Source organism: Enterococcus sp. 4G2_DIV0659, from assembly GCF_002140715.2.
Classification (GTDB): Bacteria; Bacillota; Bacilli; order Lactobacillales; family Enterococcaceae; genus Enterococcus_L; species Enterococcus_L mansonii.
The window spans coordinates 1,386,372-1,444,042 of the sequence record NZ_NGLE02000001.1 but is presented as its reverse complement, the minus strand read 5'-3'; the positions used below and the strand labels follow the sequence as shown (position 1 = coordinate 1,444,042).

Here is a 57,671-nt window from a genome sequence, read left to right as displayed (position 1 = left end):
GACTTATGAATATGAAGGGTTGGATCCAGTAGAAGCGCCGATACACAAGAATACGTTTAAGTTTAGTCCTGGTGGTAGTGAAAAAGTTTATTGGGGATTTACTGGTTCAACGGGAGCTTTAACAGAAAAAGCAATGGTTGCATTCCGTTCAGTTCCTGGTTTGGTCAACTATGAAGATAGCGTAAAGCTCTTGAATGCTAAAGGGTTGCCAGCAACGACAACAAAAGCAGTTGCTCCAACTGAGGAAGTCACAGTGCAATATTCAGGTAAATATACAGGTGGAATACAAAATTTACTTTCGCCGGTCCTAAAGCTTACTTTGTCAGCAGGACAAGTATATCAACCAGGAACATTAATTGTAAATGGACAAAGTGTAACGCCAACGGTGATAGGAAACACTTTAAGTATTCCTGTAGCTGACTTGTCATTAACAAGTAGTAAACTGGACGTTGTATTTAACGTTAGAAATCCGAGCATAGGAGTAACAACTGATCAAAATATAACAAGTCAGATGGTAGGTAGTAACTATATCTCACCTGAGTTAGTAAGTTCGTATAAAGTAGATGCTATCAAACCAAAAGGAGAAGGGAAAATTTCTCTCATTGATTTGGGTGATACACAAGCAATTACTGCAGTTGCGGACTATACAAAATTTTTAAAAGATTGGTCAGATGATATTTCTGCAAAAGCAAATATCAAAGTATCGCTAAAAGCAGGGCAAGATATTGAAGGATTGGTAAATACTATTGGGCCTGATTTCTTTGTAGTAGAGTTAACGGATGAAGTTGGCAACAAGGCAGACGTTGACGTCCCAGTATTTATTAAAGATCCAAATGATGCAGTTTCTCAGGATAATAAACACTTATTGCATGGAGATGGGTTCACAGTATTTACTAAGGACTATCCAACAACTAAGGCAGCAGTTGAAACCATGATTCGAGACAAAGGAAAGCTTAATTTATGGCGAGTTGATCCGTTCCCGCCATCGATGATAGCCAATACGTCCATTAATATTGCTTCTACAACCTTACCAGTTCTTAATGGAGCTTCTACTGTTAAAGAAGGAATTTATAAAGTCACTCTAACTTACGGTACAGGCACATCACAAGTAACAAAAACGATCGATGTGAATATAAAAAACAGTGTTGGTAAAGTTACAGTTGATTTTGTCAATGAAGCAGGGGTCAGCATAGATAAGAGTCCAACAAAACTTGTTTTGGAAGGCGATATGGATACGACCATAAATTTAAGTTTAAATCCTGAAGTTAAAAAAAGAATAGCGGATATTGAGAACGATAACTATCGTCTTGTGGGTCGTCCTGCTGATGAAACAGCAGTGCTGATTGTTGGAGAAAATGTTGTTGTTGAATATGAATTCACTGGCTATCTTTCTTTAGCTACGGCACCTACTAGTTTAGACTTCAAAGTACATTCGGGATTTATTGAACAGAAACGAATCTCTGAACCCGAAGTTATAGGCTCAAATCTAGTGGTATCTGATACGCGTGTAACCAAAGAACAATGGAATTTAAAAGCGAAGATTATTACTGATTTACAAAGTGAAGATGGCACTCAGAAAATGACAGATGTCATTAAGTATAAAAATGCTAAAGATGAAGTGACATTGAATGATGCAAGTAGTGTGATCTATACGCCAGATACAATTACCGCGAATAAGTACGATATCACTGAAGATCGGTGGAAGGCTCATAAAGAAGGATTTTTCCTTGATTTTCCAGCAGGCTCTTTGAAAGCATTAGGAAAATATAAAGCGCAGTTGGAAATTACTTTAGAAAATGCAAAATAAAGAAGAGGAGGGAAACAATGAAAACAAAGGGTTGGTTGATTCGTTTTACACTGTCACTTATCTTAATGGTTATATTCTTATCATGTAGCAATGAAAGAATGTATGCTGCGGATGGTGGAGAAGCACCTACACAAGGAGAAATTACTTTAGTAGGTGACTCATCAGAACCACCTAAGCCTTCAGGAAGTAGTGAAGCGCCAAAAGCGTCTGATAGTTCAAGTGGTGCCCCTACTCCTGTTAAACCTAAAGGTAAGTTTCCTTCAACAGGTGAATTAGTAAAAGCAGGTTTATCCGTTGGTGGACTGGCATTGATTGCAGCAGTGTTTATCTTCTTCTTTATTAAAAAAGGAAAAGCAGAACATGAGAACGATGGAGGGAATAAGTGATGAGAAAGATTGCTTGGCTTTCTATTGGAGCGTTTCTAGTTTTAGCATTACTAAATAGACCGATTGCTTCATATGCTGAAGATAATACTACTGGTGATATGGATATAGATCTTAAAATTGGTGATCCGAAATTTGGAGTCATGGATCCAGAGCATCCGTCAGAAGAATTGCCTGTTCAAGAAGGCACTTACGGAAAAACAAGTGGTCCACTGAGAATTGATTATGTACCTAACCTAGGCTTTAATAGCAATAAAATTTTTTCTAAGGATATTAGCTATTCTGCTGATGCACTCCTATTTAAAGGGAAAATCGCCCCTCGTGGAAGCTTTATACAAGTTTCTGATTATCGAGGAAATGGTAATGGTTGGGCATTGCAAGTTCGCCAAGAAACACAATTTAAAAATCAGAATAAAGAGAACAGTCAATTAAATGGGGCCGTAATCTCTTTAGATAAATCTTGGATCAATACTTCAAATGGTATGGGCCAAGCTCCAGATATTTCAAAGGAAGTTATTCACTTGAATAATATAGGAGAAACTTACACACTAGCTACTGCAAAAAAAGGAACGGGAACAGGAACATGGAGCATCAGCTTTGGTGCATCACCTGACAATCAAGTTGGTCAAAATTCAACTTTAACTCCGCGATTAGATAGTGAAGGTAAACCAGTAACTAACCCTTCATTAGATAATCAGGCCGTTTACATGAATGATGCAGTTAGCTTAACTATCCCAGGAGCTACTAAAAAAGATCCTGGAACTTATTCAACGGTGTTAACTTGGATTATTTCCGAGTTGCCATAAATAAAAACATATTCTTAGGAGGAAACACAAATGAAATTAACACACAAATTATGCGGCGCAGTATTATTAGGAGCTGTAGGAGTAGCTTTAGCTATTCCAAATACTACAAAAGCTGCCGATCCAGACTCAAAAACAGGTGACATGGACATCCAATTCACACGTAAAACAAGTGGATCAGTTGACATTCCTAATTCAGAAATGTCTGGTTCAATGAGTCTATCTGTGGATTACAAAGAATTTGGAGTTGTAGCAGTTACACCTTTAAGCTTTGGTGAGCAACAAGCTACAGCAACTTCACGTTCTTACTGGGCTAAAAACTGGACACAGTCTACTGGTTCTTCAGCTAACTTTGTAGCGATTAGTGATGAACGTGCGGTAGCAGATCACAGATACACAGTAGCTGCCCAAATTACTAAACCATTAACTTCAGGTAGTAGTGTTTTAGCAGGATCAACAGTAACTTTAAGAAATATCCATCTTCAAACTCAAGCTAATATTGGTGATAACGTTAAACTTCCTGCTGGTGCAATTGTTGAACCTGGAAGTGATAGAGTAGTTACAAATGGAGAATCTACACTAATTATTAATAATACTACTCCGGGTGCTGGAATAGGAACAACTACTATCACATTTGGCCATCTTAATTCAGCTGATGAAAAGGATTCTAGCAAGTCTGTAAAACTAGATATCGGTAAAGATGATCTTATTGTTGAAGGAGACTACAGAGGCGAAATTACTTGGACTATGACTGAAGTTAAATAAAATGTAAAACAAAAAAATTCATCGATCCGCTTTTCGGAGCGGTTCGATGCTTATTTAATTGTTAAGAGAAAGGAATCAAACTATGAAACAACAATCAAAACCAGCGTTTTTTTTACTTATTTACATAATTTGTACATTATTTGTCATCCCACAAGAAACATATGCTAATGAGCAACCAAGTCCAGCAGATATTGGATTTAGCTACTATGTAAGAAAACCTGAAAATCAACATAGTGATGCTGGATATTTTGATTTGCGTATGACTCCAAGTCAAAAGCAAACGGTTAACTTAGAAGTATTTAATGACTCGGATAGAGAATTAACGATAGAACTAGCACTGAATAGTGCAAAAACAAATAGCAATGGAGTAGTTGAATATGGACCTACAGAAATTAAGAATGATCCTTCACTAAAATATGATGTAAAAGATATCGTTAAAGTGCCAAGTGAAGTTAAGGTTGCAGCGCATTCTAGTGTTATGGTTCCAGTGGAAATAACTATGCCGGCAGAACGATTCAATGGATATATTTCTGGAGGCATTCAATTAAAACAAAAAGAAACAGAAGAACAAAAAAAAGCATCTGAAAAATCAAAAGGTGTCGTAAATAAATATGCTTTTTTAGTGGGAATATTACTAAGTGAGACGGATGAAATAGTTCAGCCAGACTTATCATTCAATAAAATTTCTGCAGGGTTAACGAATTATAGAAATGCATTTCTATTGAATTTTTCTAATACTCAAATGAATTATGTCGAAAAAATGTCAGTAGATGTTAAAGTATATAAAAAAGGTTCCGACGAAGTGCTGTATGAAACCAAAAAAGCAAATTATCGAATGGCGCCAAATTCAATGATTGATTTTCCGATTAACCTAAATGGTGAACCTTTTGAAGCTGGAAACTATACAAGTCATATATTAGTGACGACTGACGATAAAAAGTGGGAATGGAAAGAAGACTTTGAAGTAACAAATGATGAAGCCGATAAATATAATGGACAAGACGTATCACTGATTCAAGAAAGAGGAGTCAATTGGAAATTGATTGCATTAATTGTCAGTGTGGTATTTATCCTGTTTATAGCAGTATTTTCATTTGTACGATATACAGCTAATAAAAAGAAGAAAAAAAATAAAAAGAAGAAAACATCTTCTAAGAAAAAAAAATAGTGAATGGGGAGGCTAGATAAGATGAGCATTTTGGAGTGGTTGTTCATTGGTAGCTTATCGTTAGCTTTTCTTGCTTTTTTGATTGTGGTCATGTATATAGTTCTGTTTTTTATTACTGGCAATCAACTGAAAGCCTTATTAAAGAAGCGTCCAAAAAATAAGACTAAGCGAAAAAAATGGGTACGTATACGCCGTCAAATGGAAAAGAGAAAAAAATCATATGTAAAGAAGATATTTTTTATTACGCTTATCGCTTTAGTTTCTTTGGGTGGAGGAATGTATGCACGTTACTACCAAATGACTAATTTAAATGCAGAGGATAGTAATGCTATTGTTCAAAGTTACTTTCTTTTAGGGGAAGTAGAAAAAAGTTTGTCAGATATTCAAAATGGTGCTGATTTTAAAAAATCAAAAGCAACATTGGCAGATCGTTCTTCTTTATTAGCTTCATATGGAACAACATCTCCTTCTGATGTCCTATCGAAGGAAGGTCAAAAGCGATTGGTGCGTTACTACAGACAAATACGCGACTTTAGTGTGAACGTGTATTCATTAACAGAAGAGGAATTGAGTGATTCTGATATTATGTTGGGGTATACAAAAGATTTAAATCAAATAAAAAAATTACAAGAAAAGATATTCAAGCAATTTAGTATAAATGAATCAGCTCTTAAACAAAAAAAGTAATTGATTGAAGGAGATTATGATGTGAGTTGGAGGGAACAAAAAAAAATTGAAAAAAAAAGTGTCCACTCTAGAAGGCTATACAAAAATAATCAAGTAAATTATGAAAAAAAGAAACAGATTAAAAAAAAGCCTTCAGATGAATGGCAAGAGCATACCATTCATCTGAAGGCTAGTAAACTAAAAAAGAAATCAGTTAAGAGAAAAAAAAAGTACATAAGAAAAAAACGATGGCGTAAACAAGTACAACAATTAATGAAAGAATTGGGAATTAGTTTTATTTTATTAGGAACTATCTTGTACATTATCTCACTATTTACTTTTTCAGTTGTAAAAATTGAAGGTTATTCCATGATGCCTACTGTAAATAATGGTGATAGGGTATTTGTTAGTAAGTTAAGTAAAGTCAAACGTTTTAGTATGATTTTATATAAAGATTCAAAAAGTAACGAATATGCTGTTCGCCGAATTATTGGTCTGCCTGAAGAACAAGTAAGTTACAGAAACGATATACTCACAATCAATAATGTTGAAGTTTATGAACGTTTTTTAGCGGAACAATTGAGTCGAGCCAAAGATAGTAAGACTACTTTTACAGAAGACTGGAAACCTAGTGGTGCTAGTATTCCAAAAGGAAAGTACCTAGTTTTAGGTGATAATAGACCTTATGCAATAGATAGCAGAACGTATGGATATATTGACGAAAAAGAAATTATTGGTGTAGTAGAGATGCGTATATTTCCGATTCATACTATTAGTCAGTTCTAAAGTTAATTAATAGAAGGAATGTATTTATGATAAAAAAAACGTAGTTAAAAATAATAAAGAAGCTAATGAATATGCATTAAATAAAGATACAGCCTTTCAGAAAGATAAGCGATCCATAGTGAGAGGGATATATTTTTTTCTTTTTATCTGTTTATGCGTCCTTTTTTTTGTAAAAATTGCCACACATAGAGTTAGCGGCGTATCAATGATGCCAACGTTAGAAAACAAAGACTATCTTTTTATAATAAAAGGGAAGAAACCAAGTCGATACTCTTTAGTAACGTTTGCACCTAAAAAACACTCAGCTGATTCATACGTAAAACGTATCCTAGGGCTACCAGGCGATAGAATTTGGTTAGATAAAAATACTGTTTATCTTAATCATCAGATGGCTCAAAGTAATCCTACTCCAGAAAATGAACTGCAGCTTTCTGGCAGTGATTTACCAGATGGAACGTTGAAAGTACGAGTGACATGGGAAGTTGCTTCTAAGCTTCAAGGATTGGAAAAAATTCCTGAAGGACAATATTTTGTCTTAGGCGATAATAGAAACCATTCCAATGATAGTAGACATCTGGGATTGATTGATCAGAAACAAATAGAAGGCGTGGTATCTTTTAGATATTACCCGCTGAATAGAATCGGTTTAATAGATTGAAGAAAGAGTAGGGTGTGAATACATAGAATGAATTTTATAAAAAAAATGGTTTAATAATTGGTTGTAGTTTTTTGCTTCCAGTATTTATTGTAGCAATCAGCTATTTTCAAATAGGTATATATCCAACGAGTAAGTTAACAATATTGTCCAGTGATGGATTTGGTCAACTTGTCAATTTTTATGCAGGTTTTAATAACGCTTTACATGGGAAACAATCGTTGCTTTATACATGGTCAGGTTCATTAGGCCTGAACTCTATTTCACTAATGAGTTACTATATCAACAGTATTTTTAGTTTTATTGTTTACTTTTTTGACAATATTAATATGCCTGAAGCGATGTATACAATTTTTTTAACAAAAATCGGAGCGATGGGCGTCTCATTTTGGATTTATGCACATAATACGTATCGCTTATCTTCATGGAAAAAACTTGTATTGAGTACCTGTTACTCACTAGGAAGCTTTGTTATAGCATATTCTATATTTCTGATGTGGATGGACGCTCTAGTTTATTTACCTTTGATTTTGTTAGGAATTCATCGATTGATGGATGATAGAAAACCAGTTTTATTGTTTGTTAGTTATTTTTTGTTGTTTGTTAGTAACTATTATATAGCGTTTATGGTAGGTATCTTCTCTTTTCTTTACTATTTTATTCGCATGTTTACAGATTACAAACGTTATAAAACTTCAGTTTTTTCTTATTTATTTACATCCTTCCTTGCAGGCGGTGCATCTATGGTGATCATTCTACCATCGATTATTGACCTACGAACCAATGGAGAAAAATTGGATACGATTAATCAATTTTTTACAGGAGATACAGGGGTGTGGGATTTAGTTGTGAAGAGCATGCCTGGTGTATATGACACGTCAAAGTATGGTAGTGCACCCTTCATATATACAGGATTACTTCCACTTATTTTTTGTATTTTTTACTTCGTAAGTACAAAAATCTCACTGAAAAATAAGCTGTTGTACGGTAGTTTACTATTGTTATTAAGTGTTAGTTTTTATGTAGAGCCATTGAACTTATTTTGGCAAGGACTTCATGCACCGAATATGTTTTTATTTCGATTTAGCTTTTTATTTTCTGCACTAGTTATTATTTTAGCTGGCTTTGGGATGGAGAAGTTTGAGAAGAAAGATATAAATTTGTTATTGAATATTGTTTTAATCTTAGGTGGTGTATATATAGCTGCCATTTTATTATCGAACAAAAAGAGATACGATTATATCACTCAAGAGACGTTAATCGTTACGTTTGTTTTATTAATTCTGTATTTATTATTGTTCTTTATCAAGTATAGCCGTAAAAAAGGCATGTGGCTGATTCCATATATTATTCTTATCGTTGTTAGTTATGAGGCTTTTTTCAACACAAATCAACTTTTTTTAGGGATAAAAAAGAATGGACCTACGCTAGCAGAGCTGCATATGAAGAACCACATAAAGATATTCAGAAGTTGGTAACAAGAACAAAAGAAGAAAATAATCAATTCTACCGTTTGGAAAATATAGATCCTATAACCAGAACGGATAGTTTTAACTATAATTATTCTGGTATAACACTATTTTCTTCTGTTCGAAATCGTCATTCTTCTCAGTATTTAGATCATTTAGGATATCGATCATTGGATACAAACTTAGTGATTATGTATGACAATAATACTTTGTTAATGGACTCTTTATTCGGAATAAAATATAACTTAGCTAAAACAGATCCAAACAAATTTGGGTTTAAAAAAATTGAAACTAAAGGGAAATATAACTTGTATGAAAATGAATATTCTTTGCCTTTAGGTATGTTGACCAATGGAAAAATCTATGAAAAAAGTAATAATCAAGTAAATTTATTTCAACACTTATCTGGACTAAAAGAGCCAATCTATCAATTTACTGGACTTAACGAAATAGCTAGAAAAAATATGCAAATTCGAGAAGAAGGCGACTTTACATTCTTTTCAGAGGAATCAAATAGAGAAGCACAATCAATAACTTGGGAAGTAAATGTTCCTGCAAGAACGCAAGCATATATTAATCTAAGTGTAGGAGCTCCAGATGGCATGAGAAATGCTGATGTAGAAGTCAAAGTTAATGGACGTACTAATTCTAACAATCTTGTTATGGCAGGTAGCTTTTACAATCTTGGCTATTATGAAAAAGAAACAAAAGTAAAAGTTACCGCAAAATTTAGTGGTCAAGCAGTTGTAAGACTAGTTCGACCATCGGTTCTACTTATGCAAGTGGATCGGTATAAAGAGGCTATAAAGCAAATGAAAGAAAAAGAAGTAGCGTTTGAAGTAAATGGACATCAAGCACAGGCTGATGTTTCGCTAACAAAGGAACAAGTAGTGTTTACATCAATTCCTTACGATAAAGGATGGAAGGCATCTATAGATGGACAACCAGTAAAGATAAAATCGCTTCAAAATGCTTTGATTGCTTTCAAGGTACCAAAAGGAAAGCACACTATTCGATTAGTTTATTATCCAGAAGGATTGAAATTGGGAAGTATATTGTTTGTAAGTTGTATATTGATATTTAGTTCGTATACTTATTGGATTCGAAAGAAATCTAGAGTAGCTAGTAAGGAGGAATATAAATGAAACAAAGAAAAATAATTGCATTAATTTTAATGGCTGTAGTCGTTCTTTTTAGTGGTTGTTCTGAAAAACTTAGTGAAACAAAAGAAACATTTGAAGGTCAAGGTGTTACGTATGAAATGCAATTACCTTCTAGCTGGAAAGTTGATAGTGAGGATAAATCAGAAAATTATGGTCTTCAAACATCTTTTAGTGCAGAGGACAAAAAAAGTAATTCGTATATGTTTGCTACAGTTACACCTGTTAACGAAGTAAAACAAAAAGGCTTTGCGGAACAAACTAGAGAGCAATTAAAAGAAAGATACGGATATAAGAAAGCTAAAGATATTTATATGAAAGAATATAAAATCAATGGCAGTCCAGTGTGTAAATATACATTGAATACAGTGTTTAAAGAAAAAGATGTCTGGGCTCATATGTATTATATGTGGACTGAAAATGGATTTGTACAAGTAACATTTTACTCGGCAGATGATAGTAACTATGAGAAACGATCTAAATTGATAGATGAATCAGTAGGAACACTTAAAGAAGTTTCATTTGATACTGAAAAATTTAATGAAGCACAAAAAAAACAAAAAGAAGATGAGGGAGATGTCGTTACACTAGAAAATAAAACTATGAAGGTTGAAATGACAGGCGTTCGTAAAGTAGTTGGAGAAAACAAAAAGAATGTGTTAGCCATTCGCTATACCTTTACAAACAACAGCTCAGAACAAGCTTCTGCAAGTGTATTTAAAGAACTGATTACTGCAAAGCAAAAAGATAAAAAATTATCTGAAGGAACATTGCCGGAAGATACTTCATTTTTAGATTTAAAAGAGTTAGTAAATAATCAATCTAAAGTGATTCCACAAGGACAAAGCATAGATAGTGTTATTTTTTATGAACTTGCTGATAACAGTATTGTTGAACTTAGTTATTCACAAGAAGCTTTTCCAGGAACAGAACCTACCAAGGCGGTGGTCCCAGAATGAAGCTAAAGATTTTTATAGCTATCACCATGTTCTGCTCGCTACTAGCAGTTACAAGTTGCTCTAATTCTAATCCGCATGCTCAGTTACCTAAAAAAGATCAACAAATTGTGTGGAGTGGAGCACGGGAAAGAAGCTTCGGAGATTCTGATTATGTAGATCTGTCATCTAAAGATGAAGCTATGAAAGTGATGAAGGATAAGTACAAATTGAGTATTCCAGATTACTATGAAAAAGCAATAAAAACGATTGATTCTAGTCTTTCGTCAGAAACAGTGAAAGCTGATAAATTACAATATTTAATATATGCCAAAAACGAAGATTTAGAGTTACGTACAATTTATCCTTTCTATGAAGGAGAAAATTTAAAATTTGTTGCTATTGTTAGTCTTAAGTATAAATTTTTGAGGGAAACAAAAAAAGCACGATTAAGAATTCAAGCTGTGGATATTAAAAATGCTTCATCTGATCAAGAGTTTCCAAAAGACAAGGTAATACTGTTAGCCAAAGAGCTTGGTTCTATTATGCGGATTGATAATTCACTTATTAAAAGTGGTATAAAAGGGTATGAGAAGCAAATCAAAGAGGCAAACAGACAATTTTCAAATGAATCTGTACCAGTTGTTTCTAATAGAACTGGGCTAGATAAAGATAAAGAGTTAGGTAAGTCCATCTCAGCATTGTATGATGGTTTTGGCAAATTAACAGATGTATATGCGGAAATTTCAGATGATACAAAATAGATTAATACTCAACGTTACTAATTAATTTATGAATGAAGAAAAATAAAAAGAGGGAGGATGGAAGGAAATGTCGGGGATGAACATGAAAGCATGGGTTAAGAAAATTCAACAACTTCCTACAATATATTTATATTTCCTATTTTTTATAGTTAGCTATATAAGTATTTATTTTACTTATATACATGGAGGAAAACTTACTGTTGGAGACGATATTTACTTCCATCTTAATCGAATAGAAGCCTTGTATAAAGCAATACTTGAGGGAGACTATTTTCCTAAGATTACTTATTTTTTTGCAAATGGGATGGGTTATGCTTCAAGTATATTTTATTCAGATGTATTTTTATATCCAGCAGCTTTGTTCCGTTTGATGGGCTTCTCAGTTGCTGTATCTTATATGTATTATATGTTATTGGTCACTTTTTTTACGTTTGTAATTGCGTATCATTCATTTTATTCAGTCAGTCAAAGCAAACAAAAAAGTCTCATTTTTGCTTTCCTGTATGGATTATCTTCTTATCGACTAGCTGATATTGTTGCTCGTGCAGCATTAGGGGAAGTATTAGCTTTTATGGTGTTGCCCGTGGTTTTCGTAGGACTAATTCAAATAGTTAGAGGAAATGAGAAAAAATTTTATATCTTATCTATTGGGATGGCAAGCTTATTTTTTGCTCATGTTTTATCTACTTTTATTTTTTGTTTATTTATTATCGGATATCTAGTATTAAATATTCCTATTTTAATTAAAGAAAAGAAAAGACTTCTTTATTTAATGTATGCCACTTTACTCACTATATTGTTGGTAGCAGTAAATTTATTTCCAACAATTGAGCAAACGATGTTTCAAGAGTTGAGAGTCCAATCAAGCCAAATATTCTTTTTGCAAAGAACTGCAGCTAATTTAGGAGAATACATAAAAGGCGCTTTTTTAAATCAAGGATTTAATAATTTAGGCTGGTTCATTTTCCTAGCGATTTTATTTTTATTGTTAAGGATAAAAAAGCTATCAATTCAAAACAGACAGTTTCTAATTTTGGGAATTCTTTTCTTGTATTTGGCTACTACTCATTTTCCGCATTACCTTTTTCATGATACTTTGTTTAATAGTATTCAATTTCCGTGGCGCTATTTCATAATTGTAACCATCTGTATCACGTGGGTGTGTGCAGATAGTTTTTCTGATGTACTTCCACAAAAGAATTATTTTTCAATTATCGTAATAACATGTTCTATCTTATTATTACTAGTTAGTGTTATCCAGTATCAATTAACAGAAAGACAAAGTTACAAATCAGGGTACGGTTCTTTTTCTAGAACAAATGGTTTCGTTTTGGGGGCTGGGATGGAGTATCTTCCTAATAGTATGGATTATGAAAAAACTGTGTTAGAGATAACGGGAGTTTTCCCACAAGAAAAAAGTGTAGAGATAAAAAATACTACTCGTGATAATGACGTAATCACATTTGATTATAAAGCGAAAGTTCCAACAAAAGTCACCTTACCTATCATTTACTATAAAGGATATGATGTTCAAGTTACTGGATCAGGTGAAGTCAGTGAAGTGAAAGAAAGCAAAGAAATAAGAGGTTTGTGTGAAGTTACAGTTACAGGCGAGGGGAAGTTGCGATTTTGGTATAAAGGAACTGTTGTTCAAAAAGTTTCTTTTGCGATAAGTTTGCTTGCTTGGCTGATTTTAGTAGGCTATGTTATACGTAAAAATAAAAGGGAAAAAGACTTAATTATATAATTTGAACGTTCAATTTCAAGACAATAAATATAGAAACTTTCATAAAAGAAGGACCAATTAGCTCAGAAAAATGAGGCTCATTATCAACTAATGTTGGTGAAGAAAATCCAAAGAATGAAATCGAATATAATGAAGGAGGATGGGACAGAAGTGTTTATTTACGAAGGGATTGCTTCTGCTCCCACCGTTTATCTGGATTCCACGTGGGTGGGATATGACTCGAAGAGTTATGTCCCACTCACTTTTTCTATTTGGTTGAAAAAGGACCGTGCCAAAGCACAAAGTAATTCGTAGGTTAAAATTATAAAAGTTCCGAAAACCATAAGCATTCCGCTTCAACACCTTGATATGGTTGTTTAAACACTCCAAAGGACCATTAGAATAAGGCAGTTCCAGTGCATGTCTAATTTCATACATATCAATCGTTGTTTGATAATAGCTAGGAAGGCAGGAATAATCATCATTCACTAACACATCAAATCGGGAAAAATCCTTTGTTTGTATGGCATACAGAAAATCTCGATAACAGGCATATCCTTTCTTCAACTCGTCATCATAAGAAAGCTAGCGATCCACAATGTCCGTTTCTGTTAAATACGTTCGGAAAGAAGAATGCCAACAACGCTTGTCAAAACCCAGCTTCGATTGATTTTTTTGAAGAAGTTTTCAGTATTTCTTCAAGTGGCGTTTTTTTTGCTTCTTCCTTTCCCGTATGGAGAAACGTATTTCATTCGTTGAATTTGTATAGGACATCTTGATTTCCTTCTTTTGATTGGTTTTAGTCGACTTAATTCTAAAGGATATCAGGGTGTTTTTTCTATTATTTTGTATAAAAAAGAGGCTGATGATTTCTCGCCAACATCAAAAAGTATAAATCCGTTTTTTATATAGCCTAAATAAAAAAGTGAAGTAACAACCGAGTTTTAGTGTTTTTATTTATTGTAGTAATAGACATAGAGGTGTAAAAAAGAATACTAACATCTCCTAAATCACGCTTAAAAGAGATGCTAGTATTCAATTTTTATAGTATGAATACGTTGAGTCATTAACTGTTTAAAGTTATTCAATAGTCACTTAATTTCTGTCCTTTGTGCAAAACGGTAATCTTAAATTCGTATGTTCCGCCTACTTTTTCAAACGATTTATCGATATAAAACCGAATCAATTTATCCTTAGGTTTATCTGAGTTGTACATAGTGCGGAAAGGTTGGTTAGGTATCTTAGGTTCTTTTGTCCCTTTGAATTGATGGAACCAAGTACCGGCGCCATTTTGGATAGAGAATTTTTCTGCTTGCCCGTTTGGTGACTCAAGCACGACAGTTTTGTCAGGCCCTTCAGGAAGTGGCATTTCAAAGACATCAATATCAGTTTCGGAGTTGATTTTACCTTTGACAATTGCACCTTCTATAATCTTGGTAGCTGTTTCACCAGTGTCGCCATGGTCATCTGTTTCATCTTGGGTAACTTCAACAATGCATCTAGATTCTTTATGACCATCTTCGGTCTGTGCTATTATTGTTACTTTTCCTAATGCCTGACCGGTTATTTCACCATTACCTGAAACTGTTGCTATTGATGGATCAGAACTGCTCCAAGTGATTTTTTTATTCGTTGCATTTTCTGGCTTTACTACAGCTGTTAATTGTTTAACTTCTTTTAATTTCAATTGAATAGTAGAGGGGGGAACGGTTATATCTGTGACTGCAACTTTCTTTGGTATGATTCTGATTTTTGCCGTTGCTTTTTTATATCCTACTGCGGTTTGTGCAGTAATTATAACCTCTCCAGCAGATATTCCTGTTACATCGCCGTTTTCTGAAACTGTTGCAATTGCAGTGTTAGAACTACTCCAGTTAACCTGTTTATTGGTTGCGTTTTCCGGTGTAATTAGAGCGTCCAGTTTTTTTGAGTCGCCCACAATTAGTTCGGCAGATTTTGGAGAAATAGCAATATCTAGATTCTCAATAACATTTCTAGTATATACATTGATCCACGTATTAAATCTTTCATTCTCTCCCCAAAGACTACCGTCAGATAGACTAAGCCAATGCCTGCTACCTGACACATTCATGTTGCTAAAAAATGAGCGACCTGCTTCTAAATGAGGAGTTTGCCCTTTACTTGCATCTTTGACCTTTTGTAAATTTATTCTAAATAATGAGACATCTCTGGGATAGGTGTATTTTACAATGATTGAATACTCAGATTCAGGTTTAAGAGAGATTTTTTTTGTCTGTATACGCTCTATACCAGAAGCATCTTTTATACCAGAAGCAATTTTCTCTAAACCTTCAAAACCAGAAAAAGTTTTATTTTTTTGAACAGCTTTATCTAAATAGTAAATTTCATAGCTTAAATGAGGTTGATCAGTTGAAATGGAAACAGCTTCTAACACTTCTTTATTCTTAGAAGTAGTATATACATTTCCTGCATAAATATCTTTTGAATCACTTTTCAAATCCATATATGAATTCATCTCTCCGGTGATATAACTGTTTACATGATCAAACTTTTCTTTAGAAGTATCTGCAGCAATATTTTCTGCTGCTAAAAGATAAGCATCTTCATAGCTCATGTAAAAATACCCTCTGTCATGAGGAAAAACTCCCCATGAATTTTTCATCTTAAAAGCACCATTATTTTTAGGTTTTTTAACAAAGTTTTCTTTAGCATAGGTATCATCCCAGCCGACAATAGTGATTCCATGGTTGGCACTCAACCATCCATCGTAAGTTGGAACTAGACCTGCTTTTGCATCTTCAATAGGTACATATGTGGCATTTGTTTTATAATTATAATAAGTGGAGTCATGGCTATATTCTGTATCATAATAGAAAGTTGATGCACCATAAGTGTACACTAATTCTTTGATAGCCATGATTTTTTTCTTGTGATCTACTTCTTCCGCCAGATAACTTACACCAGGTATTATAATAGTTTTTTCAATGTCTATAGGAAGTTTATCTTTAGTTTTGTTGTAAAAATCAGTGGATATCATAGGTTTATTTAAGTCAAGCCACATAGGTGTGGGTAGAGTATTTTCACTCACTCCAAGATTATTTAGCGCACCTTGTATAAAGATACGTGAAGCGCTACCACCATCATTTAACGTGCCGCCAACGTTGTGAGGATTTAAAATATCCGAGAAAGCATTTTTTGAAAAATAATAGTTGAAATAATTCGGTGAAATATAATATTCCTCACCAAATTCTTTTTTTGCTGAAATTCCAATTGTATCTGTTCCAGAATAAGCCCAGCACAAACCTAATTCTCCTTGGTTTTTCATTACTGTTTCAAAGTTGCCTACTGTATAATCAAATTTTTCGGGGAATTGTTTTCTTTGCTCGTTAAATAACCTAGTTTCTGGAATATCATTTGGAATTTCTATTTGTAGTGCTGATGTTGGATCCGAGGGGAAATATTCGATTTCTTTTGGCAAATCAACTGCGATGACATTTGTTGGTAATATAACTAAAGTAATAATACCTCCAAACAATGTCGTCCATTTTTTAATTGTTTTTCTCATTACTGACATCTCCTTTATTATATTTTTTGTCAAATAAAATAACGAATGATACATAATAAATATAACATAATGTTCAGTAATTTTTTTTCATATATGTCTGTAAAAAAAGTAAAAAAGGTTGTGAAGATATATTTAAGTTGAACATACAAAAAAACAACTGAAAATAAACAGTTGTTTTTTTGTTCTTTTTAAATTAGTTAAAAGCTACACCATCTACAACGTCAACTGCTCCATATTAAACGCATCTGTCATCGCTTGTGTCGCTTTGTTCATTGGTGTTACTGATTCCAGTTCTCCTTGTACGGCGATACGAGTCGTAGCGTACATATCACCACAAGTAATCAAGGTAATCATTTTTTTACCGGGCACATCATCAATCAATTCAACACGAGACGGATCGATTTTTTCTACATAAGTGATTTTATAAGTATAAATATTCGTCAAATCAGTCGTGTAAATCAATTCACCCGGTTTGGAATATTCCAAAGGTGAAAATAAAGAAATCATATCTTGTACTCGATGGCTGGCTAAAGCGTAATTGCCTTCACCCATTTTTTGGTCGGGTTTCATTGTTCCTGCACCAGTCAACAAAACAACATTATCTAAGCCTCTGAAAATCGGCAAGTTGATTTTTACATCAGGTAGAGCAACTGCACCGACAACAGGTAGGTTTTTATTTGCTAACTGTGCTTTAAGAACCGCTTCAGTACTAAGAGATTCTACTGCTTCAAAATCGAATGATGTGTCTTTTTTATTGTTTTTTTCGATCTCTTCAGGTGTTAATTTTTCTACAGCGTAAGCTTTTCCGTTTTGTTGGATAAGCATATTTCTGATTTGTGTGTTGAAAACAAGGGCTAAACCAACAATTAGTAACAAGAATAAAAATATATTAATTAGCCAATTTCGTTTTTTATTTTTCTTTTTAGGGCGTACGTTTCTTGAGGACATAAGCTCCCTCCTTCTGTATTAAGTTTATCATAAATGGATTTGAAACCCTAGATTAAAATAGTTATTTTTTTATAAAAACGGTTTGTCATATGAAACAGTTTAAAAGGTTAGTAAGTTTATTCTACTTTGGATGCTTTATTTTATATTGAAAAGTATTGTTTTTCAACTTTTTGTAACTGAATCTTAAAATAAAAGACACAAGCTTTTCTTTATAAAGTATTGTAGAATATAGGAGAAGACTATTTTGGGGGTGATTGAACAAATGTTGGATTTAATTTATGTACATATTGATATGACAAGTAATGCAGTTTTATCTAAGGGAATTACACATACAGACTTTACTCATTCCATCGTTCATCACCCTAAGAACTTACTATTGTTGAATCCTTCTGCTGAAGAGGGCGAATATGATATGCATAGTGGGTTGAAAATTATTCGGGGTCAGGAAAATGTAGATCAGTATTTTTCAACGATTTATCGTCGCAAAGTGAACGAAGAAATTAAGTGGATTGATTTTTCAGATGTTACGATGTTAAAAGAATTGACGCCGTTGGAAATTTCAGAGTTGCTTTATTTTGGTCATATGAAAACAAGTTTGCATTCACCGTTTTTTTATAAATTACAAAACGATTTTGTTTTCTTTGAATTTGTTGATCATATGACACGGGTTTATTATCGTTATATTGATGAATTTTATCGTATTTTAGCTGATAAGATTACTCGAGTTATTTTAGAGAAGGTCAATGATCGCAAGACATTCTTTAAAAGAGGGATTCCAGTCGAAAAGCTAGATGTAGAGTTGTTAAAAGAAATGAAGCCGATTTTACAAGAGGGAGTCGTTTTTTGTTTCGATCAGATGGATATTAAAGGAAAAGAATATCATATTCCTATTCATGTAGTGGAAGACTCTTTGTGGAAAACGAAAAATTTTGCTTATCGAAATGAGCCAGTGATTGCCATTTTGATATATAATACAGCGAAGCGGACATGGCGTTTGATCCAAGAAGATGAGTTTGGCTTTACTGATTTATCAAAACATGCGTAAAAAATAATAAAAAAAGGTTCTGAGAATAACACAACACGTTATCCTTCAGAATCTTTTTCTTTGTTTGTTTCCTTTTCTTTATCCTTTAAAGCATCTTCAATTTCTTTATGCAAAAAGTAAGAGATCACTGTTCGGATGACCACCAAACTTGCTAGCTTTAGGATATCTTGAAACGTAGGCTTGATGATTGATTCGATAATATCAGCGGCAATCAAAATTTCTAAACTAAGCAAAATATAACTGCCTAGAAAGCTTTTGATAAAGTTGTTTTGTCTAGCCAACAGAACACGATTTCTATCCGTACGTTCACTTTTAAGAAAATCAATTGAGGCCATGATCACGCCCCAAACCAAGACGATGATTGAAAAAATATTTAAGGCTAAGATAAACAATTCAAAGAAAGGAATCAAGTTATCCATGATCGTTTGAGCTACATTATGCATCTTGTCTTCCTCCTTGTGATATATACTTAAATGGTACTAGTTTATTTTAGTTGCTGCAATCAATAGCATCATCGGGCGACGCAATTCATGACGCATTTCATCGCTTGTCGCAAGCATTGTCGCTTCTGGCATAGGTTCAACGACATGTGTGATTTGAAAGCCATTTTTTAGTAAGCCATCTAAGTAAGTAGTTAGTGTTTTATGATACTTTATCACGGTTTCACCTAAAAAGGTCGTCTCTCGAATACTTTCGTCAAAGTAGCGATCAACGGGCCAATAAATAGGTTGACCTTCAGAATCGTAAATCCAGTCTTGTGTTCCTTGGGCGGTGAAAATGGGATGTTCTGTTGAAAAAACGAAGGAACCGCCAGGATTTAAACAATGATTGACTACTTTCTTTGCAATGGCATCAAATGATGGAAGATAATGAAAGGCCAGTGAGCTGATCACGATGTCAAACGTTTGATTTAAGTGATCGATTTCTTCCATACTCATTAAATAGTACTCGATTTTTCTTGAGTCTGTCATTTCTTTTGCTTTTTCAATCATTTTCTCGGATAGATCAATACCAATTACTTTTTTTGCACCATTTTCCACTGCGTAGCGACAATGCCAACCGTAACCGCATCCTAAATCAAGAACGGTTTTTCCTGAAAAGTCGGGGAGTAGTTTTTTTAATTCATGCCATTCACCAGCACCTTCTAGTCCTTTTTTTGAACGTTCCATTTGGCTGTATGCTTCAAAAAAGTGAGGATTATCATATTCATTTTTCATATGCTCGTCTCCTTAAGATGTTGTATTGTAAGGTGCATAAATCCGCTAGTTTATATAAAAACATGGCCATGTTGTTGTAAGACTTGAATGGCTTTGCGTTTATCAGCAGCTTTAAGTAAAAGATAGTCTGTATTATACGTGGATAAAGCGAAAATTGAAATTTGATTCTCAGCTAAAGGGGTTGCTAATTCAGCCAAGATGCCAACTAAAGAAAAGTCCAGTTCTCCCACGACTTGAATGATCACCCAACCATCGTCGACAGAAAGGGCGTACTGTGTATCTAACGTGCCAAATGGAACAACAATAGAACATTCATCTGAAGTGTATGTAATGCTTTTAAACTGGTCGATACGCTCAAAATCTGCGGGTATAGTTGTTTGGGCAGGGAATTTTATAATGGCATAATTAAGTTGATCAAGTAATGTTAACTCCATTTCTTTATCCACCTCTTTTCATCGTTTGTTTATATTCTCTTTTCCATTGGTGTAAAAAGGATACCGTCTACTTGTTGTTGGCTATCTGTTTCTTTAAAACCTAAGTGTTTGTAAGCCTCAACGGCATAAGGAGAAGAATTTAATGTAATGGTAGTAATGGTAAAATGTGCTTTACAATAGATATAAGCAGTCTCTAGAAGCTTTCGGGCAATCCCTTGTTTGTGGTACTGTTTTGCCACGAAAAGCAGTGTCACGTGATTGGGAAGGCGCATAGCCATTATCCCAGCTAATGTCTCTCCATCAAAGAATCCCCACATTACAAGAGTACCAGCTTCGAGCTGTTCCTTAATATGAGCCAACGCAATAAATGTTTTAAACTGCTCGATGCCTTCGGCGGAATAGTCTGGAGCTTCAAATTCATTAAATACAGTCCAAACGAGGGAAAGAGCATGCGTCAATTCGTCTAGGTCAGTAGCTGAAAGTTGTTTTATTCGGTGTGTCATCGGTTTTCCTCCTTCAGTCGATGTTTCTCTTAGTTTATCATGATCACTCATGTGCATTCTACTAAATAAAAAAAGAAACGCAACAAAACAACTTGTTCTGCCACGTTTCTTTTTGGGCGATTTATCTAATTTGACGTTTGTCATTTTTAGATAAAGTACTAACTTTTTTTATATGTTCAACTGTAATCATGCGAATTTGTTGAGTATCTTCTTGCAAACGCAACATGATTGAATCGGTAATTTTTTTAGAGACAATCCATCCCGAAACGGTTTCGAATTTTTGAGATGCAGGTGTTTCCTTTAGCTGTAGAACAACTAGACTTTTTTGAGCAGAGGCGACTTGTAATTTCTTAAGAATATCCTCACGTTCTTTGTCCTTACTCTGTTTATCTTTAGAGTCGTCTAAAAAAGCCGAAAAGAAATTTTGGGAAGATTGGCTGATCAATTTTGAAATGCTCTTCATTGTTGATTTATGATTATTGTCCATCCTTCTACCTCCTTTGCGAATTCGCTATTACTAAAAGACTCTGAATAATTAGATACTACCATTTTACCCAATAAAAGGAAATATTTCAAGAAAATATGTTCGCTATTATTTCTTTGTGCAGTTATTAAGACTTGCTTTTTTTCACAGTTTCAGTAATATTAAGAAGTACTGATTACTATATATGTACTTTTTTTGAAAGTAGAATTCTTTCAACTTAAACGAGGGAGACAGTCATGAAACAAAAAAAGAATGAAAAATCAAAAATTTATATTATAGCGTTATTAATCATCACTACTTTTGCAGGCGCGTTGTTAGCAAAAATAGCTCCGATGGAAGAAGGACATGGATTTTCAGCGATGTTCACTGATAAAAAGGATGTTAAAACAACAGAGACAACCACCACCTCTGAGAAAAAACAAGAAAAAGTAAAGCAGCTTACCTATGCTGAGCAAATCAATCAAGAGATGGCTCAAGGAAAGTTTGCTAACCGAATGCCGATTAAATTATTATTACAAACGGATGACCGCTGGAAGGCAACGCCTTATGGGACGGGAAATCCTAAAGGGGATACGATAGAAATTAATGGCTGCGCGATTGTATCATTAGCTATGGTATCTTCTTATTTGGATAATAAAGACTATACGCCTCAAGATATTTTAAACTGGTCCAAAAATGACTATTATATGGAAGGGGAAGGAACGGCGTGGGTAGCCTTTTCTGACTTTGCTATGATGAAAGGATACCAATTTGAAGACCTTGAAATGGACATTACTGCAGTGGAGGAACAATTAAAGCAAAATCATCCAGTGATTGTCTCGGTCAAGCCAGGCTTATTTACAGAGACAGGACATATTATGGTGCTTAGCGGAACCAATAATGGAAAATTCTGGGTGAATGATCCAAATGATTCTGAGGCAAAAGGGCATTCTAAAAAAGAGTTTACCGCTGAGGAATTAACGAATGAAGCTGTGAATTTTTGGACGATTTATAAATAAGTGATACTGCTAAGGTTATTATGTAGATAAATGTAATAGGCAATTGAAATAAAAGTGAGGGTTACTTTTTTTCAATTGTTTTTTTGTATTTTATTAATAAGGAATTACATTAGTTCGATAGGTAGTTTATAAAAACATGAAACATAAATATACTAAAAAATTTGACATGGGATGGTTCCCACATTGTACAATTAAAGTATAAAAAGGAAATGGAGTGAATGAAATGAAAGTGATTGTTGAAAAAGATTTTGAAGCGATGAGTGAGACAACCAAAAATATTTTATTAGGGCATATGAACCAAGATAAACGTGTGAATTTATCAATTACGGCTGGAAATACTCCAGTTGGTGTGTATAAAAAAATGGTAGAGATTGTAAAAGATTCACCGAATTATACAAATGTTCATTATTACAATTTTGATGAAATTCCGGTGGCTGGTCAAAATGAAGGAATCACAATCACTGATTTAAGAAAATTGTATTTAAATCCAGCAAATATTCATGAAGCAAATATTCATCCTTTGACTGTAGAAAATTACGCAGAACAAGACAAACGCTTGGCAATGGATGGTGGTTTAGATGCAATGTTGATCGGTCTAGGTGGTGATGGACATTTTTGTGGGAATATGCCTACAACAACAAGATTTGAAAATTTAACGTACAAAGTGAAAGTATCCGGAGAAGAACCATGGTTTGTCCCAGGAGAAATGGAAAAAGGCATGGAATTTGTCACTATGGGACCTGTCAGTGTTATGCGTGTGAAACATTTAATTCTGATTGTGAATGGCGAGAAAAAAGCTGAAATGGTGAAACATGTACTACAAGGGTCTGTGACAGAAAAATATCCAGCATCTATTTTACAACTTCATCCAAATCTTACTGTCATCTTAGATGAAGAAGCAGCAAGTAAATTAGATCGGTACGTGTAATTTGTGTTGATTCCTTCATATTATATAAGATCTGGGAGAAATCCCGGGTCTTTTTATACATTTACAAACATACGTTCTCGTGTTATTCTTAATTAAACAAGAAAATACGAGGGGGAGGGAATTATGGGAAAAATGCGGTGTGATTGGGCCAATACAAATGAGTTGGAAGCGAAATACCACGATGAAGAGTGGGGAACAGCAGAACATGATGATCGGAAATTGTTTGAAATGTTGGTTTTAGAAAGCATGCAGGCTGGTTTGAGTTGGTCGACAATTCTAAAAAAACGAGAGACGTTACGGCGTGCGTACGATCATTTTGATTATGTGAAAATCGCTGCCTATGATCAAGAAAAAATCGATTCTTTATTAGAAGATCCAGGTATTATTAGGAATAAATTGAAAATCAATGCAACCATCAATAATGCGCAAGTATTTATGCAAATTCAAGAAGAATATGGCAGTTTTGATCAATTTATCTGGTCATATATTGATTGTAAACCTATTCAAAATCGTTGGAAAGAAATCAAGGAAGTTCCAGCATCGACAGAGTTATCCGATAAGATTAGTAAAGACTTAAAGAAAAAAGGATTTAAATTTTTAGGAACAACAACGGTTTATGCCTTTATGCAAGCAACAGGCATGGTGAATGATCATGTACAGTACTGCTTTAAGTGTACTGAAAGTGAATAACTTATACCTAAATAGAGTAGAAAGACATCGACGGATGCCTTTCTACTCTATTTAGGTATAGGATTTATTCAAACCGCTCATTTTTTACCAAAATGATCTTCATAAACCAGCATCAATTTATCGAAGCTTTTTGCATCGGGAATGAGTGGAATTACGATAATCGGAATATTGTTAATATAGATTTCAGGAATATTCGTTATGATACAGTCATATTCTGCGGCTTCTTTTTCCAATTTCTCCAGTGAAGTCACATGTAATGGTGTGCAAGAAAAACGTCCGCGTAAGTAATATGTGATTCGTTCAGAAAGCATGTCCATATATTCTAATCCGGAGTTGAATAAAAGACAGGCATTCATGGTTGGTGTAGAGTATTCTAAACGATCAAGTAAATTTGGCCAACGGGTGAATAAAATTGAAATAGCTTCATAGACTAGATACTCTTTGTAAGGATTGGAATAAAAAATAGCTTGCAAAGAATGGATCAACTCCATAGGAAAATGCCCATAAAGGTTTTTGATCCCTGAAAGAAACTCCTTATTCTTGTCATGGAGGATAAATGTCCGTCCATGGATTTGACAGTCTAAATTATAGAGAGACATAAAAATATCATCAAAGTGGTTGCATTTGCATCCCATCTTTTTTTCAATCTCTAGAAGAAGAGTTTCAATTTTTTGATATTTTAAATGCGCTTGTCGATCGACTTTGGTCATTTTATGTAAGGTATCGATGGAATCGACGTATTGATCACTAAAAAACAAATAGAAAAAAGTGTTTATGTTCGCTGGAGATAAAGGCAATTTAAACTGACAATAAAACTCATCACATGCATAAGGATCATTAAGAATCGAAAACTCTTTTTCTGGAATATCATAAAGTTGATTTTCACTATTGTGTTTTAGTAAGTTGATAACGGTATATGTGTAAAAGCGTAATCGGTTTAAAAGAGAAAAATCTAAGGTATAAGATGGTTTATTTGGTTCAGCTTGTTTAACGATCTGAAGTCCAACTTGATCTAAGCTAATTAATTGAGCTGGTGTTAACAGGCTTTCTGCTACGCCATATTTTTCATAAAAATAATGCTGCATAAAATTACAAATACTATGTGGATCGCCGACAAGCTGCATTTTTTTCAAATTAATTGTAAAACCTTCTACTTGAAGTAGTTGATTTACTCGCAAAACGATTCGCTTAATGGTTGAAACACTTGTATAAAGATCGTCGGCTAAATCAATAATTGTAGAGAAGTTATGTAAGAATATTTTTTCGATTAATTGAAACTCAACGCTATTTTTTAAAAATTTTTGATAGATACTTGTTTTACAAAAACCAAAATTTGTTGCTAAACGAATCCCATATTTTTTAGATGCTTCGATTGTTGCTGGTGCAAGTAATGCTTCCAACTCAATAATATCTGATTTTAATGTTTTTACGGGAACATTCAACGATTCTGAAGCTAAAGCGAAGGTTACCCAATCGTGATCTGCTAAAAGTTCCATTAATTCTAATTGTCGTCTGGATCGAGAGGAGAGAATTTCTTTCATCTTATCAACACCTTTTTATGTTATTTTTATATTTGTTCATATTATAATGAACTAAATTTCAACTTCTTTTTTATTTTAACGTGAAATGATCTGTTTTGTCTATACATCAAGAGATAATAACATATGTCTTTTTAAAATAATTAAAAATATATAGGTCATATTTTTCTTTTTAACAGAAAAATATGACCCTTTATGGTTATTTTTTGGTATAACAAATGTAATATTTATATACTTTTAATTAAATATTCTTTTTATTTCCTTGTGTATAGTGGATTTGTTCAACTATGGGCATTTTGTGATCAGAAATGACCTTTTTTTTTCTTACATGGCGTTTAAACTGTAGTTAAGCCTGAAGGACAAAAGGTGAATGATTGAACGGAGGATGATTATGAAGAAAAAGTTATTAGGACTAGCATTAATGTCAACAGTCATTTTAGGAGGCGCAGGTCTACTAAACGTAGAGCAAGCAGATGCGCATGGTTATGTAGAAAAACCAGCAGCACGTGGTTATCAAGGTTCATTAGATAAAAATACAATCGGCTGGACAGCTGCAATGGAAAAATACGGAATGGTTATTACAAATCCGCAATCTTTAGAATTTGATAAAGGGTTTCCACAAGCGGGACCAGCAGACGGACGAATTGCATCAGCACAAGGTGGTAAAGGACAAATCGCTGATTTTGTGATGGATAGCACTGGGGCAGACCGTTGGACGAAACAAGATATCAACACAGGTGTTAATACATTTACTTGGCATTACACAGCACCTCATAGCACAACTAAATGGCACTACTACATGACAAAAGTTGGTTGGAATCCAGAGAAGCCTTTAGCAAGAGCTGATTTTGATTTTCTTGGTGAAGTAAAACATGATGGTTCAGCTGCTTCAAATAATAAGTCACATCAAATTACTATCCCAGAAAACCGTACAGGTTACCATGTAATTTTAGCTGTTTGGGATGTTGCAGATACAGCAAATGCTTTTTATAATGTGATTGATGTAAACGTAAAAGGTGGCACTGGAATCACTCCTCCAGTAGAAGTAGCACCAGCGACACCAAAAAATGTAAGAACATCTGACGTAACAACTTCATCACTTAAATTATCATGGGATACAGTTGCGAATGCAAAAGAATACAACGTTTACCGTGATGGTAAAAAAGTTGCTACAGTTGGGGGAACACAATTTAATGATGCAAACTTAACTGAGAACAAAACATATTCATATCAAGTAGAAGCAGTTGGTACAAATGGTAAAATCTCTGAAAAGAGTGCTACAGTAAAAGCAACAACACAATCATCAGCAGTAGAAGATAACCAAAAACCGACAGCACCAACACACGTTCACTCTATGGGAACAACAGAAAATTCAGTAGATTTAATGTGGACAAAATCAACACATTTCTTAGGCGTTAAAAACTATGAAGTTTACCGTGATGGTAAAAAAATTGCTACAACAGAAAAAACAAGCTTTAAAGATACTGGTTTAAAAGCTAATACAACATACAAGTACACAGTCAAAGCAACTAGCGTTGGCGGCAACGTTTCTGAAGCAAGTGCGGTATTTTCTGTGAAAACAAAAGAAGCACCAAGTGGTCAATCTACATGGGTTGCTGATAAAGTGTATAACACTGGCGATAAAGTTCTCTTTGATGACTTAGAATACGTAGCAAAATGGTGGGTAAAAGGTGACCGTCCAGATAAATCAGATGCGTGGAAACTTCTTTCTGATAAAGTAATGAACTGGGAAGCGAACAAAGCTTATAGCGGTGGAGACAAAGTAACTTTCCAAGGCAAAACATACAAAGCAAAATGGTGGACACAAGGGAACCAACCAGATAATTCACCAGTTTGGGAACTAGTTTAAGCTACAAATAATCCTTGTAAACATAGTAATAAATAAACCAAAACTACCACATAGTACTAAAAAAGAAGAGCTAACTCAGATGCAAGACATTTGAGTTAGCTCTTCTTTTTTAGAGGCTTTGGATATGTGTATGTTTAAAATCATCGGAGTATTTGAGGCCATATCCTAATGTGCGATCCATAAAAATATGGGCGGACCAAACGATAGCGATCGGCAATAAAAGCGTAGTGTGGGTAAGTAGGTAAATAATAGTTAACAACACAGGGAAAACTAAGTTATGTCCTAAATTGTAAATGTTAGCACCAAGCGACGAACCACCTAAGTAGCCCAACATGGTTATATCTGGTAGTAAGAGCCAAAGAAAGAAGTAAAAGACTGGGACGTTTAAGTGGATAAATAAAGCAAATGCCAAAAGAAACAGACTGCCGTTTTCTATTTGTAAAATGGTTTTATTTGTCATGTGTAAGCCCTCCTATCCTATAATCCGTAACGAGCTAATTGATCAATCATCGTGAACAACTCAGCTTGATTTTCTTCATACTTATTCTCTTCGACTGTGTTTTTTAGTTTAAGTAGTAGTTGGTACGCCATTTCGTAAAATGTGATCTTTTGTTGAATGACCGTGATTTTGTTTGTTAGAAAAGCAGTAGACTCTTTGTTGCATGCAGTAGAAATCGGTTGCCTTTTTAACGTGAGTAAATAATGGATTTCTTTTATGGAAAAATCTAATTCTTTTAAGGCTAAGATGATTTTTAGCTCTTGTTGGTCAGTTTCTGTAAATTTACGGTAACCATTTGACTGACGTTTCGGTTGTAACAAACCAGAACGTTCGTAGAAGCGGATAGCGTCTGTCGATACATTAAATTGTTGAGCGAATGCGGTGATGTTCATGGATTACTCCTCCTTGTAGAGTTAGTGTAACATTGGACATAGCTCCATGGTCAAGAAAGAAGTTTTTGAATAAAAAAGAGTAACAGAGGGCATAAAAAAGAACCAAAGAACATGAGGAAGTAATCAAGAACTTTGGTTTAATAATGAAGGTCATATTATTTTGATTTTACAACGGGGAGCCAAACTTCAAAGGTGGCGTTATCTGGGTTAGCGTCAAGATAAAGCTCGATATCGGGTCCGTTTGCATATTCATACCCTGAACTTGGCAGCCAATCTGTGACGATTCTTCTCTCTAATTCTTGGATTGCGTGAGGCATTGCTCCTCGACCAGAAAAAATTGCCCAAGTAAATGCGGGTACAGTGTATTCCTCAAGATTAGCTGGCAATTCTTGGTCACTGGCAACAGCGATATAATAAGACATTCCTTTACTGTTGGAAAAATCATTTTTGTTTTTTTGATCAGCTTCAAATCCAGTGCTGATTCCCATGATCCCGTTAGGTTCTTGAGACATTAATGGAATCAGTTTTTCTAATGTGCCATCCCTTCCAATCTGTTGCCAGAATAAAGGGACTTCTTTAAAGTTTTCTTCAATATCTGCACTCAATTGTTTTCTTGCTCCAATAACCCGAAAGGCTTCTTTTGTTTTAATCCGGTATTCCATTTCTACATCTCCTTTGATTGTGATGTGGAATTTGATTCTAGGGAAAGAAGTTAACAGACTGCCTTCTTGCTGTGCTTGTGAAGGGGTGATGTTGTGCTGGTTTTTAAATGCGCGAGCAAAAGAATTTGGTGATTCATATCCGTATTTTATGGCAACATCAATCACTTTTGCTCCTTGCTGAAGCTCCACGCCTGCTAAAGATAATTTTCTACGACGGATGTAAACAGCTAAAGGAACACCAACCATATAAGAAAAAATCCGCTGATAGTGATAGGTAGAGCAACAAGCGATTTGCGCCAAATAATCAAAATCAATTGTCTCTGTTAAATTCTTTTCGATGTAGTCTAGTGACTGTTCCAACCTAGTAACCCATTCCATAATAATCAACTCCTAAAATTAGTTTATCGTATTTAGATTAAGTGTACCTCACTTTCTCTGCCCAAAAAAGAGTGAAAAAAAATATTGCACAGGTTTGATTCTTTAGTACGACAGAATAGTTATGCAAAGAGAGAAGTAGGAGAGTGAAAGATGATCCGAGGAACGACCGGTCAGAGTTGTCTTTGTTGGCTAACATCATCTGGTTTGTTTTGTAGATATGTTATTATTAGTAAAGCAAGCGTTGTTTTGAAATGAGGAGGAGAGATATTCCATGAAATTCGAATGGCGAAAACAAGAAAAAAATCTTTATCTACCAAAAGAAAAACCAATGGAACTTCAAGTTCCATCGCAAAAATTTTATACAATCTCTGGAAAAGGTAATCCTAATGGTCCTCAGTTTGCAGAGGAGACGGCCGCTTTATATGCGATGTCTTATGGGATTCGGATGATGCCTAAAAATGGTGTTACGCCAGATGGGTATTTTGAGTATACTGTTTATCCGTTGGAGGGGATTTGGACGTTATCTGATGAAGCAATTGCAGAGGGAAGGGCGTTTGATAAGGCGGATTTGGTCTATAAAATCATGATTCGTCAACCGGATTTTGTTACTGAAGAATTAGCTTTGTCTAATCTGGAGCGAGTAGGGAAAAAGAAACCGAATCCGAATAACCAACAGGTACAATTTGAAACGATAGCAGATGGAAAATGTGTCCAAATGATGCATCTAGGTTCTTACGATGATGAATTCAGAACGTTTGAAGTGATGGATTCGTATTGCGAAGAACATCAGCTAAAAAGAACAACTTTTGCCCATAAAGAAATTTATCTTTCTGATCCAAGAAAAGTAGCGCCTGAAAAGATGAAAACAGTGTTGCGTTATTTTGTTGAGTAGAGTGAAGTTGATATGAGAATGAATAGCTCTGAGAATTAAGCAGGTGCTAATTATTCTCATACTCCGCTGTTTTTTACAGCAATAGGAAAAAGTTGTTCGGCTATTTAAGTTTTAAGGATCTGGAAGATAACTCACAGCGTTATCTTCCAGATCCTTTTCTTTCGTTTAATCCGTTATTTCTCGATAAACATGCGCTTCATAATTAGAAAGCTTCATTTGCTGTTTTAAAGGTTTTGTGCTTGTGGTAGTTAGGATTTCTTCCCAGTTGGAATAATCCCAAGAGGCAGGAAAATCAATGGTTGTCTGGTTTCGGTCGAGTTGAGCTAAAACAAGCCAACGTTCTGTCTCGGTTGTTCGTGTGTAACAAAAAACAGTTGGATGTTCAGGTGAAAGCAAGTCAAATTTACCATGAATAAGAGCTTCTGTCTGTTTACGCAAACGAATCAATGTTTGATAATAGTGAAAAACGCTAGATGTTTCAACTTCTTTTTGTACGGCGTTGATCATTCGGTAATTGTCATTGACTTTTAGCCAAGGTGTCGTTGTTGAAAAGCCCCCATGTAAAGTGTCTTCCCATTGGAATGGTGTGCGGCTGTGATCTCTAGACCAGTTTATCGCAATTTTCAAGGCATCTGTTGTTGTTTTCCCTTGTGCTAATAATGTTTGGTAAAAGTGGATCGTATCTGCTGCATCGATATCTTCAATGGATTGAAAGGGATAATTCGTCATGCCTAGTTCTTGTCCTTGATAAATAAAAGGGGTTCCTTTTAGTAATAACTGAACAGTGGCTAAGGCTTTAGCTGCTTCTGGTGAATCATCTCCATACACTGACACACTGCGAGGTGTATCATGATTTTCTAGGTAAAGAGCATTCCAGCCGTCATCTGCAAGGCTTGTTTGCCATTGTGTTAATGATTGTTTTAGGTGAGGGATAGAGCCTTTTTGACTGCCTAATTCGCCAATACGCTCACAGTGTTCCAATTCAAAAATCATGTTGAAATAACCGCTATCTCCTGTCCAATGTGTTGCTTCTTGGTGAGGAACACCGCTGGCTTCGCCAACCGTCATCACATTGTATTCGTTAAAAATAGCTTTGAGTTCTTTTAAATACGTTTCGATACCAGAGACATTCATAAATGGTGCCCATTGGTTATCTGTAATCTCAAAATCCCAAGGTTCTTTTTGGATATGGCTGATTGCGTCAATCCGAAAACCATCAATACCAAGCTCTAACCACCATCGAATCATCTGGTAAATTTCGTGGCGTACACGAGGATTTTTCCAGTTGAGATCAGGCTGTTCTTTGGCGAAAGTATGAAAATACGCCTGTTGGGTTGTGTCATCATATGTCCAAGTTGAACCACCGAAAAAAGACTGCCAATTATTTGGCGGTTGGTCTTCCGTTGCATCGACCCAATGATAATAGTCGCGATAAGGATTATTACGGGATTTTTTCGCTTCTAAGAACCATGGATGTTGATCACTGGTGTGGTTGACCACTAAATCCATAATGATTTTTAAGTCTAGCTCATGTGCTTCTTCAAGTAAGTCCTGAAAGTCTTCCATTGTGCCGAAATCTTCATGGATTGCTTGGTAATCAGAAATATCATACCCGTTATCGATATTTGGTGAAGCGTAAATTGGATTGATCCAAATAAAATCAATGCCCAGTTCTTTCAAATAAGGCAATTTTTGGCGAATGCCATTTAAATCACCGATACCATCGTGATTGCTGTCTTTAAAACTGCGAGGATAAATTTGATAACCTACAGCATTTTTCCACCAATTATTTTTTTGAGCTGTGTAGAGTGGTTTCGATTGAGTGGATAATTCAGGCATCTTTTCTTCCTCCGATGGTGACGACAAACGCTTCATAAGGTTCCAATGTTCGGTCGGAAAGTTGTTGGTATTCTTTGTTAGTGTTAGTAATAATCGTTTCTTTCGCTGATGTCTCTAATGAAAAGTGTTGTTCTTGATCAGAGAAATTACAAACGACAAGCCAACTTTCTCCTTGGTAATGGCGATAATAAGCAAAAACCTCTTCGGCCGTCTCTTTTAACAATTCGAAGCTTCCCCAAACAATCAATGGGTGTGTTTTGCGTAGGTCAATCAGCTTTTGGTATGTGTAAAATATTGAATTTTTGTCTTCTAACGCCTGTGCTACGTTGATCTCATGATAATTTTCATTAACAGCAAGCCACGGTGAACCTGTTGTGAATCCTGCGTTTTCAGTGCTATCCCATTGTATTGGTGTACGAGCGTTATCCCGTCCTTTGGCGTTGATTGAAGCGAGGATTTCTGATTTTGTGTAGCCTTTTTGGATTCGGTCGGCGTACATATTTTTACTTTCGATATCTTCGACTTCTGAGATGTCTTCGATTACTCGGTTGGTCATCCCGATTTCCTCACCTTGATAAATATAGGGAGTCCCTTTTAGCATGTGGAGTAAAATCGCCAACATTTTTCCACTTTTTATACGATAGGTCCGATCGTTTCCCCATCTTGAAATAATTCGAGGTAAGTCATGGTTATTCCAAAATAGTGAATTCCATCCTTGATTGCCGAGTTCAGTTTGCCATTTTTCGAAGACGGTTTTTAGTTCTGAGATTTGCAGCGGGCGTAGATCCCATTTGCTTTTGCCTGGTAGTTCATCTAATGCAACATGTTCAAATTGGAACACCATGGATAATTCATTTCGTTGTGGATCGGAGTATAACTTGGCGATTTCTGGTGTTGCGCCCCAAGTTTCGCCCACGGTTAGTAGGTCTTTTCCGCCGAATGTGTGGGCGTTCATTTCTTGTAAATAATCGTGGAGTTTTGGTCCGTTTCCTGTGATTTTTTGATCTGGGATTTTCCCTACAAGGTCAATTACATCCATTCGGAAACCACCAATGCCTTTGTCGATCCAAAAATTCATCATATCGTAGATGGCGTGACGAACGGTTGGGTTTTCCCAATTTAAGTCAGGTTGTTTTTTACTAAATAAGTGCAAATAATATTCGCCAGTTAATTCATCTAATTGCCAAGCAGAACCTAGGAAGGTTGATTCTAGGTCGTTTGGAGCGTGACCGTTGATGCCTTTTCGCCAAACGTAAAAATCACGATAGAGGTTTTCTTTTGATGAGCGAGATTCGATAAACCAAGGGTGTTCGTCACTAGTGTGGTTAACGACTAGATCCATAATGATTTTGATTTCTCTTTTTTGGGTTTCTTGGATTAAGTGATCCATGTCGTCCATCGTTCCAAACTCAGTCATGATTTGTTCGTAATCGCTAATGTCATAGCCGTTATCATCATTTGGTGAACGATAGACAGGGCTAAGCCAAATGGCGTTTATTCCGAGTGTTTTTAAATAATCTAGGCGTTGAATGATGCCGGCCAAATCTCCGATGCCATCTCCGTTACTATCTTGAAAGCTCCGTGGATATACTTGATAAATGACGGCTTCCTGCCACCAATGAGTGGTTGTTTGTGTGTGTGTCATTGTTATCTTTCCTTTCTATTGTATCTACTGAAACGGCAAAACCGTAAGGCGCAAGTTCGATTACCTCTTTGTCTAATAGGTGTGTTCGAGTAGAGAATAAAATGCCTTCTTTTTCAACGTAGATCGGTAGTTGGCCAGTGTTGAAAATACTGCGAATCATTTTACCTTCGTGTTCATAGGCGAAATCGATGATGCCGTTTTGTTCATCAACTTCCTGCCAGCGCAGTTTTCCTTCTGATAAAAGCGGTTGGTGCTCTTTTCTAAAAGCAATCAAGTTTTTGACAAATATATACATCTCTTGGTCTTGTTTATCTGTTTCCCACACCATGCATTTACGACAATCGGGATCGCCTCCACCATCCATGGCATATTCATCACCGTAATAGAGACAAGGAACGCCTTTTTGTAAATAAGTAAACGCTAAAACTTGTTTCATTAATTCTTTGTTATTTTTTGCAATCGTTAATAAACGAGGAGTATCGTGAGAATCTAACACGTTGAACATGATTTGGTTTGTTTGTTCACGGTAAAGCATTAATTGGTGATTCAGTTCAGAAACAAGTTTAGTTAATGGAATCGTCCGATAAACAAAATAAGACAAAATCGCATCTGTAAAAGCGTAATTCATAACGCCGTGGAATTCATCTCCTTGTAGCCAAGGTTGAGAAGAATGCCAAATTTCTCCTAGAATATAAATATCTGCTTTGGCTTCGGTGCAAACATCGTGAAATTTACGCCAGAAACGATGGTCAACTTCGTTTGCAACGTCTAGACGCCAAGCATCAATATCAAATTCTTCAATCCAGTAACGAGCGATGCTTAATAAATAATCCTGTACCTCTTCGTTCTCTGTATTGAGTTTTGGCATATGAGGTGTAAAGGCGAATGTGTCATAGGTAATATCATTTGAAAATTCAAAGTCATCAGTCGGTGTATAAGTGACTGGGAACTTGTGAATGTGAAACCATTTGGCGTAAGGAGAGTGTTCGCCGTTTTTGACCACATCTTGCCATTGGGGAGCAAAATCCCCCATATGGTTAAACACTGCATCCAACATGACGCGGATGCCTCTTTTATGACATTCGTCGATTAATTTTTTTAAAATTTGCTTGTCTCCAAAGGCCGAATCGATCTCAAAATAATCAATCGTGTCATATTTATGATTGCTAGCAGCTTGGAAAATAGGACAAAAATAAATACCGTTAATCCCTAAATCTTCGAGATGATCTAAATGATCTAAAACTCCTTGTAAATCACCACCGTAAAAATCTTCTCGACCTGGATGAGACTTGCTTGCCCAAGGGATGGTACCTTTTGGGTCGTTGGTAGGGTCGCCGTTAGCGAAACGCTCAGGAAAAATTTGATACCAAACGGTTTCTTTAACCCATTGAGGTGCCTTAAAACGATCGGCTTCGTGAAAATAAGGTAGTTTGAAATAATTGTTTGCCATTTTTAATGTACTTTCTTGATAAGGAAAGAAGCCATGATCACCATAAAAAAGCACAGTGCCATCCATTCCTTCTATTTTGAATGCATAACTCAAACGTCTGTGAGGAGCTGACGTTTCGATTATCCAATAATCATGAGTCGTTGTAGATAAATAACGTTCCATGGGAATCGTTTCTTTGAACCATTCGCTGTGTTCGAGTTGATAGGGATCACCGTTTATTAATGACACGTTTTGGATATCTCCTCTTCCTGTGCGCAGACGGATGTGCATCTTGTCAGCGGTGTATAAATAAGCAAATTCACTTTCTGGTTGGTGATGGACTGCGGCTGTGTTCATGTGCGTATTTCCTCCTGTAATCGACATTTGTTTCTTTTTTTAGCTAAATAATCTAAAAACCACCCATATTATGACACATAAGAAAAACGTTTTCAATGTTTTTATCGCAATCGATTGCATTTTGTTTTGTAAGGGTTAAGTGTAGCTGTTGTAAACAGGAAGAGAAGAAAGATAAAGTGGTAGTTGTAATTGAATCGTTTATGTAAAGGCGTTCTTAATTAATTTTGACTCTGGGGGAATAACCGTTATAAAAATAGTTTTCTAATTCTTATATATATCACTTGACAATTAACGCAAACGATTGCACAATGTAAGAGAATAGAACAGCAAAAAATTCCTAGGAGGAACAAAAGATGAAAAGAAACATGAAAAAGCTTTTGACGTTAGGGGTAACAATGACAGCAGCGGCCGTTGCGCTTGCAGCTTGTGGCGGAGGTTCATCAGAGAAAAAAACTTCTGCTGAAAATGAAAACGCTTCTATAAAATTATGGGTGGATGTAGCATTTGTTGACACCTACAAACCATTAGTAGAGCAATTTGAAAAAGAACATAAGGATTGGAAAGTGACGATTAAGCCGAGTGAGTCCGCTACGGCTCAAGAAAACTTAAAGAAAGATCCTAGTGCGGCAGCCGATGTATTTATGATGCCCCATGACCAATTAGGGCAAATGGTAGATGCAGGAATTATTTATGCTAATACTAAATATGAAGATAGTGTTAAGAAAAATAGTACAGAAAGTGCAATTGAAGCGGCTACTTATGATGGCAAGCTATACGGTTATCCATATGGAGTCGAATCACAAATTCTATATTACAACAAAGGAAAATTAGCTGAAGAAGACGTGAAGAGTTGGGAAACGTTAACGTCTAAAGGAAAATTAGGTGCAAACTTTGGAGAAGCTGGTGCGAACTATATCTTTACACCGCTATTTATGTCAAATGGTGATGAGTTATACGGAAAAAATGGCGAAGATATCAAAGGGACTAATTTTAATAATGACAAGGGTGTAGAAGTATTAAAATGGATTCGTGCACAAAAAGATAACCCAGGTGTTGTGCAATCAAATGCGGATGCACTTTCTAATTTAGGAAATGGCAAAACGGATGCGTTCTTATCTGGCCCTTGGTCTAAATTAGACGTCGAAAAAGCTTTGGGAGATAATTTTGCGGTTGCTCCGTATCCTACTGTTGATTTAGGCAATGGTTCAGTACAACAAAAAGCCTTCTTGGGTGTGAAATTGTTTGGTGTCAATGCATCAACGAAAAGCCCAGTTGCAGCGATGGCTTTAGCGGATTTCTTAACAAATAAAGAAAATCAATTAACTGTTTTTGAGAAAAATGGTACAGTTCCTGCGAACAAAGAAGCTCAGGCGGATGAAAAAGTAACATCTGATGACGTGGCTAAAGCTGTTATGACAATGAGTGATAGTGATCATTCCGTTGTTATGCCGAAACTACCAGCGATGGTTTCGTTCTGGGGACCGGCTGATGCTGTGATCAATGATACGTATAATGGCAAAATTGCTGAAGATCAATATCTACCAAAATTAGACAAATTAGTCCAAGATACGAGTAAGTCGGGTAAATAAATGATGTGCAGGGCAGAAAGAACAAAAACGATTAAATGGTTCATTTCTGCTCCTGTTGTTTATTCTACTCTTGAGGAGGTTGAGACAAAAGGCGATTAGGTTCGAGCAGTTTCGCAAAAATCGAACAATACGCTTTTGGTATTGCTCGATTTTTGCGAAATTGTCGAAGAACCTGACTTTTGGCCACCGTTTATTAGGTTTTAGGGTGCACATCAAAACTGGTTTTTAGTTTTGTCCCGCACTCTTCTTTCCTTATTTAAAGAACAGGAAGTGAATTGCTATGAAGTTAAAATCAACACCGGATGGGCAGATAACCTTTAGAGAATTGTTCGAAAAAGGCGATAAATCAGTAAAGCTTTCTTATTTTTTTATGGGAACAGCCAATATCATGAATGGACAAATCATTAAAGGTTTGGCCTTTTTAGCTATACAAATTGGATTTATAGGCTGGCTGGTCATTAATGGATTTCATGCGTTATCTATGCTGCAAACGTTGGGGACTAAATCCCAAGGTTGGGTGATGGATGAAGCATTAGGAATTGAAGTGCAACAGCCAGGGGATAATTCGATGTTGCTGTTGTTGTTTGGGATTGCTGCTATTATTCTTATTTTGTTGTTTATTTTCATGTATATCGTCAATCTTAGAAGTGCGCGAAAAATTTTTATGTTAAAACAAGCAGGGCGCGCGTTACCGACAATAAAGGAAGATTTAAATAGTTTGTTGAATGAAAATTTCTATATTACGTTGATGAGTGTTCCGTTGTTAGGTGTATTAGCATTTACGATTTTACCTTTGTTATATATGATTTCAATTGCTTTTACAAGTTATGACCATAATCATTTGCCACCGAAAAATTTATTTCACTGGGTCGGATTTGCTAATTTTAGTAATGTGATTACGGGTGATATTGCTGGAACCTTCTTTCCAGTTCTTACTTGGACCCTTATTTGGGCAGTGTTGGCGACAGCGACGACATTTTTCTTTGGTATTTTATTGGCATTGCTGATTAATGCTAAAGGGGTGAAAGGGAAGAAAGTTTGGCGGACGATTTTTGTCATTACGATGGCAGTGCCGCAATTTGTCAGCTTGCTTTTGATGGCAAATTTATTTAATGGTTCAGGACCAGTCAATGCTCTTTTGCAAAACTGGGGATTGATCGATCAGCCGATCCCGTTTTTGACGGATGGTTTACTAGCTAAAGTCACGGTTATTTTTGTAAATATGTGGGTTGGAATTCCAGTGACGATGCTGGTGGCGACAGGGATTATTACGAATTTACCTACAGATCAAATTGAGGCTGCAGAAATTGACGGCGCGAATAAATTTCAAATTTTTAAAAACATTACGTTTCCGCAAATTTTATTTGTGATGGCGCCTAGTTTGATTCAACAGTTTATTGGTAATATCAATAATTTCAATGTGATTTTCTTGCTTACAGGTGGTCAACCAGCTAATAGTAATTATCATTCGGCAGGAGAGACCGATCTTTTGGTGACGTGGTTGTATAAATTGACGGTGAATGCTGCAGATTATAATCTAGCGTCGGTCATTGGTATTATTATTTTCGTTCTATCGGCAGTCTTTTCATTAATTGCCTATACACGCAGTAGTTCATTTAAAACGGAAGGGGCGTAAGCGGTCGAATGAAATCCAAGAAGCGAAATACATTAATTGTTCATTATACATTGCTGACTATCTTGTCGATTGTGTGGATCTTTCCTATAGTATGGATTGTTTTAACTAGTTTTAGAAGTGAGGGCGGCGCATTTGTGACGTATTTTATTCCTAAACAATTTACGTTTGAAAATTATAAAATGTTGCTGACCAGCTCTACTTATCCTTTTGTACAATGGTTTTTGAATACATTATTTGTTGCGGTTTGTAGTTGTATTTTGTCCACGTTGATTACGATTGCGATGGCGTATTCTTTGAGTCGTTTGCGTTTTAGAGCGAGAAAGCCGTTTTTGAAATTGGCGTTGGTGTTGAATATGTTTCCGGGTTTTATGAGTATGATTGCTGTCTATTATATTTTAAAAGCGATGAATTTGACTGGAAGTTTACTAGCGTTGATTCTAGTCTATTCATCAGGTGCTGCATTAGGGTTTTATATTGCTAAAGGATTTTTTGATACGATTCCTATGGCGTTGGACGAGTCGGCGATGATCGATGGGGCAAGTAAATTTGAGATTTTTACCAAGATTACATTGCCGCTAAGTAAACCAATTATTGTTTATACAGCGCTGATGGCGTTTATGGCTCCATGGATGGATTTTATTTTTGCGAAAATTATTTTAGGAGATAATGTAAATAAATATACCGTGGCAATTGGTCTATTTACGATGCAGACGAAAGATAAAATCGATCAGTATTTCATGGCATTTACAGCAGGATGTGTCTTGATTGCAGTGCCGATTACATTATTGTTTATCTTTATGCAAAAATACTATGTAGAAGGAATTACTAGTGGCTCTGTGAAAGGATAAGTATTTTAGAGTGAACCGACCTCGAAATAGTTAGGACAGTCGTCCAGCTTTGTGAGGTCGGTTTTTGTTTGTGAGGTAGTTTATGGTCGTCTGTGAGTATAGGGAGATGTTTTTCCATCAATGACATTGGCGATTTCTCTTGCTAGGGCTTCTCTTGGAATAGGATCATATCCTTGGACGATTTTTCTGAGTCCAGGGATTTTATTGATTACATTGACCATATTGCCACCGATAACAGAAGAATAACGTTGTTTATCAACAACTAAGCTTGGGTAAATGATTACATGTTGAAGGGAGCACTTTTTGATTAGTTGTTCAGCTTGGCGTTTGGCTTTCATATAGTTTCGCAAAGGAAAAGGTGCGCGGTTAGCTGAGATAAATAAAAGTCGAGCAGGTTGAGGAATGTCATCCAAATAAGACAAAATTTCTCGAACAGGCGTTACGATAAATCGATCATAGGTGATGCCTTTTTTAGGGTGTTCAAAAAGAATCCCGATGGCATCGATAATCCAATCAGCCTTTTGGACGGATTGGTGCCAATGCGTGTCGTTTAAAATATCTGAATGGACCCAGTGCACTTTTTTTGTCCATGCGGCATTTAAATCGCTTGGGCAGCCGCTACGGGAAATGCTAGTGACATCGTGTCCGCGTGCGACTAATTCTTCGGCTAATTTCTGTCCGATAAAGCCGCTGCCGCCGAAAATGGTTATATTCATTTTTATCCCCGCTTTCGTAAATAGAATCTTGTCATTAGTTTAGCATTGTTTTTCAGAATGAAACAAAGAAACAGCATGCGAAAAAGAGAGTGAACTCTTTCGTATGCTGTTTCTTTAACTAGTGTATCGTTACTTCTACGCCAAAATGGTCGCTGATTATAGGCGTATTTTTTCCGTCAAAAACAATTTGATAGTTTTTGATCTCAAATTCCTGTGAAGCGAAAATATAATCGATTCTTAAGTGCTCTTGGTTATCGCCCCAGCCGTCAATTGCTTTTTCAACGGTGTGTTCCCCAATCCTTGTTGTTGCTGAGGTAAAACTGTCTTGTAGTTTTAAGGAACTGTTTAACACGAGTTGGTAACCTGGTTGCTTTGCTGAAGCTGGATTGTTAAAATCGCCCATAATCAGAAAGGGGCGTGTATGGTTTTGCAAGGCTTTTTCGGTTTGTGCCCATTCGTAGGCGAATCCGTCTGTTTCTGTCCACCAAGAATAGTGACAACTTAAAGCGGTGATATTTTTTTCGCCTAGTTTTGTTTGACCGATCAATAAGACCCTTGTGCGGTAATCAGTTGGATCATTTTTGCTGGAAATGACAACGGCTTCTGGTTGGATCGGTTGTTTTGATAGCAATGCAACGCCTTCGTGGTAGATGGAGTAACCAATATGATTGTATGCCCAACTCCAATGATAGTGACAATCGTGTTCTTTTAGGTACTGAACCAACAAGTAAGCAAAGTTATCTTCGTGAATCGGCAATTGGTTATCTGTCGGATGGAAATTTTCGATAGCCCCAACCGGCAGGCTATCGATTCGCTGGTTAACTTCTTGTAAGGCGATCACTGCGTAATCTTCTTTGATGATTTGTTCAGCTAGTTGCTTTAATTTATCTAATGGATGATCTTCTAGCCAACTGTGCGTGTTTAATGTGAGTACCTTCATGTTTTCTCCTCCTAGTGGTAAGAACAGGGTCAGGATAAAACTCATTGAGTTTTACACTAACCCTGTTTTTGTTTATTGTTGTGCTAATTTAAAGTGTGACATGTCCGATAGAGGTGCCAGGTACTTGTGTGCCTGTTTTTTCTAATTGGAAATGTTTGATCTTTTCTCCGTTTGTAAAAACAACGATCATTGTTGTTTGCTTACCAGCGTCTTTGATCTTATCTAAGTCTGCGGTTGCAATTTTTTCGCCAGCAGTTATTTTTTGTCCTTCGGTTACATGAATCGTGAAGGCGGAATCTTTCATTTCGACTGTATCAAGCCCCATATGAATCAACACCTCTAGACCTTCCTCTGTTTGGATACCTAATGCATGTTTTGATGGGAAAATACTGCTGATTGTTCCATCAATTGGTGCATAAATTGTTTCGTTTACAGGAATAACAGCGAATCCATCACCCATCATTTTTTTAGAAAAAACAGGGTCATCCACTTGCTCGATAGCAATTACTTCGCCTTCAGCGACAGATACAATGGTTTTAGTGACGCCCAGATAATCAACTGGATTAGCTGATGTGTCTACAGTCTCTGTGAGTTCAGGTGTAGGGATCGTGACACCTGAATCTAATAAATCTTGGATATCTGATTTTAAAACATCCGCTTTAGGTCCGTAAACCGCTTGGACACCATTATCTTTTACGATTAATCCCATAGCGCCTGCTTTTTTCCAAGCTTCTTCTGTTCCTACTTTTTGCTTGTCAGCAACACTTACACGTAAACGCGTCATACAAGCATCTACATCAGTGATGTTTTCTTTTCCACCTAGTAAATGAACGATTTCGATGATTTGCGGATCGATTCCGTTTGCAGATTGAACGTTAGATGTTGCGTTCTCTGCTTGAACGTCATTATTGTCGTAGTTTCCGTTTCTTCCAGGTGTAGCGAAATTGAACTTTTTGATCATGAAATTAGCGATGAAATAAGTAACTACACCAAATCCAATGACGCAAAGAACAAAGTTTAGTAAATCCATGCCTAATCCAGCTTTTAGCGCGAGAGGTGTACGGGTTAGCAGTTCGATGTTACCGAAAGAATGAACACGTAAATTGACAATATCGGCCATCGCAAAAGCAGCACCTTGGATAACAGCGTAAACCACATAAAGTGGAACGGCTGCGAACATAAACATGAACTCTAATGGCTCAGTAACACCTGTTAAAAAGACGGCTAATGCTGCTGAAAGATACATTGATTTGTAATTTGCTCGTTTATCTGCATCTACATTGCGGTACATTGCTACAGTCATGCCCATTAAAATACCAGAAGCACCAATCATTTGGCCGACTTTAAATCGTGCAGGTGTCCAATTGCTTAGTACAAAATTGTATTGAGAAGTATCTCCTGCACCTTTTAAGTTAACTAAATCCGTTGCCCAAGCTAACCATAGTGGATCTTGCCCGAATACTTGAGTACCTGCTTGTGCGCCAGATAAAATCTCGTAAGTGCCGCCTAGCTGAGTATAATTGATTGGAATCGTCAACATGTGGTGCAGTCCAAATGGTAGCAATAGACGCTCTAATGTTCCGTATAAAAAAGGAGCTAAAATGGGTGCTGTATCTTGGGATTGGGCAATCCATAATCCAAAGTTATTGATTCCAGCTTGAATATACGGCCAGATAATTGCTAAAAGAAGGGAAACGATCGTAGACCATAAAATGACAACGAATGGAACAAAACGTTTGCCGTTGAAAAAGGATAAAGCGTCAGGCAATTTTCGATAGTTATAATATTTGTTATAGGCCATCGCACCAACAAAACCGGCAATGATCCCAACAAAAACCCCCATATTCAAAGCCGGAGCTTCTAAAACGCTAGTGAAAAATCCTTTGACCATGATTTTAGTGCCGAATAAGGTGTGAGTAAACGCTTTATCATCCGCTAACATCGCACTGGTTACGCCAAAAATCGACCCTGTGATTCGATTGATTAAGATAAAAGAAAGACCAGCAGCAAATGCACCACCTGCGCGTTCTTTTGCCCAACTTCCACCGATCGCTAATGCAAATAAAAGGTGTAAGTTGCCGATAACGCCCCAACCGATATTCTCGATAACGCCGCCGGTTGTAGTTAATGCAGCCATGTCGGGATTGATCAAAGGGATTGTTTTCCCGATACTGATCATTAAACCTGCAGCAGGCATTACGGCGATTACAACCATTAATGCTTTACCAAATTTTTGCCAAAACTCGAAACTCAATAATTTTTTCATTCTTTTTCTCTCCTCTGCAATAATTTGCGCAATCGTTTTCGTTGTTTTTAGTATAAAGCAGAAAATTATTTTTGTAAACCCTTAATTAAAATCGATAACCTCTTTCTGGTATGATAATAATCATATCATCATATAGAAAGGAAAGTCGAATAATACGTTAGTAGAATAAAATAAATATTTGACAATGCAATCGGTTGCGTTTATTATGGAGTTAAGAAGCGAACCACTTACAGGAGGAGAGAAAATGAAGCACTTATTTGATATCGATCCGTGGAAAATTTCCACGCATCAATTAGAACGGAAAGAGCGTAGACTTCAAGAATCATTAACATCAATAGGTAATGGTTATATGGGGATGAGAGGGAATTTTGAAGAACAATATACAGGAGATCACCACCAAGGAACTTACTTAGCAGGGGTTTGGTATCCAGATAAAACCAGAGTCGGTTGGTGGAAAAATGGGTATCCTGAGTATTTTGGGAAAGTAATCAATGCATTGAATTTTATTGCTATGGATATTTTTGTTAATGGAAAAGCTGTTGATCTAGGAACGGAAGAACCAAAAGATTTTTATTTAGAATTAGATATGCGTAATGGGGTACTGACTAGAACTTTTATTCTAGAAACGACCGAAGCATGTGTTAAGTTTCGCTTTGAACGCTTTTTAAGTATTGTTCAACAAGAATTAGCTGTTATTCGTGTAACCGTAGAAGTGCTTGCTGGAACGGCAGATATCCAGATTTTTTCTAAAATAGATGGCGATGTTCGCAATGAAGATAGTAATTATGATGAAATGTTTTGGGAGTCTCGTCAATCAGGGTTTGAAGAAAGTATTGGTTTTTTAACTACACGTACCATTCCTAACCCCTTTGGCATTGAACAATTCAGCGTCACTGCAGCAATGAAACATGTCACTGGTGCAACAATCGACAAGACAGAAATAGAGCCGTTAAAAGTTCAACACGCTTTTCACGCTTCTTTGACTGTTGGAGAAACAGTTAGCCTAGAAAAACAAGTGATTGTTTTGACCAGTCGTGATGTTCCAGAGTCAGCACAACAAGTGAAAGCTGTACAATTACTAAAAGAAAATACGAAAACATTTGACGAATTAGTTTCAGAACAAAACGAAGCATGGGCTAAACGTTGGGCGCTTGCGGATGTGGTAATCGAAGGGGATGACGCAGCACAACAAGGGATTCGTTTTAACTTATTCCAATTATTTACCACCTATTATGGAGAAGATGAACGCTTGAACATCGGACCAAAAGGCTTTACTGGGGAGAAATATGGTGGTGCTACTTACTGGGATACAGAAGCGTATGCGGTGCCTCTATATTTGGCTTTAGCTAAACCAGAAGTCACGAAAAACCTTTTGAAATATCGTTATAATCAGTTAGAACAAGCCAAACATAATGCCCGCCAACAAGGCTTAGCAGGGGCTTTGTATCCGATGGTGACATTTACAGGTGTCGAGTGCCACAACGAATGGGAAATTACTTTTGAAGAAATCCATCGAAATGGTGCGATTGCCTATGCCATTTACAATTATGTGAATTATACGGGTGACCAAGAGTATTTAAAAAATGAAGGACTGCAGGTATTAACAGAGATTGCTCGTTTTTGGGCAGATCGCGTTCATTTTTCTAGTCGAGCGCAAAAGTATATGATTCATGGTGTGACAGGGCCGAATGAATATGAGAATAACATCAATAATAACTGGTATACAAATACGATTGCCACATGGGTATTGCAATACACCTTAGAGAATTACCATAAATACCAAACGGAAACAACAGTATCCATAACAGAAGAAGAACAAACACACTGGCAAGAGATTATTGAAAATATGTACTATCCATTTGATGAAGAACTCGGTGTTTTTGTTCAACATGACACTTTTTTAGATAAAGACTTAATGCCAAGGTCAGAACTTTCAGCAGCTGATTTGCCTTTAAATCAAAAATGGTCTTGGGATAAGATTTTACGGTCTTGTTTTATTAAGCAAGCAGATGTTTTACAAGGGATTTATTTCTTTGGTGAACGTTATTCAAGAGAGGAAAAAGAAAGAAACTTTTTATTCTATGAGCCGATGACCGTCCATGAATCTTCTTTATCACCAAGTATTCATGCTGTTTTGGCGGCTGAACTAGGGATGGAAGAAAAAGCCGTAGAAATGTATCAACGAACCGCGCGATTAGATTTGGATAACTATAATAACGATACAGAAGATGGGCTGCACATTACGTCGATGACAGGTAGTTGGCTAGCGATTGTACAAGGTTTTGCTCAAATGAAGACGGCTGACGAAACGTTAAGTTTTGCACCATTTTTACCAAGTGCTTGGACGAGTTATGCGTTCCATGTCAATTATCGTGGACGCCTGTTGTACATCACTGTAGATCAAGCCAATGTACGCTTGGAACTTGTTTCAGGGGCGGAATTGCCACTGACGTTATACGGAAATAAACTGACATTAGCTGATGAGTTAGTCGTTAAAATGGAAAAGGTGAATGAAAATGTTTAAAGGTGTGTTATTTGATTTAGACGGTGTGTTAACGGATACTGCGGAGTATCATTATCAAGCATGGCAGCGTTTAGGCAAAGAAATTGGTATTACGATCGATCGTGCTTTTAATGAAGAATTAAAAGGGGTCAGTCGGGAAGATTCACTGAAATTATTGTTGGCTCACGGCGGGCGAACGGATGATTTTACACCAGAACAATTTGCTGAATTAGCTCAACGGAAAAACGAATACTATGTAGAAATGATCCAGCAAGTAAGTCCAAAAGATGTATATCCAGGAATTTTAGAGTTGTTGAAAAGCTTAAAGAAACAAGGAATCAAAATCTCATTAGCTTCTGCGAGTAAAAATGGTCCGTTCTTATTAAAAAAAATGGCATTGATGGCTTATTTTGACGGCATCGCTGATCCCGCAGAAGTTGCAAAAGGCAAACCAGATCCTGAAATTTTCCAATTAGCAGCTAGCCAAGTTGGACTAACAGCGCCGGAATGTATGGGAGTTGAAGATGCAAAAGCGGGGATCCAAGCAATCATAGCTAGTGGTGCTGTACCAGTCGGAGTTGGACGTTCAGAAGACCTTGGAACAGAGATTGCATTAGTTGCTTCTACAGAGGCTTTAACAGTAGAATTTCTGATTTCTGTATGGGAAGCAGCGAAAAAACAAGCGTAAATGAGTACCTATCTCCACCTATTTTTTAACTTAAAAAGGACAATCTAAATTGACGATAGCAACGTACCATCAATGTGTGGTATTATTTTCTACGATAGAATGGTTTATGATTGAAAATATGATTAACCGTGAAAGGAGTGGAAGAGATGACGGTTACTGTGAAAGATGTTGCTAAGAAGGCTGGAGTCGCTACGTCTACTGTTTCCAGAGTGATTAATGATCACTCAAGTATTTCAGATGCTACAAAGAAAAAGTTTATAAAGTCATGGAAGAAATGGGCTATGTGCCGAATATTGCAGCCAGAAATCTTGGCAAACGCTCTTCTGGCGCAGTGGGTGTAATTTTGCCACCGTTGGATTCTCGTGAGCGAATGGGGAATCCATTTTATTTAGAAATCATCGAATCCATTAACGATGAAGCACGTAATCATGGGATGACAACGGCCATTGCTACAGCGCAGTCTTTTGATACCTTACTTGAAAACGTGGAATTAATGCATCGTCAAAAGCAAGTAGATGGCTTTGTCTTGCTGTATTCAGATAAGGAAGATCCAGTTATTGACTATCTAGTTAAAAATCAAGTCCCCTTTTCCTTAGTTGGGCAGCCGTATACCAATGAAGATAAAATTGTTTACGTAGATAATGATAATCAATTATTAGGGAAACATGCGACCGATTTTCTGATTGAAAATGGGCACAAGAAAATTTTATTTATTACCAATACAACACATGAAAATGTTTATTATGAGCGTTATTTCGGCTATCAAAAAGCGATGATGCTGGCGAATTTACCTGTGTTGCCTTCTGTTGATATGGAGCAACCGGAAGATTATGTTGCCTTTGAACAATTGTTGAAAGACACACAAGCGACAGCCGCAGTGGTAATTGATGATATTTTTGCGATGCGGATGATCCAACTAGCACAAATGTATGGCTATCGAGTGCCAGATGATTTCTCCGTAATCAGCTTTAATAACTCCATTTATGCAACATTGGTACATCCATATCTAACGAGTATTGATATCGATATTGCCGAGTTAGGGAAAATGGGGATGCAAAAACTGATTGAATCACTGCAAGAAAAAGAAGCGACAGGCGTTCGTATGGTGATTCCTCACCAATTAATTAAACGTGAGACGGTTCTTAAGTTAGAACAGTGAAAATGATTTTTAGTTATCAAATTTAATGTATAAAGTTACCTTATTTATATTAGATAAGGTAACTTTTTTTGTTTTTTTACGTTGGTAACAATTTTATTTCAATTGAACTATTAATTTAAGAACATATGTTGGTTAATTGTAAACTAATATGTGACTGAAATAGTATACAATAATCGAAGATGGCGAAATTGATGGATAGAGACAATGAACAAGCAAGTTTGATTTCTAATGTTTGAAAGCGTGAACAAATAAGTAGGAGGGGATAACAATGGGAGAAAATATTGGAAAAATTTATGAAACGGAAGAGTATGACAAGTTTAAATATTTAAAAGGGAATCGAAAAGTAAAAAGGAATCCTAGTCTCGAGAAATCAATTTTGAAAAAAGGGATGCTAATTCCAATTGTAGTTAATGAAAATTTTGAAATTTTAGATGGACAAAGTAGGTACGAAATTGCAAAAAAACATGGTAAGAAGCTATTTTATCGTATCAGTGAAGGTGTTGGTATTAGTGAAGTTATTGATTTGAACAACACAAAAAAAGCTTGGAATATTGATGATTATATAAACAAATATGTTGTAGATGGAAATTCAGAATATGAAAAACTCCAGAATTTATCAAAGCAGTATAAAAACATACCAAGATCTGCATTAATAGCTGCTGCTCAGGGAGAGTTAAATTTAGGGTTACAATCTGGTCAAAATATTCGTGAAGGGAAATTTAGGTTTTATAATTATCCACACTTTTGTTTATTACTAGAGAGTTATTCGGAATTTATTAAAGAGACGAGTTTGAAAAGCAGTTTGTATATTTTTTTAGGATATTTTAACCTTTATACAGTAAAAAAATTTGATAGAGAACGCTTGATAAAAAATCTAAAAGGGAAACAAGAGTCGGTGAATGGGATTATGAGTCTAGACGTAGTCGTTGAATTATTTTTGAAAGCCCATAATTATCGTTTACGAGGTAAATCCAACAAAGGTAGTGCTATTAAGTATACTTTATCTAAAAAAGAAAACCCAATTATATTGGAAGAACGTGATTTCTTGCTACTTCAGATGAATTGGAAGGAGGATTTGAGTAATGGATAAAATAGTTAGTGATATATATATAACAAGCGAATACGATCAATTTAAATTAATAAAGGGAAATAGGAAAATACGCGTAAATAGAAAATTGGAAAATTCTATTTTGGAAAAAGGAATATTAACTCCTTTAGCAGTTAACAGTTTACTTGAAATTTTAGATGGACAACATCGCTTTAATATTGCTAAGAAATATGGAATTCCAGTGCCGTATTATGTCACTATTTCTAAAAATATGGATGACATTATAGAGTTGAATAACACTGCACATAATTGGAATGTTCAGGATTTTATTAATAAGTATGTTGAAGACGGAAGGCTTTCTTATATTCAATTGAACGAGCTAATACACCGATTTAAGAAGGTTTCTGTGGGGGATCTTATTTCAGCTGCACGTGGAAACCTTAGTAAAAGTACTAAAGATATTGATGTAGTAAAAGAAGGCAATTTTGATTTTGTTAATAGAATAGAATTTGAAACAGTTTTAAGTGAGTTTGATAATTTTATATATAAAACGGATATAAAGCCAGTATCAGGAACATTTATTGCATTTTTTAATATGTTTACCATAAAAAAATTTGATTTAGACTCATTTATTGAGAAAGTGAATGAGCAAGATATAAAGACAAAAATAATAGGAATTAGAAATGGTGAACAGCTTTTAAAAAGATTTGTTAAGGCATATAATTTTAAATTAAAAGAAGGTTCTCAAAAATATATTGAATATAAAATGAAAAACAACCGGACAATCATGATTACAGATGAACGAAGAAAAAATTTGATTTGTTGAAGTGAGGATAAATGATAAAGTTAAAGAACGATAGGTATCATAAACTGATAAAAAGAGTTAATATTGATGGTTTATCCGATCGGGCTTTATCGAGTAGAAACGGAGCAAAATGGCTGTTATTTTGCTCCGTTTAAAGTTTTAGGGTGCAAAATAACAGCCGAATCTTTAAGTTGACAAATCGCTTATGCTGTTTTAATATAAAGGAGAAATGATCCGACTACAATTATAGTCGTTGTTTGGAACTGTAATAAAAAAGCGAACCAATCAAACAAAGGAGATGGAGAAAGTGGAAGCAAAAACATTTGATATAGAAGGGATGACCTGTGCTTCGTGTGCCCAAACAGTAGAAAAAGCAACAGCCAAGCTTAACGGTGTGTCAAAAGCAACAGTTAATCTGGCAACAGAAAAACTAAGCGTTGAATATGATGAAAGTCAACTATCAGAAAGTGATATTCAAAAAGCCGTAGCAGATGCTGGTTATGAAGCATTGAATAATGACCAACGAAGAACCTTTGATATAGAAGGAATGACCTGTGCTTCATGTGCTCAAACAGTGGAAAAAGCAACAAATAAGCTAAATGGTGTGTCAAAAGCTTCCGTGAACTTAGCTACAGAAAAAATGGTAGTTGATTTTGATCCTTCAACGGTGAATGTATCAGACATTACTAAAGCCGTGTCTGATGCGGGGTATGAGGCGGTTGAACAAATCGATACGGTGAATACTGTAGATAAAGATCGTGAGAAGAAACAAAAACATATCAAAGAAATGTGGCAACGCTTTTGGCTCTCGGCTGTCTTTACGGTTCCTTTATTATATGTAGCTATGGGACATATGGTGGGATTACCTTTACCAGCATTTTTAGACCCCATGATGCATCCGGAAACATTTGCAACGCTTCAATTGATTTTAACGATTCCAGTATTGTATTTGGGTAAAAGCTTTTTTACAGTCGGATTTAAAGCCTTATTTAAAGGTCATCCTAATATGGATTCTTTGGTGGCTTTAGGAACAAGTGCGGCTGTTGTTTATAGCTTGTATGGAACAGTTATGATTTTTATTGGTGATCCGCAATTTACAACAGCACTGTATTATGAATCAGCAGGTGTGATTTTAACCTTGATCACATTAGGGAAATATTTTGAAGCTGTGTCAAAAGGGAAAACCTCAGAAGCAATCAAAAAATTAATGGGCTTAGCACCAAAAAATGCCCGTGTTTTCCGTAAGGGTCAAGAAATGGAAATCCCAGTGGACAGTGTTCAATTAGAAGATATTATTGTTGTACGACCAGGAGAAAAAATTCCAGTGGATGGTGTAGTCATCGAAGGCTCTTCAGCAATTGATGAATCAATGTTGACAGGTGAAAGCATGCCTGTTGAGAAAAAAATTGGAGACAATGTTATCGGAGCAAGTATCAACAAAAACGGTAGTTTCCGTTTTAAGGCAACGAAAGTAGGGAAAGATACAGCCTTGTCTCAAATCATTAAATTAGTGGAAGATGCCCAAGGCTCAAAAGCCCCCATTGCTAAAATGGCGGATAAAATTTCTGGTGTGTTTGTACCGATCGTCATGGTTTTAGCTGTTTTAGCTGGTTTGGCATGGTATTTCTTGGGACAAGAATCGTGGGTATTTGCGTTGACGATCACTATTTCAGTATTAGTGATTGCTTGTCCATGTGCGCTAGGTTTAGCAACACCGACGGCAATTATGGTGGGAACTGGAAAAGGCGCAGAAAATGGTGTCTTAATCAAAAGTGGAGATGCACTTGAAACGACTCATAAAATCCAAACGATTGTGTTTGATAAAACAGGAACAATCACAGAAGGCAAACCTAAAGTTACAGATATTGTTACAGCGAATGGAATGACAGAAAATGAGTTATTACGTTTAGCGGCTTCTGCTGAAAAAGGTTCAGAACATCCCTTAGGTGAAGCTATTGTCAATGGAGCAGAAGAAAAAGGGCTGACAATCTCAGCTACAGAGGCATTTACGGCTATTCCAGGTCACGGAATTGAAGTGACGATCGAAAGCAGTCGTTTATTATTAGGCAATAAAAAATTGATGGATGATCGTGGAATCGCTCTAGAAGATCTAGGCAATAAATCCGATCAATTGGCAGAACAAGGAAAAACCCCAATGTACATCGCCAAAGATGACCGTATCGCTGGAATTATCGCAGTAGCGGATACGATCAAGCCAAACAGTATCCCTGCAATCAAAAAATTGCATCAAATGGGGATTGAAGTAGCGATGATTACAGGAGACAACAAACGAACGGCACAAGCAATCGCAAAACAAGTTGGGATCGATCGTGTGCTAAGTGAAGTATTACCAGAAGATAAAGCCAATGAAGTAATGAAATTACAAAAAGAAGGCAAGAAAGTCGCCATGGTTGGTGATGGAATCAACGATGCACCAGCATTAGCACAAGCAGATATTGGAATTGCTATAGGCTCTGGGACAGATGTGGCAATGGAGTCAGCGGATATTGTATTGATGCGAAGCGATTTGATGGATGTTCCAACTGCTGTTGAACTAAGCAAAGCAACAATCAAAAATATCAAAGAAAATCTATTCTGGGCATTTGCGTATAATACCTTGGGAATTCCTGTCGCAATGGGTGTTTTGTATTTGTTCGGTGGACCATTATTAAATCCAATGATTGCAGGAGCTGCAATGAGTTTTAGTTCTGTTTCTGTATTATTGAATGCGTTGAGGCTAAAAGGATTTAAACCGTCAGCTTTGAAGAAATAGACTGAAAAGTAAAAAGGAAGAACGGACCTAGCTCTTGTTTTCCAAGAAGCAGCTTTTCATTACACCGTTAATTTGACGGGTACTAGATATAGCTGTTAGGTTATCTTCTAGACCCGTCCATTCGATTTCTAAATGATTGGGACATGGCTTGTAGAGCTGTGTCTCAATCATTTTTTATTTTTTTTAGAGGTTGTGTTCGTCCATCGTAGTCTGTATAAGTTATCTTCTGAAAGTCGCCAGACTCTCTATTAGAAAAAGTGAGTGTCTCGTTGATTTTTTTTGATTTAAAAATGATTGTATCAGAGGTCAACCAGACCAAACGAAGCTTGAATTTATAAAGTACCCCATATAGTTTCGGGACAATGAAAAATAATTCGTCCTGTTGTCTGACGATGTCCACTGTTGAGAGATTATCTAATAAAAATGTTCCGACAAATTCACTGAGTGAGGGAAGGGGCTGTTTTTCTACTTGACTAATCATAGGAAAAGAGGTGGGTACTTCTTCGCCAAACCATAGTTCAGCGATATTTTTTGTAATAGTAGTAACAGGTATCACATCAAGATTACTTAAGAAGAGGATTGTTAATTCATCTGTTTCAAACTGCTTGATGGCGCTGACATAGCCACTAATATTTCCAAAATGTTGTCGGCATGTCTGTCCATTAATTGTAGTAATATCCCAGCCACAGGCGTAGCTACTTTGAGAAGGTGTGGACATCAACTGTGTTAACTGTTCCGGGATCAATAAATGGTGTCTAATTCCTTGATCCCAACGATACAAATCATGAATCGTTGAATAAAGTCCGTATGCGCCTAACGGAAAGGATAAATTTGTTTGAGGCGTTTGAATTTCTTTTTCCCAGTAGCTATAGCTAAACGCTAAATTTTCAATGATATCAGCTTCATTGGCGCAACCAGTATTCGTCATTTTAAGTGGTTCAAAAATGTGTTCTTTTAAAAAAGCGGCATACGATTGACCTGAAACAAGCTCAATAATCTTTGTCAGTAACAAATAGCCAGAACTAGAATAAGCGAACTGAGTTCCTGGTTTAAAATCAAGTGGTAGATATTTAAACAACTCAATCATATCGTCTAAAGTCCAACTAAGTCGCATTGTAACTTCCCAAAAATTTTCTAGTGCAGTAAAATCTGGAATACCTGAAGTGCACGTCATACATTGATAAATTGTTATGTTAGCTCCATTTGGATATTCAGGAAAATAAGTATCTATCGTGTCATTTATACTCAGTTTACCGTTATGGTGCAAAATCAAAATAGCCATTGAAGTAAAAGCTTTCGTCAGTGAGCCGATTTGATACTTGGTGTTATTTGTATTCTTGAGATTAAATTCAAAACAAGAAGAACCATAACTTTTTTCTAAAATAATTCCTGTACGATCAGCAATCAAAAGACTACCGTTTAAGTATCCCTGTTGTTGATAATCTGATAAATATGCGTGTATTTTCTGTTTAAAATTCATGCTCATTCTTCACCTGATAATTCTGTTGAAAGGCCACGATGCATTTTCCAAACATCTTGACCCAAATTACTCATAATCGTAATCATCAGTTCGGTGTTTTGATTATAAGAAGAAATAAATGAGATTCCAGGGTCTTGTCCTTGCATATAAGGAAAAGCGACCGCATTTTTTGTAGCAAGCCAAAAACCATAGCCATAATAATCAGAGCCTTGTGTTGTCTGCATCAAATTTACCGCATGTGTAGAAATGATTTTTCCGCTGAAAAGAGTTTGCCAAAAACGTTCAAGGTCTTTTAAGGTAGTAAAGCAGCCGCCAGCGCCAGTACCTTTGGCATCTATACTATAAATATTACTATAATACTCGTTTGATTTTGAATCAAAAATATAAGCATTGGCTGTATTAGCGGGTAGCCGATCTAAAGCATAATAACCAGTGGAACTCATGTTAGCTGGTTTGAAAAGTATTTCCTCTAGATAGCTATCGAAATCTTGGTGCGTCAATTCTTCAATAATCATCGCTAAAAGAACATATCCGGTATTGTTGTATTGAAATTTATTTCCTGGGGAATACATCATTTTTTTATGGATAAAAAGAGGAAGCAGATCACTATTTTTACGTATTTTATAATTTGGAAAATCAGTCCATAATTCAGCATAATCAGTGATGACCTCTTCGTCATAGTAGTCACCAATCCCAGAAGTATGATTGAGTAGTTGATGAATGGTCACCTGTGGATCTATATTAGGCAATGAAGCTGAAAGAAGCTCAGTAATTGGTTGATCGATTCCAAGTTGTTTTTCTTCCAGTAGTTTCATGATTGCAATAGCGATAAATGTTTTTCCGCCAGAGGCAGTGCCAAAAATCGTATCTAATTCATTTTCTATTTTATTTGGATAGTCACGATAACCGTAAGCTTTAGTAAATAATGATTTTTGCTCAGAAGTAATACTGATAAAGCCGCTAAAATCATCAGCGATAAATTGAGTTAAATCCATGTTTGATCACTCCTTTAATATAATTCATTTCCAGTGTATACGATCAGTTTATCATTAATTGTTCCTAAAGGTTATAGATTTTTAAGCAAAGTTTATACAGACATAGAATAAAATGGGATAACGTTATTCGATAAATTTAACTATTGATTCAGAAAACGATTACATATACAATTATAATAACAAACGTAATTAAATGGCGATTTATGAAAACAGATCTATAGCTACAAGTCAGTATCTCGAAAAAAGATGGCAAAAAACTTGTGTAACAGTTCAATTTAGAAGGAGGAGGAAAAAATGTCAGAGTTTAAAGAAAAATATGGTGAGTGGGGCATTATCTTTGGTGCCACTGATGGTGTTGGAAAAGCAATGGCTAAATCATTAGCTGAAAGAGGATTAAACGTTGTATTGATTGGCAGAAGAACGGAAGCATTAGAAAGTTTAGGCAAAGAATTGAAAGAAGGCTATCAAGTAGATTATCAGGTTGTAACAGAAGATTTATCTACGGATGGATCAATTGAACGAATTATTGATCAAACAAAAAAATTAGATGTTGGTTTTGTTTCTTATGTTGCTTGTTTAAGCGTATTTGGTCCGTTATACGAACAAACGTGGGAACAAGAAGAAAAAATGATCAACGTTAATATTGTGTCATTTATGAAATATTTCCATTACTATACAAAATTATTTAAGGAAAAAAATCGAGGCGGAATTATTAATGTTGGTTCAATGTCTGGCATAACTGGTGCGCCTTATATTGCTCAATATGGTGCTGGAAAGTCATTTATTATTAAAATGACCGAAGCTGTAGGTTTTGAAATGTTAGAGACCAATGTAGATGTTATGGTTCCAATTTTAGGCTCAACGATTACGCCAAGTTTCTTAGAATCTCTGCCTGATACTGAAGCTGGCAAAGCGGCCTTAGCAGCTGCAATGACCCCAGAAGAATGTATGGATGAAATCTTTGAAAACTTTGGTAAGACCCGTTCAATGATTTTAGGAGACCTTAATCGCCAAAATGCACAAGCGATGGCTGGACAGCCTTCAGATCAAACCATTGAGTTTGTGGGCAATCTATTTAAATAAAGAAAACATGCATATGTTATAATACACGTGAATGAAATATAACGAAAGAAAAGGAAGTGAACAGCTGATGGATACCTATAAATTAATATTGATCATGCTCCCGCCGCTTCCCGGAGATAGATGTTTTTTTTCACCCCTTTAATTTAATGAATTAGTGAAGTGGACTAGACTCTCGGGAAAAAGATAAAACCTGAAAGAGGCTAAAAGCGCCTCAGTCATTTTTTCCTATTTTCCATTCGAGCCTGAACGAGCCCACTTCGCTTTTAATGGTATCTAGCGAAGTGGACTAGACTCTCGGGAAAAAGATAAAACCTGAAAGAAGCTAAAAGCGCCTCAGTCATTTTTTCCTATTTTCCAAACGAGCCTGAACGAGCCCACTTCGCTTTTAATGGTATCTAGCGAAGTGGACTAGACTCTCGGGAAAAAGATAAAACCTGAAAGAGGCTAAAAGCGCCTCAGTCATTTTTTCCTATTTTCCATTCGAGTCTGAACAAGCCCACTTCGCTTTTAATTTAGGAGGAATTTTCTTGAAAAAAAGCATCAAAACTCACGTACCTTCAGTAGTATTACTGATTGTTTTAGTAGGATTTCCGCAAATTAGTGAAACGATTTTTACTCCGTCGCTTCCTGATATTGCAAGTGATTTTAATATCTCGATGTCGGCGGTGCAGTTAACATTAAGTGTTTATTTTTTAGCTTTTGCCTTTGGTGTGTTTTTCTGGGGGTGGCTATCTGATTTTATTGGACGTCGTAAGGCAATGCTTTACGGATTAGTTGTTTATGGTTTGGGAAGTTTTCTTTGTTTTAGCTCTGGGGCGATCGGTCCATTATTATTCGCTCGTTTTGTTCAAGCTTTTGGCGCAAGTACAGGATCGGTGGTAACGCAGACGATTTTACGAGAAAGCTACTCAGGAAATAAACGCCATGCTTTATTTGCTCAAATTTCTGCCGCGTTAGCGTTTACTCCAGCGATTGGTCCGTTAATTGGCGGGATTATTGATCAGTATTTAGGATTTAGATCGGTCTTTTTTGCTTTGGTTGTGATGAGTGTGTTGGTTTTCAGCTATGCATTTTTACGTTTGCCAGAGACATTTCAACCAGAGCAGCGAGTGCCGGTAAAGTTATTGCCGATTATTAAACGCTTGCTCACAAATCCTAAAGTTTTGACGTATGGCTTTTTAATTGGTGCAATCAATGGGTTACTATTTAGCTACTATGCAGAAGCGCCCTTTATATTTATTGAGTATTTTCAATTATCTACAGCAACCTACGGCTTTTTGGGAATTAGTGTTGCGGGTGCATCTATTTTTGGTGCGTTGTTGTCCAAGCGATTATTGTCTGTTTATGAGCCTGAAAGAATTATTCTTCTAGGGCTTAAAGTTGTTATTATCGGAACGATTTTTTTAGTGTTTGTTGCGATTGGAATTTTTCCGAAAACTATTCAATTTTGGACGATGTTAGTTGGAATTTTTACAGTATTAACTGGGACAGGAATGGCTTTGCCAAATTGTCTTAGTTTGGCTTTGGTGGACTTTCAAGAGGTGATCGGTTCAGCAGGAGCACTCTTTAGTTTGGGGTATTATTTGCTTGTTAGTGTGTTTACTTTTGGCATGAGTAAATTTCACAATGGTACATTGTTAGCAATGCCGCTATATTTTCTTGTAATTGCTAGTTGTATGTTTGTTTTGGCGTGGAAATATCTGATGAAAATGAACTAAGAAGCGAAAAGGATAGCTATAAAAAACATCTGCGTGTAGTTT

The 57,671-nt window shown here is 36.0% G+C and carries 48 protein-coding genes and 3 pseudogenes (1 of these 51 only partly in view); 31 read left to right on the top strand and 20 right to left on the bottom strand.

The window, feature by feature from the left end:
• The 14 genes and pseudogenes from A5880_RS06690 to A5880_RS06625 all read left to right on the top strand — a co-directional run.
• Nucleotides 1-1,807: the 3' portion of an L-type lectin-domain containing protein gene (locus tag A5880_RS06690; RefSeq protein WP_086330989.1), read on the top strand. 698 nt of this gene lie to the left of the window's left edge; only the last 1,807 of its 2,505 coding nucleotides appear in the window; its start codon lies off the left edge, out of view; its stop codon occupies nt 1,805-1,807.
• A gap of 17 nt (nt 1,808-1,824) precedes the next feature.
• The gene (locus tag A5880_RS06685; protein ID WP_086330990.1) at nt 1,825-2,193 is read left to right on the top strand and encodes an LPXTG cell wall anchor domain-containing protein; all 369 of its coding nucleotides are present in this window, start codon (nt 1,825-1,827) and stop codon (nt 2,191-2,193) included.
• Nucleotides 2,193-2,996, top strand: a complete 804-nt coding sequence (locus A5880_RS06680) for a WxL domain-containing protein (RefSeq protein ID WP_086330991.1) — start codon at nt 2,193-2,195, stop codon at nt 2,994-2,996. The genes A5880_RS06685 and A5880_RS06680 overlap by 1 nt, the downstream gene beginning before the upstream one ends.
• Nucleotides 2,997-3,026: 30 nt before the next feature.
• Nucleotides 3,027-3,758 carry a WxL domain-containing protein gene (locus tag A5880_RS06675; protein WP_086330992.1) on the top strand — a complete coding sequence of 244 codons (732 nt, stop codon included), beginning with the start codon at nt 3,027-3,029 and terminating at the stop codon, nt 3,756-3,758.
• A gap of 82 nt (nt 3,759-3,840) precedes the next feature.
• A complete protein-coding gene (locus A5880_RS06670; protein ID WP_086330993.1) occupies nt 3,841-4,926 on the top strand; it encodes a WxLIP family cell surface protein in 1,086 nt (361 codons plus the stop codon).
• 21 nt (nt 4,927-4,947) lie between these two features.
• The gene (locus A5880_RS06665; protein ID WP_086330994.1) at nt 4,948-5,613 is read left to right on the top strand and encodes a hypothetical protein; all 666 of its coding nucleotides are present in this window, start codon (nt 4,948-4,950) and stop codon (nt 5,611-5,613) included.
• A gap of 21 nt (nt 5,614-5,634) precedes the next feature.
• Nucleotides 5,635-6,378 carry a signal peptidase I gene (gene lepB / locus A5880_RS06660; RefSeq protein ID WP_256924824.1) on the top strand — a complete coding sequence of 248 codons (744 nt, stop codon included), beginning with the start codon at nt 5,635-5,637 and terminating at the stop codon, nt 6,376-6,378.
• Between the two features lie 118 nt (nt 6,379-6,496).
• Complete coding sequence (lepB, locus tag A5880_RS06655; protein ID WP_336577016.1) at nt 6,497-7,036, top strand: signal peptidase I; 540 nt, start codon at nt 6,497-6,499, stop codon at nt 7,034-7,036.
• 71 nt (nt 7,037-7,107) lie between these two features.
• Nucleotides 7,108-8,511: a YfhO family protein gene (locus A5880_RS06650; RefSeq protein WP_336577015.1), complete on the top strand. Its 1,404-nt coding sequence runs from the start codon at nt 7,108-7,110 to the stop codon at nt 8,509-8,511.
• Nucleotides 8,493-9,647 (top strand): annotated as a pseudogene (locus A5880_RS06645) (YfhO family protein); the annotation flags it as partial. The gene A5880_RS06650 and the pseudogene A5880_RS06645, both read left to right, overlap by 19 nt.
• Nucleotides 9,644-10,621, top strand: a complete 978-nt coding sequence (locus tag A5880_RS06640) for a DUF5067 domain-containing protein (protein ID WP_086330997.1) — start codon at nt 9,644-9,646, stop codon at nt 10,619-10,621. The pseudogene A5880_RS06645 and the gene A5880_RS06640, both read left to right, overlap by 4 nt.
• A complete protein-coding gene (locus A5880_RS06635) occupies nt 10,618-11,361 on the top strand; it encodes a hypothetical protein (RefSeq protein ID WP_086330998.1) in 744 nt (247 codons plus the stop codon). The genes A5880_RS06640 and A5880_RS06635 overlap by 4 nt, the downstream gene beginning before the upstream one ends.
• Before the next feature lie 76 nt (nt 11,362-11,437).
• The gene (locus A5880_RS06630) at nt 11,438-13,108 is read left to right on the top strand and encodes a glycosyltransferase family protein (RefSeq protein WP_143353652.1); all 1,671 of its coding nucleotides are present in this window, start codon (nt 11,438-11,440) and stop codon (nt 13,106-13,108) included.
• Nucleotides 13,109-13,222: 114 nt separating this feature from the next.
• The gene (locus tag A5880_RS06625; RefSeq protein WP_336577249.1) at nt 13,223-13,402 is read left to right on the top strand and encodes a hypothetical protein; all 180 of its coding nucleotides are present in this window, start codon (nt 13,223-13,225) and stop codon (nt 13,400-13,402) included.
• A 51-nt stretch (nt 13,403-13,453) separates the two neighbouring features.
• Here the strand turns inward: A5880_RS06625 and A5880_RS06620 are convergent.
• The 3 genes and pseudogenes from A5880_RS06620 to A5880_RS06610 all read right to left on the bottom strand — a co-directional run.
• Nucleotides 13,454-13,525 (bottom strand): annotated as a pseudogene (locus A5880_RS06620) (hypothetical protein); the annotation flags it as partial.
• A 646-nt stretch (nt 13,526-14,171) separates the two neighbouring features.
• Entirely contained in the window at nt 14,172-16,634 is a 2,463-nt protein-coding gene (locus A5880_RS06615; protein ID WP_179190450.1) for an Ig-like domain-containing protein, read from the bottom strand.
• A gap of 213 nt (nt 16,635-16,847) precedes the next feature.
• Nucleotides 16,848-17,582 (bottom strand): class A sortase, encoded by a 735-nt coding sequence (locus A5880_RS06610; protein ID WP_086331002.1) that lies wholly within the window; start codon nt 17,580-17,582, stop codon nt 16,848-16,850.
• Nucleotides 17,583-17,844: 262 nt separating this feature from the next.
• On the opposite strand from A5880_RS06610, the gene A5880_RS06605 reads away from it, so the two are divergent.
• Entirely contained in the window at nt 17,845-18,627 is a 783-nt protein-coding gene (locus A5880_RS06605; protein WP_086331431.1) for a hypothetical protein, read from the top strand.
• 38 nt (nt 18,628-18,665) lie between these two features.
• Here the strand turns inward: A5880_RS06605 and A5880_RS06600 are convergent, their stop codons facing one another.
• The 5 genes from A5880_RS06600 to A5880_RS06580 all read right to left on the bottom strand — a co-directional run bounded on the left by A5880_RS06600 (nt 18,666) and on the right by A5880_RS06580 (nt 21,268).
• Entirely contained in the window at nt 18,666-19,070 is a 405-nt protein-coding gene (locus tag A5880_RS06600) for a DUF1622 domain-containing protein (protein WP_086331003.1), read from the bottom strand.
• Between the two features lie 36 nt (nt 19,071-19,106).
• Nucleotides 19,107-19,844: a class I SAM-dependent methyltransferase gene (locus A5880_RS06595; RefSeq protein ID WP_086331004.1), complete on the bottom strand. Its 738-nt coding sequence runs from the start codon at nt 19,842-19,844 to the stop codon at nt 19,107-19,109.
• A gap of 50 nt (nt 19,845-19,894) precedes the next feature.
• Nucleotides 19,895-20,278 (bottom strand): ACT domain-containing protein, encoded by a 384-nt coding sequence (locus A5880_RS06590; RefSeq protein WP_086331005.1) that lies wholly within the window; start codon nt 20,276-20,278, stop codon nt 19,895-19,897.
• Nucleotides 20,279-20,307: 29 nt separating this feature from the next.
• A complete protein-coding gene (locus A5880_RS06585; RefSeq protein WP_086331006.1) occupies nt 20,308-20,781 on the bottom strand; it encodes a GNAT family N-acetyltransferase in 474 nt (157 codons plus the stop codon).
• A gap of 121 nt (nt 20,782-20,902) precedes the next feature.
• Nucleotides 20,903-21,268, bottom strand: a complete 366-nt coding sequence (locus tag A5880_RS06580) for a hypothetical protein (RefSeq protein WP_086331007.1) — start codon at nt 21,266-21,268, stop codon at nt 20,903-20,905.
• A gap of 233 nt (nt 21,269-21,501) precedes the next feature.
• Here A5880_RS06580 and A5880_RS06575 point away from each other — a divergent pair, with 233 nt between their 5' ends.
• From A5880_RS06575 to A5880_RS06565, 3 genes are all read left to right on the top strand, one after another.
• Complete coding sequence (locus A5880_RS06575) at nt 21,502-22,263, top strand: C39 family peptidase (protein ID WP_086331008.1); 762 nt, start codon at nt 21,502-21,504, stop codon at nt 22,261-22,263.
• Between the two features lie 223 nt (nt 22,264-22,486).
• On the top strand, nt 22,487-23,191 hold the full coding sequence (locus A5880_RS06570; RefSeq protein ID WP_086331009.1) for a glucosamine-6-phosphate deaminase: 705 nt from the start codon (nt 22,487-22,489) through the stop codon (nt 23,189-23,191).
• Nucleotides 23,192-23,314: 123 nt separating this feature from the next.
• A complete protein-coding gene (locus A5880_RS06565) occupies nt 23,315-23,881 on the top strand; it encodes a DNA-3-methyladenine glycosylase I (RefSeq protein ID WP_086331010.1) in 567 nt (188 codons plus the stop codon).
• A gap of 77 nt (nt 23,882-23,958) precedes the next feature.
• On the opposite strand, the gene A5880_RS06560 is transcribed toward A5880_RS06565, so the two are convergent.
• On the bottom strand, nt 23,959-25,422 hold the full coding sequence (locus tag A5880_RS06560) for an AcpB/EbpR/MafR family transcriptional regulator (protein ID WP_086331011.1): 1,464 nt from the start codon (nt 25,420-25,422) through the stop codon (nt 23,959-23,961).
• 388 nt (nt 25,423-25,810) lie between these two features.
• Between A5880_RS06560 and A5880_RS06555 the strand changes: the two genes are divergently transcribed.
• Nucleotides 25,811-27,289 (top strand): lytic polysaccharide monooxygenase, encoded by a 1,479-nt coding sequence (locus A5880_RS06555; protein WP_086331012.1) that lies wholly within the window; start codon nt 25,811-25,813, stop codon nt 27,287-27,289.
• A gap of 109 nt (nt 27,290-27,398) precedes the next feature.
• On the opposite strand, the gene A5880_RS06550 is transcribed toward A5880_RS06555, so the two are convergent.
• The 3 genes from A5880_RS06550 to A5880_RS06540 all read right to left on the bottom strand — a co-directional run bounded on the left by A5880_RS06550 (nt 27,399) and on the right by A5880_RS06540 (nt 29,220).
• Entirely contained in the window at nt 27,399-27,749 is a 351-nt protein-coding gene (locus tag A5880_RS06550) for a DUF4260 domain-containing protein (RefSeq protein ID WP_086331013.1), read from the bottom strand.
• 17 nt (nt 27,750-27,766) lie between these two features.
• A complete protein-coding gene (locus A5880_RS06545; RefSeq protein ID WP_086331014.1) occupies nt 27,767-28,180 on the bottom strand; it encodes a MerR family transcriptional regulator in 414 nt (137 codons plus the stop codon).
• A gap of 155 nt (nt 28,181-28,335) precedes the next feature.
• Nucleotides 28,336-29,220 (bottom strand): AraC family transcriptional regulator, encoded by an 885-nt coding sequence (locus tag A5880_RS06540; protein ID WP_086331015.1) that lies wholly within the window; start codon nt 29,218-29,220, stop codon nt 28,336-28,338.
• 271 nt (nt 29,221-29,491) lie between these two features.
• Between A5880_RS06540 and A5880_RS06535 the strand changes: the two genes are divergently transcribed.
• Complete coding sequence (locus A5880_RS06535) at nt 29,492-30,112, top strand: GyrI-like domain-containing protein (RefSeq protein ID WP_086331016.1); 621 nt, start codon at nt 29,492-29,494, stop codon at nt 30,110-30,112.
• A 165-nt stretch (nt 30,113-30,277) separates the two neighbouring features.
• On the opposite strand, the gene A5880_RS06530 is transcribed toward A5880_RS06535, so the two are convergent.
• Genes A5880_RS06530 through A5880_RS06520 form a run of 3 tightly spaced genes read right to left on the bottom strand, consistent with a single transcriptional unit; the run spans nt 30,278 to nt 35,382 of the window.
• Nucleotides 30,278-31,951, bottom strand: coding sequence for a glycoside hydrolase family 13 protein (locus A5880_RS06530; protein ID WP_086331017.1), 1,674 nt, complete (start codon nt 31,949-31,951; stop codon nt 30,278-30,280).
• On the bottom strand, nt 31,944-33,596 hold the full coding sequence (locus A5880_RS06525) for a glycoside hydrolase family 13 protein (protein ID WP_086331018.1): 1,653 nt from the start codon (nt 33,594-33,596) through the stop codon (nt 31,944-31,946). Before A5880_RS06525 ends, A5880_RS06530 begins: the two co-directional genes overlap by 8 nt.
• Nucleotides 33,517-35,382 (bottom strand): glycoside hydrolase family 13 protein, encoded by a 1,866-nt coding sequence (locus A5880_RS06520; RefSeq protein ID WP_086331019.1) that lies wholly within the window; start codon nt 35,380-35,382, stop codon nt 33,517-33,519. Before A5880_RS06520 ends, A5880_RS06525 begins: the two co-directional genes overlap by 80 nt.
• Before the next feature lie 353 nt (nt 35,383-35,735).
• Between A5880_RS06520 and A5880_RS06515 the strand changes: the two genes are divergently transcribed.
• From A5880_RS06515 to A5880_RS06505, 3 genes are all read left to right on the top strand, one after another.
• Nucleotides 35,736-36,971, top strand: coding sequence for an extracellular solute-binding protein (locus tag A5880_RS06515; RefSeq protein WP_086331020.1), 1,236 nt, complete (start codon nt 35,736-35,738; stop codon nt 36,969-36,971).
• Nucleotides 36,972-37,251: 280 nt separating this feature from the next.
• Complete coding sequence (locus A5880_RS06510) at nt 37,252-38,607, top strand: carbohydrate ABC transporter permease (protein ID WP_086331021.1); 1,356 nt, start codon at nt 37,252-37,254, stop codon at nt 38,605-38,607.
• Between the two features lie 8 nt (nt 38,608-38,615).
• Nucleotides 38,616-39,455: a sugar ABC transporter permease gene (locus tag A5880_RS06505; protein WP_086331022.1), complete on the top strand. Its 840-nt coding sequence runs from the start codon at nt 38,616-38,618 to the stop codon at nt 39,453-39,455.
• A gap of 80 nt (nt 39,456-39,535) precedes the next feature.
• On the opposite strand, the gene A5880_RS06500 is transcribed toward A5880_RS06505, so the two are convergent.
• The 3 genes from A5880_RS06500 to A5880_RS06490 form a co-directional block, all read right to left on the bottom strand.
• Nucleotides 39,536-40,171 carry an NAD(P)-dependent oxidoreductase gene (locus A5880_RS06500; RefSeq protein ID WP_086331023.1) on the bottom strand — a complete coding sequence of 212 codons (636 nt, stop codon included), beginning with the start codon at nt 40,169-40,171 and terminating at the stop codon, nt 39,536-39,538.
• A 118-nt stretch (nt 40,172-40,289) separates the two neighbouring features.
• Nucleotides 40,290-41,111 carry an endonuclease/exonuclease/phosphatase family protein gene (locus tag A5880_RS06495; RefSeq protein ID WP_086331024.1) on the bottom strand — a complete coding sequence of 274 codons (822 nt, stop codon included), beginning with the start codon at nt 41,109-41,111 and terminating at the stop codon, nt 40,290-40,292.
• Nucleotides 41,112-41,199: 88 nt separating this feature from the next.
• On the bottom strand, nt 41,200-43,377 hold the full coding sequence (locus A5880_RS06490) for a PTS transporter subunit IIBC (protein ID WP_086331025.1): 2,178 nt from the start codon (nt 43,375-43,377) through the stop codon (nt 41,200-41,202).
• A gap of 184 nt (nt 43,378-43,561) precedes the next feature.
• On the opposite strand from A5880_RS06490, the gene A5880_RS06485 reads away from it, so the two are divergent.
• The 6 genes and pseudogenes from A5880_RS06485 to A5880_RS06460 all read left to right on the top strand — a co-directional run bounded on the left by A5880_RS06485 (nt 43,562) and on the right by A5880_RS06460 (nt 52,353).
• Nucleotides 43,562-45,901: a glycoside hydrolase family 65 protein gene (locus A5880_RS06485; RefSeq protein ID WP_306298354.1), complete on the top strand. Its 2,340-nt coding sequence runs from the start codon at nt 43,562-43,564 to the stop codon at nt 45,899-45,901.
• A complete protein-coding gene (pgmB, locus tag A5880_RS06480) occupies nt 45,894-46,568 on the top strand; it encodes a beta-phosphoglucomutase (RefSeq protein WP_086331027.1) in 675 nt (224 codons plus the stop codon). The genes A5880_RS06485 and pgmB overlap by 8 nt, the downstream gene beginning before the upstream one ends.
• A gap of 146 nt (nt 46,569-46,714) precedes the next feature.
• Nucleotides 46,715-47,727 (top strand): annotated as a pseudogene (locus A5880_RS06475) (LacI family DNA-binding transcriptional regulator).
• A gap of 268 nt (nt 47,728-47,995) precedes the next feature.
• Complete coding sequence (locus tag A5880_RS06470; protein ID WP_086331029.1) at nt 47,996-48,817, top strand: ParB N-terminal domain-containing protein; 822 nt, start codon at nt 47,996-47,998, stop codon at nt 48,815-48,817.
• A complete protein-coding gene (locus tag A5880_RS06465) occupies nt 48,810-49,601 on the top strand; it encodes a ParB N-terminal domain-containing protein (RefSeq protein ID WP_086331030.1) in 792 nt (263 codons plus the stop codon). Before A5880_RS06470 ends, A5880_RS06465 begins: the two co-directional genes overlap by 8 nt.
• 286 nt (nt 49,602-49,887) lie before the next feature.
• A complete protein-coding gene (locus A5880_RS06460; protein WP_086331031.1) occupies nt 49,888-52,353 on the top strand; it encodes a heavy metal translocating P-type ATPase in 2,466 nt (821 codons plus the stop codon).
• Between the two features lie 163 nt (nt 52,354-52,516).
• Here A5880_RS06460 and A5880_RS06455 read toward each other — a convergent pair whose 3' ends face one another.
• Together A5880_RS06455 and A5880_RS06450 are read right to left on the bottom strand one after the other, a co-directional pair.
• Nucleotides 52,517-53,833: a serine hydrolase domain-containing protein gene (locus A5880_RS06455; RefSeq protein WP_179190451.1), complete on the bottom strand. Its 1,317-nt coding sequence runs from the start codon at nt 53,831-53,833 to the stop codon at nt 52,517-52,519.
• 2 nt (nt 53,834-53,835) lie between these two features.
• On the bottom strand, nt 53,836-54,828 hold the full coding sequence (locus A5880_RS06450; protein WP_086331033.1) for a serine hydrolase domain-containing protein: 993 nt from the start codon (nt 54,826-54,828) through the stop codon (nt 53,836-53,838).
• Between the two features lie 294 nt (nt 54,829-55,122).
• Between A5880_RS06450 and A5880_RS06445 the strand changes: the two genes are divergently transcribed.
• Together A5880_RS06445 and A5880_RS06440 are read left to right on the top strand one after the other, a co-directional pair.
• Nucleotides 55,123-55,911 carry a 7beta-hydroxysteroid dehydrogenase gene (locus A5880_RS06445; protein ID WP_086331034.1) on the top strand — a complete coding sequence of 263 codons (789 nt, stop codon included), beginning with the start codon at nt 55,123-55,125 and terminating at the stop codon, nt 55,909-55,911.
• 527 nt (nt 55,912-56,438) lie between these two features.
• Entirely contained in the window at nt 56,439-57,629 is a 1,191-nt protein-coding gene (locus A5880_RS06440) for a multidrug effflux MFS transporter (RefSeq protein WP_086331035.1), read from the top strand.
• Nucleotides 57,630-57,671: the final 42 nt, after the last annotated feature.

Excerpts from the sequence above, each read along its gene's own strand:
- A5880_RS06550 (WP_086331013.1), bottom strand. The coding sequence starts at position 27,749 with ATGACAAATAAAACCATTTTACAAATAGAAAACGGCAGTCTGTTTCTT.
- A5880_RS06555 (WP_086331012.1), top strand. The coding sequence starts at position 25,811 with ATGAAGAAAAAGTTATTAGGACTAGCATTAATGTCAACAGTCATTTTA.
- A5880_RS06615 (WP_179190450.1), bottom strand. The coding sequence starts at position 16,634 with ATGAGAAAAACAATTAAAAAATGGACGACATTGTTTGGAGGTATTATT.
- A5880_RS06580 (WP_086331007.1), bottom strand. The coding sequence starts at position 21,268 with ATGGACAATAATCATAAATCAACAATGAAGAGCATTTCAAAATTGATC.
- A5880_RS06685 (WP_086330990.1), top strand. The coding sequence starts at position 1,825 with ATGAAAACAAAGGGTTGGTTGATTCGTTTTACACTGTCACTTATCTTA.
- A5880_RS06465 (WP_086331030.1), top strand. The coding sequence starts at position 48,810 with ATGGATAAAATAGTTAGTGATATATATATAACAAGCGAATACGATCAA.
- A5880_RS06505 (WP_086331022.1), top strand. The coding sequence starts at position 38,616 with ATGAAATCCAAGAAGCGAAATACATTAATTGTTCATTATACATTGCTG.
- A5880_RS06590 (WP_086331005.1), bottom strand. The coding sequence starts at position 20,278 with ATGGAGTTAACATTACTTGATCAACTTAATTATGCCATTATAAAATTC.
- A5880_RS06545 (WP_086331014.1), bottom strand. The coding sequence starts at position 28,180 with ATGAACATCACCGCATTCGCTCAACAATTTAATGTATCGACAGACGCT.
- A5880_RS06560 (WP_086331011.1), bottom strand. The coding sequence starts at position 25,422 with ATGAAAGAAATTCTCTCCTCTCGATCCAGACGACAATTAGAATTAATG.
- A5880_RS06610 (WP_086331002.1), bottom strand. The coding sequence starts at position 17,582 with ATGTCCTCAAGAAACGTACGCCCTAAAAAGAAAAATAAAAAACGAAAT.
- A5880_RS06515 (WP_086331020.1), top strand. The coding sequence starts at position 35,736 with ATGAAAAGAAACATGAAAAAGCTTTTGACGTTAGGGGTAACAATGACA.
- A5880_RS06640 (WP_086330997.1), top strand. The coding sequence starts at position 9,644 with ATGAAACAAAGAAAAATAATTGCATTAATTTTAATGGCTGTAGTCGTT.
- A5880_RS06520 (WP_086331019.1), bottom strand. The coding sequence starts at position 35,382 with ATGAACACAGCCGCAGTCCATCACCAACCAGAAAGTGAATTTGCTTAT.
- A5880_RS06605 (WP_086331431.1), top strand. The coding sequence starts at position 17,845 with ATGTTGGATTTAATTTATGTACATATTGATATGACAAGTAATGCAGTT.
- A5880_RS06525 (WP_086331018.1), bottom strand. The coding sequence starts at position 33,596 with ATGACACACACACAAACAACCACTCATTGGTGGCAGGAAGCCGTCATT.
- A5880_RS06585 (WP_086331006.1), bottom strand. The coding sequence starts at position 20,781 with ATGACACACCGAATAAAACAACTTTCAGCTACTGACCTAGACGAATTG.
- A5880_RS06630 (WP_143353652.1), top strand. The coding sequence starts at position 11,438 with ATGAACATGAAAGCATGGGTTAAGAAAATTCAACAACTTCCTACAATA.
- A5880_RS06485 (WP_306298354.1), top strand. The coding sequence starts at position 43,562 with ATGCAATCGGTTGCGTTTATTATGGAGTTAAGAAGCGAACCACTTACA.
- A5880_RS06540 (WP_086331015.1), bottom strand. The coding sequence starts at position 29,220 with ATGGAATGGGTTACTAGGTTGGAACAGTCACTAGACTACATCGAAAAG.
- A5880_RS06600 (WP_086331003.1), bottom strand. The coding sequence starts at position 19,070 with ATGCATAATGTAGCTCAAACGATCATGGATAACTTGATTCCTTTCTTT.
- A5880_RS06565 (WP_086331010.1), top strand. The coding sequence starts at position 23,315 with ATGGGAAAAATGCGGTGTGATTGGGCCAATACAAATGAGTTGGAAGCG.
- A5880_RS06445 (WP_086331034.1), top strand. The coding sequence starts at position 55,123 with ATGTCAGAGTTTAAAGAAAAATATGGTGAGTGGGGCATTATCTTTGGT.
- A5880_RS06450 (WP_086331033.1), bottom strand. The coding sequence starts at position 54,828 with ATGGATTTAACTCAATTTATCGCTGATGATTTTAGCGGCTTTATCAGT.
- A5880_RS06635 (WP_086330998.1), top strand. The coding sequence starts at position 10,618 with ATGAAGCTAAAGATTTTTATAGCTATCACCATGTTCTGCTCGCTACTA.
- A5880_RS06625 (WP_336577249.1), top strand. The coding sequence starts at position 13,223 with ATGAAATCGAATATAATGAAGGAGGATGGGACAGAAGTGTTTATTTAC.
- A5880_RS06470 (WP_086331029.1), top strand. The coding sequence starts at position 47,996 with ATGGGAGAAAATATTGGAAAAATTTATGAAACGGAAGAGTATGACAAG.
- A5880_RS06500 (WP_086331023.1), bottom strand. The coding sequence starts at position 40,171 with ATGAATATAACCATTTTCGGCGGCAGCGGCTTTATCGGACAGAAATTA.
- A5880_RS06675 (WP_086330992.1), top strand. The coding sequence starts at position 3,027 with ATGAAATTAACACACAAATTATGCGGCGCAGTATTATTAGGAGCTGTA.
- A5880_RS06510 (WP_086331021.1), top strand. The coding sequence starts at position 37,252 with ATGAAGTTAAAATCAACACCGGATGGGCAGATAACCTTTAGAGAATTG.
- A5880_RS06595 (WP_086331004.1), bottom strand. The coding sequence starts at position 19,844 with ATGAAAAATGAATATGATAATCCTCACTTTTTTGAAGCATACAGCCAA.
- A5880_RS06575 (WP_086331008.1), top strand. The coding sequence starts at position 21,502 with ATGAAACAAAAAAAGAATGAAAAATCAAAAATTTATATTATAGCGTTA.
- A5880_RS06680 (WP_086330991.1), top strand. The coding sequence starts at position 2,193 with ATGAGAAAGATTGCTTGGCTTTCTATTGGAGCGTTTCTAGTTTTAGCA.
- pgmB (WP_086331027.1), top strand. The coding sequence starts at position 45,894 with ATGTTTAAAGGTGTGTTATTTGATTTAGACGGTGTGTTAACGGATACT.
- A5880_RS06455 (WP_179190451.1), bottom strand. The coding sequence starts at position 53,833 with ATGAATTTTAAACAGAAAATACACGCATATTTATCAGATTATCAACAA.
- A5880_RS06530 (WP_086331017.1), bottom strand. The coding sequence starts at position 31,951 with ATGCCTGAATTATCCACTCAATCGAAACCACTCTACACAGCTCAAAAA.
- A5880_RS06665 (WP_086330994.1), top strand. The coding sequence starts at position 4,948 with ATGAGCATTTTGGAGTGGTTGTTCATTGGTAGCTTATCGTTAGCTTTT.
- A5880_RS06495 (WP_086331024.1), bottom strand. The coding sequence starts at position 41,111 with ATGAAGGTACTCACATTAAACACGCACAGTTGGCTAGAAGATCATCCA.
- A5880_RS06570 (WP_086331009.1), top strand. The coding sequence starts at position 22,487 with ATGAAAGTGATTGTTGAAAAAGATTTTGAAGCGATGAGTGAGACAACC.
- A5880_RS06535 (WP_086331016.1), top strand. The coding sequence starts at position 29,492 with ATGAAATTCGAATGGCGAAAACAAGAAAAAAATCTTTATCTACCAAAA.
- A5880_RS06490 (WP_086331025.1), bottom strand. The coding sequence starts at position 43,377 with ATGAAAAAATTATTGAGTTTCGAGTTTTGGCAAAAATTTGGTAAAGCA.
- A5880_RS06670 (WP_086330993.1), top strand. The coding sequence starts at position 3,841 with ATGAAACAACAATCAAAACCAGCGTTTTTTTTACTTATTTACATAATT.